The organism is Salinicola sp. MH3R3-1, assembly GCF_001937155.1.
Lineage (GTDB): Bacteria > Pseudomonadota > Gammaproteobacteria > Pseudomonadales > Halomonadaceae > Salinicola > Salinicola halophyticus.
In genome coordinates this window covers 57,672-114,382 of sequence record NZ_MSDP01000009.1, presented here as the reverse complement: position 1 = coordinate 114,382, position 56,711 = coordinate 57,672, and the positions used below count along the sequence as shown (strand labels likewise).

52 protein-coding genes and 1 tRNA gene (2 of these 53 cut by a window edge) are annotated in these 56,711 nt (G+C 61.4%); 19 read left to right on the top strand and 34 right to left on the bottom strand.

Annotated elements, in window-relative coordinates; translation table 11 throughout:
• The 5 genes from BTW08_RS07170 to BTW08_RS07145 form a co-directional block, all read left to right on the top strand.
• Positions 1-268: the 3' portion of a S24 family peptidase gene (locus tag BTW08_RS07170; protein ID WP_075561835.1), read on the top strand. Its footprint begins 20 nt before the window's first position; 268 of the gene's 288 nt are visible here — the last part of the coding sequence; its start codon lies off the left edge, out of view; its stop codon occupies positions 266-268.
• Positions 269-352: 84 nt separating this feature from the next.
• The gene (locus BTW08_RS07165; RefSeq protein ID WP_168170642.1) at positions 353-925 is read left to right on the top strand and encodes a DUF4145 domain-containing protein; all 573 of its coding nucleotides are present in this window, start codon (positions 353-355) and stop codon (positions 923-925) included.
• Positions 912-1,766, top strand: a complete 855-nt coding sequence (locus tag BTW08_RS07160; RefSeq protein WP_075561833.1) for a hypothetical protein — start codon at positions 912-914, stop codon at positions 1,764-1,766. The genes BTW08_RS07165 and BTW08_RS07160 overlap by 14 nt, the downstream gene beginning before the upstream one ends.
• Positions 1,767-2,515: 749 nt before the next feature.
• The gene (locus tag BTW08_RS07150) at positions 2,516-2,839 is read left to right on the top strand and encodes a transcriptional regulator (protein WP_075561832.1); all 324 of its coding nucleotides are present in this window, start codon (positions 2,516-2,518) and stop codon (positions 2,837-2,839) included.
• Positions 2,840-3,147: 308 nt separating this feature from the next.
• Complete coding sequence (locus BTW08_RS07145; protein WP_075561831.1) at positions 3,148-3,843, top strand: aspartate/glutamate racemase family protein; 696 nt, start codon at positions 3,148-3,150, stop codon at positions 3,841-3,843.
• Positions 3,844-4,027: 184 nt separating this feature from the next.
• Here the strand turns inward: BTW08_RS07145 and BTW08_RS07140 are convergent, their stop codons facing one another.
• From BTW08_RS07140 to BTW08_RS07100, 9 genes are all read right to left on the bottom strand, one after another.
• A complete protein-coding gene (locus BTW08_RS07140) occupies positions 4,028-4,207 on the bottom strand; it encodes a DUF4236 domain-containing protein (RefSeq protein ID WP_075561830.1) in 180 nt (59 codons plus the stop codon).
• A 22-nt stretch (positions 4,208-4,229) separates the two neighbouring features.
• Positions 4,230-4,556, bottom strand: a complete 327-nt coding sequence (locus tag BTW08_RS07135) for a hypothetical protein (protein WP_075561829.1) — start codon at positions 4,554-4,556, stop codon at positions 4,230-4,232.
• 169 nt (positions 4,557-4,725) lie between these two features.
• A complete protein-coding gene (locus BTW08_RS07130) occupies positions 4,726-7,008 on the bottom strand; it encodes an EAL domain-containing protein (RefSeq protein ID WP_075561828.1) in 2,283 nt (760 codons plus the stop codon).
• Positions 7,009-7,220: 212 nt separating this feature from the next.
• Positions 7,221-8,207, bottom strand: coding sequence for a sugar phosphate isomerase/epimerase family protein (locus BTW08_RS07125; RefSeq protein WP_075561827.1), 987 nt, complete (start codon positions 8,205-8,207; stop codon positions 7,221-7,223).
• Positions 8,204-9,715, bottom strand: a complete 1,512-nt coding sequence (locus tag BTW08_RS07120) for a flagellar biosynthesis protein FlgA (RefSeq protein WP_075561826.1) — start codon at positions 9,713-9,715, stop codon at positions 8,204-8,206. Before BTW08_RS07120 ends, BTW08_RS07125 begins: the two co-directional genes overlap by 4 nt.
• 34 nt (positions 9,716-9,749) lie before the next feature.
• Positions 9,750-11,303 carry a tripartite tricarboxylate transporter permease gene (locus BTW08_RS07115; protein ID WP_075561825.1) on the bottom strand — a complete coding sequence of 518 codons (1,554 nt, stop codon included), beginning with the start codon at positions 11,301-11,303 and terminating at the stop codon, positions 9,750-9,752.
• 25 nt (positions 11,304-11,328) lie between these two features.
• On the bottom strand, positions 11,329-11,820 hold the full coding sequence (locus tag BTW08_RS07110; RefSeq protein WP_075561824.1) for a tripartite tricarboxylate transporter TctB family protein: 492 nt from the start codon (positions 11,818-11,820) through the stop codon (positions 11,329-11,331).
• Between the two features lie 76 nt (positions 11,821-11,896).
• Complete coding sequence (locus tag BTW08_RS07105; protein ID WP_210403209.1) at positions 11,897-12,928, bottom strand: tripartite tricarboxylate transporter substrate binding protein; 1,032 nt, start codon at positions 12,926-12,928, stop codon at positions 11,897-11,899.
• 120 nt (positions 12,929-13,048) lie between these two features.
• Complete coding sequence (locus BTW08_RS07100) at positions 13,049-14,089, bottom strand: 4-hydroxythreonine-4-phosphate dehydrogenase PdxA (protein WP_075561823.1); 1,041 nt, start codon at positions 14,087-14,089, stop codon at positions 13,049-13,051.
• Positions 14,090-14,364: 275 nt separating this feature from the next.
• Here BTW08_RS07100 and BTW08_RS07095 point away from each other — a divergent pair, with 275 nt between their 5' ends.
• On the top strand, positions 14,365-15,045 hold the full coding sequence (locus BTW08_RS07095) for a GntR family transcriptional regulator (protein WP_075561822.1): 681 nt from the start codon (positions 14,365-14,367) through the stop codon (positions 15,043-15,045).
• A 1,011-nt stretch (positions 15,046-16,056) separates the two neighbouring features.
• Here the strand turns inward: BTW08_RS07095 and BTW08_RS07090 are convergent.
• From BTW08_RS07090 to BTW08_RS07060, 6 genes are all read right to left on the bottom strand, one after another.
• Positions 16,057-16,287, bottom strand: coding sequence for a hypothetical protein (locus tag BTW08_RS07090; protein WP_075561821.1), 231 nt, complete (start codon positions 16,285-16,287; stop codon positions 16,057-16,059).
• A 220-nt stretch (positions 16,288-16,507) separates the two neighbouring features.
• Positions 16,508-16,581 (bottom strand) — tRNA-Gly (locus BTW08_RS07085).
• 1,314 nt (positions 16,582-17,895) lie between these two features.
• On the bottom strand, positions 17,896-19,539 hold the full coding sequence (gene groL / locus BTW08_RS07075; protein WP_075561819.1) for a chaperonin GroEL: 1,644 nt from the start codon (positions 19,537-19,539) through the stop codon (positions 17,896-17,898).
• An 80-nt stretch (positions 19,540-19,619) separates the two neighbouring features.
• Positions 19,620-19,913, bottom strand: a complete 294-nt coding sequence (locus tag BTW08_RS07070) for a co-chaperone GroES (protein WP_075561818.1) — start codon at positions 19,911-19,913, stop codon at positions 19,620-19,622.
• 167 nt (positions 19,914-20,080) lie between these two features.
• Positions 20,081-20,611: an FxsA family protein gene (locus BTW08_RS07065; protein WP_075561817.1), complete on the bottom strand. Its 531-nt coding sequence runs from the start codon at positions 20,609-20,611 to the stop codon at positions 20,081-20,083.
• 114 nt (positions 20,612-20,725) lie between these two features.
• Positions 20,726-20,989, bottom strand: coding sequence for a ComEA family DNA-binding protein (locus BTW08_RS07060; RefSeq protein ID WP_075561816.1), 264 nt, complete (start codon positions 20,987-20,989; stop codon positions 20,726-20,728).
• A 228-nt stretch (positions 20,990-21,217) separates the two neighbouring features.
• On the opposite strand from BTW08_RS07060, the gene pyrF reads away from it, so the two are divergent.
• Complete coding sequence (gene pyrF / locus BTW08_RS07055) at positions 21,218-21,919, top strand: orotidine-5'-phosphate decarboxylase (RefSeq protein ID WP_075561815.1); 702 nt, start codon at positions 21,218-21,220, stop codon at positions 21,917-21,919.
• Between the two features lie 60 nt (positions 21,920-21,979).
• Here the strand turns inward: pyrF and lapB are convergent, their stop codons facing one another.
• The 3 genes from lapB to BTW08_RS07040 all read right to left on the bottom strand — a co-directional run bounded on the left by lapB (position 21,980) and on the right by BTW08_RS07040 (position 23,926).
• Positions 21,980-23,167 (bottom strand): lipopolysaccharide assembly protein LapB, encoded by a 1,188-nt coding sequence (gene lapB / locus BTW08_RS07050; protein WP_075561814.1) that lies wholly within the window; start codon positions 23,165-23,167, stop codon positions 21,980-21,982.
• On the bottom strand, positions 23,168-23,473 hold the full coding sequence (locus tag BTW08_RS07045; RefSeq protein ID WP_075561813.1) for a LapA family protein: 306 nt from the start codon (positions 23,471-23,473) through the stop codon (positions 23,168-23,170).
• A 96-nt stretch (positions 23,474-23,569) separates the two neighbouring features.
• On the bottom strand, positions 23,570-23,926 hold the full coding sequence (locus tag BTW08_RS07040; RefSeq protein WP_157957501.1) for an integration host factor subunit beta: 357 nt from the start codon (positions 23,924-23,926) through the stop codon (positions 23,570-23,572).
• Between the two features lie 159 nt (positions 23,927-24,085).
• On the opposite strand from BTW08_RS07040, the gene BTW08_RS07035 reads away from it, so the two are divergent.
• Both BTW08_RS07035 and BTW08_RS07030 read left to right on the top strand, forming a co-directional pair.
• A complete protein-coding gene (locus tag BTW08_RS07035) occupies positions 24,086-24,370 on the top strand; it encodes a succinate dehydrogenase assembly factor 2 (protein ID WP_075561811.1) in 285 nt (94 codons plus the stop codon).
• Positions 24,330-24,740, top strand: a complete 411-nt coding sequence (locus tag BTW08_RS07030; protein ID WP_075561810.1) for a protein YgfX — start codon at positions 24,330-24,332, stop codon at positions 24,738-24,740. The genes BTW08_RS07035 and BTW08_RS07030 overlap by 41 nt, the downstream gene beginning before the upstream one ends.
• Positions 24,741-24,991: 251 nt before the next feature.
• Here the strand turns inward: BTW08_RS07030 and BTW08_RS07025 are convergent, their stop codons facing one another.
• The 4 genes from BTW08_RS07025 to BTW08_RS07010 form a co-directional block, all read right to left on the bottom strand.
• Entirely contained in the window at positions 24,992-25,228 is a 237-nt protein-coding gene (locus BTW08_RS07025; RefSeq protein WP_075561809.1) for a DUF883 family protein, read from the bottom strand.
• Between the two features lie 82 nt (positions 25,229-25,310).
• Entirely contained in the window at positions 25,311-25,682 is a 372-nt protein-coding gene (locus tag BTW08_RS07020; protein WP_075561808.1) for a hypothetical protein, read from the bottom strand.
• 110 nt (positions 25,683-25,792) lie between these two features.
• Entirely contained in the window at positions 25,793-28,924 is a 3,132-nt protein-coding gene (locus BTW08_RS07015; RefSeq protein ID WP_075561807.1) for an efflux RND transporter permease subunit, read from the bottom strand.
• Complete coding sequence (locus BTW08_RS07010; RefSeq protein WP_246837670.1) at positions 28,924-30,183, bottom strand: efflux RND transporter periplasmic adaptor subunit; 1,260 nt, start codon at positions 30,181-30,183, stop codon at positions 28,924-28,926. Before BTW08_RS07010 ends, BTW08_RS07015 begins: the two co-directional genes overlap by 1 nt.
• A 260-nt stretch (positions 30,184-30,443) precedes the next feature.
• Here BTW08_RS07010 and BTW08_RS07005 point away from each other — a divergent pair, with 260 nt between their 5' ends.
• Positions 30,444-31,625 (top strand): NAD(P)/FAD-dependent oxidoreductase, encoded by a 1,182-nt coding sequence (locus tag BTW08_RS07005; protein ID WP_075561843.1) that lies wholly within the window; start codon positions 30,444-30,446, stop codon positions 31,623-31,625.
• A gap of 157 nt (positions 31,626-31,782) precedes the next feature.
• Here the strand turns inward: BTW08_RS07005 and BTW08_RS07000 are convergent, their stop codons facing one another.
• The 4 genes from BTW08_RS07000 to BTW08_RS06985 are packed head-to-tail and all read right to left on the bottom strand — an operon-like array spanning position 31,783 to position 33,786.
• On the bottom strand, positions 31,783-32,082 hold the full coding sequence (locus tag BTW08_RS07000) for a YqjK-like family protein (RefSeq protein WP_075561805.1): 300 nt from the start codon (positions 32,080-32,082) through the stop codon (positions 31,783-31,785).
• On the bottom strand, positions 32,075-32,455 hold the full coding sequence (locus tag BTW08_RS06995; protein WP_075561804.1) for a phage holin family protein: 381 nt from the start codon (positions 32,453-32,455) through the stop codon (positions 32,075-32,077). Before BTW08_RS06995 ends, BTW08_RS07000 begins: the two co-directional genes overlap by 8 nt.
• Positions 32,455-32,796, bottom strand: coding sequence for a YqjD family protein (locus BTW08_RS06990; protein WP_083627740.1), 342 nt, complete (start codon positions 32,794-32,796; stop codon positions 32,455-32,457). The genes BTW08_RS06995 and BTW08_RS06990 overlap by 1 nt, the downstream gene beginning before the upstream one ends.
• A gap of 60 nt (positions 32,797-32,856) precedes the next feature.
• Positions 32,857-33,786 carry a phospholipase A gene (locus tag BTW08_RS06985; RefSeq protein ID WP_083627739.1) on the bottom strand — a complete coding sequence of 310 codons (930 nt, stop codon included), beginning with the start codon at positions 33,784-33,786 and terminating at the stop codon, positions 32,857-32,859.
• A 325-nt stretch (positions 33,787-34,111) separates the two neighbouring features.
• Between BTW08_RS06985 and mscK the strand changes: the two genes are divergently transcribed.
• Complete coding sequence (gene mscK / locus BTW08_RS06980) at positions 34,112-37,642, top strand: mechanosensitive channel MscK (protein WP_246837669.1); 3,531 nt, start codon at positions 34,112-34,114, stop codon at positions 37,640-37,642.
• 35 nt (positions 37,643-37,677) lie between these two features.
• Here the strand turns inward: mscK and BTW08_RS06975 are convergent, their stop codons facing one another.
• The 5 genes from BTW08_RS06975 to BTW08_RS19115 are packed head-to-tail and all read right to left on the bottom strand — an operon-like array spanning position 37,678 to position 41,850.
• Positions 37,678-38,427, bottom strand: a complete 750-nt coding sequence (locus tag BTW08_RS06975; protein WP_075561802.1) for a TlyA family RNA methyltransferase — start codon at positions 38,425-38,427, stop codon at positions 37,678-37,680.
• 7 nt (positions 38,428-38,434) lie between these two features.
• Entirely contained in the window at positions 38,435-39,640 is a 1,206-nt protein-coding gene (locus tag BTW08_RS06970) for an extracellular solute-binding protein (protein WP_075561801.1), read from the bottom strand.
• A complete protein-coding gene (locus tag BTW08_RS06965) occupies positions 39,637-41,034 on the bottom strand; it encodes a sensor histidine kinase (RefSeq protein WP_246837668.1) in 1,398 nt (465 codons plus the stop codon). Before BTW08_RS06965 ends, BTW08_RS06970 begins: the two co-directional genes overlap by 4 nt.
• On the bottom strand, positions 41,031-41,702 hold the full coding sequence (locus BTW08_RS06960) for a response regulator transcription factor (RefSeq protein WP_075561800.1): 672 nt from the start codon (positions 41,700-41,702) through the stop codon (positions 41,031-41,033). Before BTW08_RS06960 ends, BTW08_RS06965 begins: the two co-directional genes overlap by 4 nt.
• Positions 41,692-41,850, bottom strand: a complete 159-nt coding sequence (locus BTW08_RS19115; protein WP_168170641.1) for a hypothetical protein — start codon at positions 41,848-41,850, stop codon at positions 41,692-41,694. Before BTW08_RS19115 ends, BTW08_RS06960 begins: the two co-directional genes overlap by 11 nt.
• A 246-nt stretch (positions 41,851-42,096) precedes the next feature.
• Between BTW08_RS19115 and BTW08_RS06955 the strand changes: the two genes are divergently transcribed.
• The 7 genes from BTW08_RS06955 to BTW08_RS06925 all read left to right on the top strand — a co-directional run bounded on the left by BTW08_RS06955 (position 42,097) and on the right by BTW08_RS06925 (position 53,832).
• On the top strand, positions 42,097-43,083 hold the full coding sequence (locus BTW08_RS06955) for a tripartite tricarboxylate transporter substrate-binding protein (RefSeq protein ID WP_075561799.1): 987 nt from the start codon (positions 42,097-42,099) through the stop codon (positions 43,081-43,083).
• Positions 43,080-43,526, top strand: a complete 447-nt coding sequence (locus BTW08_RS06950) for a tripartite tricarboxylate transporter TctB family protein (protein ID WP_075561798.1) — start codon at positions 43,080-43,082, stop codon at positions 43,524-43,526. The genes BTW08_RS06955 and BTW08_RS06950 overlap by 4 nt, the downstream gene beginning before the upstream one ends.
• Positions 43,526-45,043, top strand: coding sequence for a tripartite tricarboxylate transporter permease (locus tag BTW08_RS06945; protein ID WP_075561797.1), 1,518 nt, complete (start codon positions 43,526-43,528; stop codon positions 45,041-45,043). The genes BTW08_RS06950 and BTW08_RS06945 overlap by 1 nt, the downstream gene beginning before the upstream one ends.
• A gap of 284 nt (positions 45,044-45,327) precedes the next feature.
• A complete protein-coding gene (locus BTW08_RS06940) occupies positions 45,328-46,824 on the top strand; it encodes a hypothetical protein (RefSeq protein WP_075561796.1) in 1,497 nt (498 codons plus the stop codon).
• Between the two features lie 3 nt (positions 46,825-46,827).
• Positions 46,828-47,769 carry a hypothetical protein gene (locus tag BTW08_RS06935; RefSeq protein WP_246837667.1) on the top strand — a complete coding sequence of 314 codons (942 nt, stop codon included), beginning with the start codon at positions 46,828-46,830 and terminating at the stop codon, positions 47,767-47,769.
• Entirely contained in the window at positions 47,766-52,727 is a 4,962-nt protein-coding gene (locus BTW08_RS06930; RefSeq protein WP_075561795.1) for a hypothetical protein, read from the top strand. Before BTW08_RS06935 ends, BTW08_RS06930 begins: the two co-directional genes overlap by 4 nt.
• Entirely contained in the window at positions 52,717-53,832 is a 1,116-nt protein-coding gene (locus BTW08_RS06925; protein WP_075561794.1) for a Wadjet anti-phage system protein JetD domain-containing protein, read from the top strand. The genes BTW08_RS06930 and BTW08_RS06925 overlap by 11 nt, the downstream gene beginning before the upstream one ends.
• Before the next feature lie 56 nt (positions 53,833-53,888).
• On the opposite strand, the gene cfa is transcribed toward BTW08_RS06925, so the two are convergent.
• A complete protein-coding gene (gene cfa / locus BTW08_RS06920) occupies positions 53,889-55,040 on the bottom strand; it encodes a cyclopropane fatty acyl phospholipid synthase (RefSeq protein ID WP_075561793.1) in 1,152 nt (383 codons plus the stop codon).
• 430 nt (positions 55,041-55,470) lie between these two features.
• Between cfa and BTW08_RS06915 the strand changes: the two genes are divergently transcribed.
• Positions 55,471-55,773, top strand: coding sequence for an MTH1187 family thiamine-binding protein (locus BTW08_RS06915; RefSeq protein ID WP_075561792.1), 303 nt, complete (start codon positions 55,471-55,473; stop codon positions 55,771-55,773).
• Positions 55,774-55,797: 24 nt separating this feature from the next.
• On the opposite strand, the gene BTW08_RS06910 is transcribed toward BTW08_RS06915, so the two are convergent.
• Positions 55,798-56,175, bottom strand: a complete 378-nt coding sequence (locus tag BTW08_RS06910; RefSeq protein ID WP_075561791.1) for a hypothetical protein — start codon at positions 56,173-56,175, stop codon at positions 55,798-55,800.
• 53 nt (positions 56,176-56,228) lie between these two features.
• On the bottom strand, positions 56,229-56,711 hold the 3' portion of the coding sequence (locus tag BTW08_RS06905; RefSeq protein WP_075561790.1) for a LysR family transcriptional regulator ArgP. 423 nt of this gene lie beyond the right edge of the window; the window shows 483 of its 906 coding nt (coding positions 424-906); its start codon lies beyond the right edge, outside the window; the stop codon is at positions 56,229-56,231.

Sequence of the window (56,711 nt, the reverse complement as noted above, 5' to 3'; positions counted from 1 at the left end):
GGCTTGGTTCATCCAAGGTTCCATGGGCGACACGATCCGCGACCGCGAGCAGGTGCTGGTGAATCGAGTCCAGCGCACTCCCGACGGCGTTTTCCTACTCCGCATGGGCGATGAGCTACGACTAAAGCGCGTGCAGCGTGTCGCCGGTGGAGCGTGGATACTGATCAGCGATAATCCGGCTTACGAGCGGGAGCTGATCAAGCCTGAGGATCTCGGCGGGATGGAGATCATCGGGCAGGCATGGCGGAAGGTTGGAAGGGTTTTCTGAACTTGGAGTCTCAAAATAATGTTTTACCCACCTACATTTCGAGCTAATGCTTTCACTTGTCCTCTATGTAGCGCATACGCAAATATGCGCTGGGAGATCCTGTTCGGAGATGGATCTCCACATCTATGGTTGTGCCGTTGTGCGCATTGTGAAAAATATTCCTATTGGTCTGACGAATATCATTTTCCTAAGCAGTTTCACAAAAAAATGCTTTATCCGATAGTCGTACATCTACCTGCAGCTCATGAAGATATGCCGAACGATGCTAAAGTATATTTTAACGAGGCCCGCGAAGTTTTCGCACATTCTCCCAGAGCCGCCGCCGCACTATTACGCCTTTCTTTACAAGTTTTGTGTTCCATTCTAGGTAAAAGCAAAAACATAAATAAAGCGATAGGTGAGCTGGTATCTGACGGACTGCCCAGAGAAGTACAGATGGCCCTAGATGCAATAAGGATTATTGGTAACGAATCGGTTCATCCCGGTGAGATTCAAGATTCTGAACTAAGCGATGGGGTTGGTAAAGCCTTCGAGCTACTAAACTTTATTGTGCAGGATAGAATTACTCGCTTAAAGGAAGTTTCCGCTCTTTATAATAGTCTGCCAGTCAAAAAGCTCGATGCTGTTAATGAACGAGACAAAAATGGAAAAGCTTAAAATTAAATCTTTTTTTTCATGGTTTCTGCAGGGAACTCCGCTTGGAATTCTGTTCTGGGGAGGCGCTGTCTATTTTGTTCTTCTTTTGACATTAGGTGATGATAATCTTGTAGACGTCATAAACAGCTTGGCATGGCCTGTTGCGATTGGGCTGGTGCTATACGCTATCAGACCCGAGCTTGCTCGTTTTCTCTCTAGGCTTGCAGAGGTTCGCGTATACGACACCTACTTCAAGCTGAAGTTGGAAGAAGCTTCATACGATGAAAGCTCTGAGTCCAAATGCACAGATGATGCTGGATTTGCCGAGACTGGTTTAACGGATGATGAAGGCCTGAAATCAGAGTTTGTAAAGGATGATCTACCTGATGAGTTTTCCTCCGAAGATGATAAGGCTAGGAATCAGAAAAATAGCGAGGCTGCTATTAAAAAGCATCACACTGACCGGCATGGTGCCAAATATCGGAGTCGCTTTCGGCTCTCATACCCTGATGCGGATGGCTCATCTACTAGGGGGACAAGTAACTCTGTTGGCGCGGTGGTTGAGTCTTGGAGAAGAATATCTTTACTGTTGCGCATGCTTGCAAAGAAGGAGGGTGTCTCCTATAGAATTGATTCTAAAATTATAAGGGGGTTGGCCGAAAAGGACTTGATTGACCCGGAATTACATAAGATGTTACTGGCTTTATATCAGCTCCGTAACGTTGCTGTACATTCTGAATCGGAATCCATAAGCTACGAGTCCGCTTCGAAATATGAGAGCTATGCGGATAGAGTTGAAGCAAAATTAAATAAGCTTATAAACAATATTGAAAGTCCAAAAGCCAGTAGCGACGAGGGCTAATATAAGTAGTGCATGGCTATTTTTCTACTGCTTGCTTATCTGCTCATCGCTTCAATGAGCGACGCGTCAAGGACTCATGGATACCATACTAGACTATGGCAGCCGCGTGGAACTCGTTGCCCATCAAAGAAAAGCTGTTTTTCCGTCTACGCTATAGCTTATGTGCAGCCGCTTCTCCCTCTAAAGTACCTACCCGCGATTCGCTCACCGGATCGGTGAGCTTCGCGTCGATGATCCGCCGACACCACGCTACAACGTGGCACCGGGCACGTGGATCTCATCCGTTCGTCGGCAGCCGGACGATCCGCAGCTGACTTTCGATAGCGTGTGGTGGGGCTACAAGCCGAAGTGGGCGGTTGAGAGAGCGAGTTATCATGCCGCATAGTAACTTATAGGTTACTTTATTAAGTATGAAGATCGAGCACCGAGAATTCCTGCGCGACGATGGATCCAGCCCCTACTAGGAGTGGTTCGAAGGGCTCGATGTCCAAGCGGCTGCCAAGGTGGCCAGTGCTGAGTACCGTATGTCGATGGGTAACACCTCGAATATCAAATGGTTCGAGGGGATCGGTGAGTACCGCATTGTGGACCAGGGTATCGGATCTATCTGGCGCGAGATGGAGAAGAGTTGATCATCCTGTTTGGCGGCGGCATGAAGAAACGCCAACAGGCCGATATCGACAACGCCAAGGTGCTACGCGAGGACTACAAGCGGCGTAAGCGTCAGGCGAAGAAGGGAGGGAAATGATATGGCACTGTCCCGTGATTTCAGGACAACCATCGCTGCTCGCGTGGAGCGAGACCCGGCATTCGCCAAGGCAATGCTAGATGAGGCGGTTACGCTGTTCCTTAATGGCGAGCCGGACAGCGCCCGAGTGATGCTGCGCGACTTGGTAAACGCCACGGTCGGGTTCGAAACGTTAGCCGAAGAGACTGGACGACCCAGCAAGAGTTTGCATCGCATGCTGTCCTCATCCGGTAATCCTGGCATGGATAACCTGGCGGCCATCCTTGGTGCCGTGCGCAAGGCGCTGAAGGTCAACCTGGAAGTGCATACGATCAGCGCCGCCTAAGTAGGGCGCGCCGCACGAAAAAATAGCCACTGGGTTGGAATTTCTCCCTCGTCTCTCAATCCAGCCGCCTTTCAGCGGCTCGTCTGAATCGGTTATCTATCAACCTGCAGTTCGCAGCTGCAGTTCGAAGCTTTAGTCGTCGATGTCGTAGCTTACTTCGACGAGCGGCTAGGCTACTCGCTTTCGATGCACCACTACTCGCCTCGGGCAAGGGGGCCGCCGGCCGGGAGGCTCCGGATCACTACGTTGGCTTGCTCCCGCCGATATGCGATAAAACCGAATCAGTCGAGAACAGGATCGGAGTCGCAATGAAAACCATCGGCGTGCTGGGCGGCATGAGCTGGGAGTCCACGCAGAGCTATTACCGTCTGCTCAATGAAGGCGTGCGCGACCGTCTCGGCGGGTATCATTCGGCGAAGATCGCGATGGTCAGCGTCGACTTTGCCGAGATCGAGGCGCTGCAGCAGAGTGGTGATTGGGATCAGGCAGGGGAGGCGCTGGCGCAAGCGGCCCGTCAGGTCGAAGCCGCGGGTGCCGAATGCCTGCTGCTGGCGACCAATACCATGCACAAGGTAGCCGGTGCGATCGAGTCGGCGCTGAACATTCCTTTTCTCCATATTGCCGATGGCACCGGGGCACGATTGCGCGCCGATGGCATCGATCAGGTCGGCCTGCTGGGGACACGCTTCACGATGGAGCAGGATTTCTATCGAGGTCGGTTACTCGACGAGCATGGCGTTTCCTGCCTGGTGCCGTCTCGGGAAGATCGGGATAGCGTTCATCGAATCATCTTCGAAGAACTGGTCCACGGCGTGATCAACGAATCGTCGCGACAGGTTTATCAAGAGATCGTCGCCAGGCTTCAGGCGCAGGGCGCGCAAGGTGTGATTCTGGGGTGTACGGAAATCGCGTTGCTACTGCGGCAGCAGGATTGCGATCTGCCGCTTTATGACACGACTGCGCTGCATGTCGATATGGGGTTAAAGTTTGCCTTGAGCGAATAGCCAATCCGAGTGAATCTCCCTCAAAGTGACGAGACAAATCAAACTGTTGTGGCGCGCCAACCGATCGATAATGGCGCTGGGGACAATCCCCTGCGTACTTGCCCGGCCTTCGGGCCGGGTCTTTTTTGACCGGCTGCCGGCTAGCGCTTCTTCTTTCCCGCCTTCCCCGTTCGTGATGTCCGCTTCATAGTGATTGTCGATGGTAGACACCGGAGCCGGGAATACCTGCGTGGCTATGAATGCCGCGACGGCTGAAATTCAGATTGGCGCCGCGAGGCCCGATCGAGAGCGTCGGGCCATGATTGTCGAGCCGAACCCGCAGCCCTGGTGCCAGCCGCAGCATGCGGCGAAAGCGTAATCCCATGGGTTATCTCCTGAAAGCCTGTTCACGGTTGACTGCGACTGACGGAATTCGTTCGGCGGCCTTTCAGCGTTTGCCACACCGGGCTGCCGGGAGCGATCAATGCCAGCACGGCGCAGGCGACGGCGGGAGAGAGGACATCGAAGCTGGAGTCCAACGACCAGTGATGGAACAGCCCGTAGAGATAGGCGACATGGTTGGGGCCGCCCCCGGCGTACTCGTGTTGAGCGATTTCGCGCCCCAGAAATACCGCGACGATCAGCGAACCGCCCACCCAACGGCCGACGAGCGGCCACAGCAGGCACTGAAAGGCGACGGCGATGATGGCGTGTTCAAGATGAGTGATGTTCATGACGCCTCGTGTCGAGCTTGGCTTCTGAGCATAGCTATCGTCTGACGCGTGAAGCATCGAGGCGAGAGTGATTTATCTAGCCCTGCCGATTGACGCGAGTCTAAGGTCGTCTGCGTGCGTCGAGCGGTAGTCCGGATTGGCGCACAGCCGCTTATCCAGTTTGAAAACGTTACTGACTCGAGGCTTGATAACCCTCGGCCAGCGTCAGCAACAACTTGGCCATTTTTTGTGGCGGCATGGGCCGAGCCAGCAGGAAGCCCTGTACATAAGGACAGCCCATGGCCTTGAGCATATCGAGTTGTGCTTGGGTTTCGACGCCCTCGGCGACGATTTTTACATCCAGCGCCTGCCCCAGGCCGAGAATGCTTTGCACGATGGCCATCGTGCGCCTGTGGGTCAGCATGCGCAGCACGAACGAGCGGTCGATCTTGATCGAATCGATCTGGTATTTGTCGATGTAGCCCAGCGAGGAATACTCGGTGCCGAAATCATCGAGCGCAACCTGCACGTCCAGCGACCGCAATTTTTCCAGTACTTGCCCGACTAACGCCGGATCGTGAAGAAAGACATTTTCGGTCACTTCGATCTGCAGGCGATTCGCCGGGAAGCCGCTGGTCTCCAGTATGGATTGCACTTCCGCAATGAATTGATATTGCTTCAGCTCCCGGGCCGAAACGTTCACGCTCAGGTGCAATTCCAGCTCGGGATATTGTTGGGTCCAAGCTTGTAATTGTTTACATGCCTGATCCATGACCCAGCGACCAATCTCGCGAATCACGCCGATCTCTTCGGCGATAGGAATGAAAGTAGCGGGCGATACCAGGCCGCGCTGCGGGTGATGCCAGCGAATCAGTGATTCGACACCCCAGAGTGCACCCGTTAGCGAGTCGTAAATGGGCTGGTAGTGAAGAGAAAATTCACTTTGCGCAATGGCATTCTTCAAGTCGTTTTGCAGCGACAGAGCCTCAACGGCGTTGGTGCGCATCGAACCGGTAAAGGGGGTGAAATTTCCGGTTCCATGGGCTTTGGCGGCATACATGGCTACATCGGCATCACGCAGCAGTTCTTCAGGGGTGGTGTACTCTTCACTGACACCGACGATACCGATACTGCAGGATGTGAAAATATCCTGGTCACTCAGTCTGAACGGCGTCTGCAGTTGGTCGATTATCTCCTGGGCCAATTGGACTGCCACCCGATCGTGCTCCTCACCCTCGACCACTATCACGAACTCGTCACCGCCAACCCGGGCCAGTGTATCGCCGCCACGCAGGCAGCTTTCCAGACGGCGTGCCACTTCCATGAGCAGTAGATCGCCGGCGCGATGCCCCAAGCTGTCGTTGACCAGCTTGAAACGATCCAGATCCAGAAAGAGCACGGTGGCTTGCAGTGGTTTGCCGCCATGCTTGCGACTTAGCACTTTGTTGAGCCGATCCATGACGAAAGCGCGGTTGTACAGTTTGGTCAGATCATCGTGAAACGCTGCGTAGGACAGCGTTGCCTCAATGCGCTGACGTTCAAGCAGCTTGGCTTCCAGTGCCAGTTTTTCAGCTTGAGCAATGCGCGCCTGATTGCTGATTTCTTCGGCCTGTTTGCGCTCACTGATGTCGCGTTGCACCGAGACCCAGTGTGTGAACCAGCCGCGCTCGTCGGCCACTGGCACGATGCTGAGTTCGACCCAGAACTCGCTGCCGTCACGGCGTGTGTTGAGCAGTTCCACCTCGACGGGCTGCCACTTTCTAAGCGCTGCCTTGAGGCGGTCGAGCGCTTGGCGATTGGTTTGCTCGTTTTGCAGCAGGCGCGGGGTCTTGCCCAGCACTTCCGCTTCGCTGTAGCCGGTGGTTCTCGTAAAGGCTGCATTGCAATAAACGATGCGCGGGCCGGGAAGTTCGATAGGCTCGGCTTCGGTGATCAGGACGGCGTCGTTGGCGTGTACCACGACGGACTCGAGCAGGCGCAGGCGCTCCGAAATCACCGGGCTAGGCGCACTGGGCGTGTCATGCACGTTATGAGCGTCGAGCCGAAACGCCAGTTGCACGGCGTGCGTGTGCAATACGTAGCGTTGTGCCGCGCTCAAGCCGGCATGCGGTTCATGGTCGGCAATTAACAGGGCGCCGAGTATCTCGTTGTGGCGACCCTTGACCGGCACGGCAGCGATAAAGCGTATTTCGCGCCCGCCCGGCGGTCGCAGCCCCGGTAGCATCAGGGCTGTTTCGGCGCGGGTATCGTTGATCGCTAGGAGATCGGTCTGGCTGAGTGCGTTACGCAGGTGCGACACGCTATCGGGGTCGAGTGCTGCGGGACGCGGCATGCCAAAGCAGGCAAGCGCTGACCAGTTTGACTCGCTGGTCCAGTAGAACACGCCCCAGGGACAGTCGGCGGAGTGCGCGGTGCTGCGTACAAGCTGATTCAGAGCAGGTGTTTGATCGATGCCATAAACAGTGATTGTCATGCTCACCTGTCGGGTAAGGAAAATAAGTGGCTCGATCGTTCAACGATATCGGCGTTCCCGCTGGGTCGAGGGCAATATCTTTGATATTAGCGGCCACAACTCGAATAACTGAAGTCAATTCGCGGCAGCAGTCATTTCCTGACTCAGCTTCTCGAACAGTTACCCTCGAATGACGTGCCAACACGCGACTGGCCGACCCCGCCGGCAGCCGGCTATTTCAGTGAGGGTTGCTTGACTTGGCTCAAGCCTTGAGTGACATGGCGACAGGCGGGCAGGACGCGTTCGCGCAGGTAGCGTTGATTGGCGGCGCAGACGCTGAGACCGTCGCCGCCGTAATGCTCAAGACAGATCACGCCGCGAAAGCCGGCTTCGACGGCAAGTTTCATCGCCTGACGATAATTGATCAGGCCGCTCTCCATCGGTGCTGGAAAGGCGACATAGTGCCCCCGCTCGGTGTCCTCGTCGCGCATGTAGTTTTTGGCGTGCCAGAAGTTCGACCACGGCAGCACCTTGTGGAAAGCCTCGAGCCATGGCTCGACCGGACGGTGCAGGCGGATCAGGTTACCGATGTCCGGATTCAAGCCCACCGATGGCAATCCGATCTCCTCGACCATGGCGACGGCCGAATCGGCGCTGCCGAGGTAGGTGTCTTCGTACATCTCTAGCGACAGCACGATGCCCAGCTCGGCGGCGTGCTGGCCGAGTTCGCGGATACGAGTCACTGCCTTCTGCCACTGTGCCCGATCGTCGGGATCGTCGGGATCGTCGCGGTGGCCTTCGACCGTCCAGAACCAGAGCTGGCGCTGCTGGGCCTCGGTCAGGGGGCGGTGCAGGCCGATCGACACGGTGCCGATACCGAGCCTGGCCGCGGCCTCCAGCGAGCGATGGCTGTAGGCGAGGTGGTCGTTGCCATGGCGCTCGTCGATCACGCTCGAGCGCACTACCGAGATCGAACTGGGTACTAGACGCGCGGATTTGATCACGCTGGCGAGGGCGTCCAGTTGGGCGCTCGACAGGTCGCCGGGGCGAAAGCAGTTATCGGAGAGATCGACACGATCGAAGCCCGCCTCGGCGATCTCCTGGAACAGCGGCTGCCATTGCTCGGCGCTGGCCTCCTGGAGCGGAGTGCCATCTGCCAGCCGGTTGGAGAAAGGCAGCATGGCAGCCGCAATCGGCCAGTCGGAAAGGTCGGAAGTCATCTCGGATTCTCGTTAGCGTCAGGGATAGAAGGCTTAAAGATAGAAGACTCGGTGCCAGAGGGCATGCTGCTGGCGGACATGTTGCTGGCGGACATGTTGCTGGTGGACATGGCCGGGGCGAAGAACAGGGCATCCTGAGTCTGGCGCAACTTCCACAGGTATGAGCTTTGATCGATCGCGACGTCACGCACACGAATGGGCTCGCCCGCGCGGACCGAGCGCATCAACACTCGGTTGGCAGCAAGATAGTAGGGCAGCGGGGCGTCGTCGCCGAGCGCACTGGCCGGCACCAGCGCCGAAGATACCTGGTCGATGCTGTGATGGTGGCCATGAGCGGTGAGCGTGGTGCCTTCGGCCAGGTCCGCTTCGGCCATCGCGATCAGATCGACGTGCGGCCTTGGCTGGGCGACGCCGCTAGGGACGCCGCGACGCACCATTTCCAACAGGGTGGTCGCGGCTTCGAGACCGAGCAGGTGACGCGGAAGCGGCAGCATCGCGCTGTCGCCACGCCGGCTGACCAGATGGCCTTTCTCGGCCAGCATCTGCCAGCTGGCGCGATCATGACCGCGCACGACCACGAATACGCCACCCGCGAGGCTGAATTCGTCCGGCCGACGCAGGCAGTGGAAGACTTCCAGTGCCGGCGTCCGCGTCAACAGCCCGCCGTCGGCGACCGGCACGAACAGCTCGGCGATCTCGTTGAGACGCGCGATGGGATAGTGCAGCGCCGGGCGATCCGGGAGCAGGCCAGTGGCGTTGGCGACGATCGACATCTCGCACAAATCCGGCACCGCATGCTGGGGTAGCGCCCCGGCAATTCTGCTGCGATCCGCTAGCCACTGATGATGGCCTTGGTTGTCCAGCCCCGCGGGCAGGTCCCAGCGCTCCCCGAAGCCGGGAACGGCGACACAGCGGCCGTTGCTGGTCATGGTTTCCATGGTCGGGTCAAACACGAAATCGTATTCGCTCGACTTGCCGGCGGCGAGGATCTCCAGCCCCACCGTCTCGGCCCAACTGATCAGGCCGATTGCCAGTGCCGGCTGATCGCCATCCACCGGGCTGATCACGCAACCCTGCTTACGCGCCATGGCCGCCAGGCCGGGGCCGACCACGCTGTCGGCTTCTTTGGTCACCAAGGCAACATGGTGCCCGGCTTCTATGGCGAGGGCGGCATGGCGGGCGCCGGCCTCAGGGTGGCCGGTGGCTTCGATCACCACGTCCAGCGGCAGTTCGATAACGGCTTCCAGCCGGTCGCCGACGATCCAGTTGCCATCGTCCCAGGCGCGCCTGGCTTCTGCCGGCGTTCGGCAATGGCGGATCAGTCGGGGCTCGATGCCGGCGTCGGTCAGCGCCTTGGCCGCCAGATCGGGATCGAGATCGAGCACGATACGAGCGTCGACGGTAGCCAGATGGCGGGCGTGAACCACGAAGCTGCGACCGAACCCACCGGCGCCGATCACACAGCAGCGGATCGGGTCGCCGCCATCGAGATAGTGGGAAAGATGCATGGACGATTTCCTCGAATGGAACGCGGGCCGAGATTCAGGCGCGAGAGTCGGGCGTGGAGGGCTTGTGGTCCCCAGGCTTCTGGCGATGCAGCCGTTGGCGCCAGCCACGTAGTCCGACCAGCTTGGAGATCAATGGCCATACCAGCATCAGCGCACCCAGCCCCATGATCGTGGTGACCAGCGAGTTGGACCAGAAGATGGTCAAAGAGCCGTCGGACATGACCATCGACTGGCGGAAGGCTTCCTCGGCGCGATGACCCAGCACCATGGTCAGCACCAGCGGCGCGACCGGATAGTCGAGTTTCTTGAACAGATAGCCGAGCAGGGCGAAGCACAGCAGCAGCCAGAAATCGAAGGTCGAGTTGGCGACCTGATAGACCCCGGTAAAGATCACCGCGACGATGACCGGGCCGATGATGGCGAAGGGCACCCGCAGGATCGAGGCGTAGAGCGGCACCGTCGCCAGTACCAGAATGACCGCGACGACGTTACCCAGATACATGCTGGCGATCAGGCCCCAGACGAAATCCGGGCGCGTGATGAACAGCATCGGCCCCGGGGTGAGGCCCCAGATCATCAGTCCGCCCATCATGACCGCAGCGGTGGCGGAGCCGGGAACGCCGAGTGCCAACATTGGCAGCAGCGCAGAGGTGCCGGCGGAATGGTCCGCCGCTTCCGGCGAGACGATCCCGTTGGGCTCGCCTTTGCCGAACCGTTCGGGATGTCGGGAAAAGCGCTTGGCGAGGCCATGGCTCATGAACGAGGCGGCGGTCGGCCCGGCGGGGGTGATGCCCATCCAGATTCCGATCAGAATGCTGCGCACCAGCGAGACCCAATAACGTGGCAGCTCGGCCATGGTGCGCAGGATATCCTTGATCCGGATCCGGCTCTTGATACCGTTGAAGCTCAAACCCTCCTCGGTCGTCACCATCAGCTCGGCGATACCGAAAAGCCCCATGACCGCGACCAGGAAGCTGATGCCCTTGACCAGATCGGGAATGCCAAAAGTCAGGCGCAGGCCGCCGGAAACGCTATCCATGCCCACGGTGGCGAACGCCAGCCCCAGCATCATCGAGACCAGCGTCTTCGAAGGCGCGCTGGAACTCATGCCGATAAAGCTGCAGAACGCCAGAAAGTAGACGGCGAAGTATTCCGGCGACGAAAACTTGAGCCCGAACTGTGCCACCCAGTTGGCGAGCAGGGTGATCATCACCACGCCGGCGAGGGCGCCCAGACCGGCGGACATGAATGCCAGGGTCAGGGCGCGGGTCGCTTCGCCGTTGCGCGCCATCGGGTAGCCGTCGAAAGTGGTGGCCACCGACGAGGGCTCGCCGGGAATGTTGAACAGAATCGAGGTGGTGGAGCCGCCGAACAGGGCGCCCCAGTACATGCAGCTCAACAGGATGATGGCCGAGACTGGATCCATGGTGAAGGTCAGCGGCAGCAGCAGCGAGACCCCGTTGGGCGCGCCCAGGCCCGGCAGCACGCCGACCAGCATGCCCAGCATCACCCCGATCACCATGATCATGAGGTGATTCCAGGTGAGGATGGTGGCGAAGCCGTCCATCAGCAGCGAGAGATTGTTCATGGTGCGATCTCCGGAAGACGGACGCTTAGTAGATGCCGAACGCGTGTTCCAGCGGGCCTTTCAATAGCGGCACCTGGAATACGAGTTCGAACAGCAGATAGAAGCAGACGCTGATGGCGATACCGCTGGCGAGCGATTTCCACCAGGCGTAGTGGCCCTGCAGGCGCATCGCGAACAGCACGTAGAGCGTCGTGCCGACATAGAGCCCCAGCAGCAGGGAGACGACGGCAAAGCCGATGATCGGCAGCGTGAAACGAGCGAGCGATCGCAGACGGACAGCGTCCAGGAAGACTTCGTCCTTGTGGCGATGGCCGATGACCGTGCGCAGCAGATTGACGAGGCTCCCGGCGACGACCAGTACGCCGATCCAGAACGGGAAGTAGCCTGAGTCCGGCCCGCTCGGCGTCCAACCGGTGCCGACCTGCCAGGCGCCGTAGCAGATCGCCAAGCCGATGGCGCCGGTCAGTAGCGCGGTGGCGATCTCCATGCTGTAACGGGAAATGCCATTGTGGGTCATGCGGTTCCCTCCTTCTGGAAAAGAAGGGCAGCGCGAAGCTGCCCTGCAACGTCAACCACTCGACAACGTCGTCGGTTCAGGACTTGCTCCAGCCTTCCTGCTCGAAGACTTTCTTGACGGTGCTGGCGTTGTCATCGATGTACTGCTTGAGCTCATCGCCGCTCAGGAATTGGCTGGTCTGCACCGTACGAGTGACGTAGTCCTTCCACTCCGGGGTTTCGCTGACCTTCTTCAACAGATCCTGGTAGTAGGTCACCGCTTCCTTGGGGGCGCCGGCCGGCAACCAGACGGTCCTCGGCATGCGGTACTCGCTGATATCGATCCCCTGGGACTGACAGGTGGGAATATCGCCCCAGCCCTTGCCTTCATAGACGGGTTCGCCCTTGGGCAGCTGTTCCGGGCTGAACACGCACAGCGGCTTGATCATGCCGGCCTGCCACTGGCCCAGGTTCTCGTTGGGGTTGTTGACGTTGGCGTCGACATGGCCGCCGGCCAGCTGCACCAGCGCCTGACTGCCGCCGTTGAAGGGGACGTAGCGGAAGTCGGTACCGGTGGTTTCCTCGATCATGCTGACCAACGTCTGATCGGTGTCCTTGGACTGGCTGCCGGCGAACTGCATCTTGCCGGGATTCTGCTTGGCGGCGTCGATGAAATCCTTGGCGCTGGCGTATTTCGCATCGCCTTTGACCCAGATCAGAAATTCGTCCATGGCCATGGACGCGACCGGCTGGAGATCGTCGGCGGCATAGGGCATTTCCCCGACTTCGGGCAGCAGATACTCGTTGTTGGTGCCGAACGTCAGCTTGTAGGGGTCATCCTTGGACGACGCCGAATAGACATAACCCTCGGCACCGCTACCGCCGCCCTTGTTGGAGACGATGACCGACTTGTCCATCAGCTGATGCTTGCCGATGATCGACTGCACCGTGCGGGCGAAGGTATCCGTGCCGCCGCCGGCGCCGGAGGTCACCACGAATTCGACGGGGCGATCCGGTTGCCAGGCCAGGGCGCTACCGGAGACGGTGAGCGCGGCGAAAAACAGGGCGAGGGGCTTGAGCTTGACCGTTGGCCGGGCCTTCATGGCCGGGGAAAAAGACTTGAGGTACATGGCGTTTCTCCTGTCGTTTCTGGCGTTATTGCTCTTGTGAAAGACGCTTGCGATCCATGATCGACTCGTATGAGTCACTACCTTTCCAGCGTGCCGGTCTGCGCCGGACACGATGAAACTTCAGTCTGCTGCCGCCTGGCGGGCTTGGCTGGCCATGCGTGCTGCCAGCAATAAGGCTTGGCGCGAGGCGCCGAGATCGGCAATGCCGCGGCCGGCGATGTCGTAGGCCGTACCATGAGCCGGCGTGCAGACGGCGAAGGGCAGGCCGCCGAGCATCGTCACGCCGCTATCGAACCCCATCATCTTCATCGCGATCTGACCCTGGTCGTGATACATGGTCAGCACCGCGTGAAAGCCTTCTTTCACGGCGCGAAGGAAAACGGTATCGGCCGGGAAGGGGCCTTCGACATCCATGCCCTGTTCGCGGGCACGTTGGATGGCCGGTTCGATGATCTCGATCTCTTCCATGCCGAAGCTGCCGCCGTCGCCGGCGTGGGGGTTCAGGCCGGCAACGGCAATGCGCGGATGATCGTGTCCGGCCTGCTGCAGGCAGCGGTGGGTCAGTGCCAGTTCGTCGATGATCGATTCCGGCGTCAGCGCCGCGGCAACATCTTTCAACGGAATGTGGGAGGTCACGCGAGCATTCCACACCGATTCCAGAATGTTGAACTCCCGGGCTTTGCCGTCGAAACCGATGGCGTCGGCCACGAAACGGATTTCGTCGTCGTAGCCCGGGTTGGCGTAGCGCATCGCCTTCTTGTTGAACGGGGTGAAGCAGACGGCATCCACCTGGCCGCCATGGGCCAGTGCCAGGGCTTTGCGAAAATTGGTCGAAGCGAACTCCCCGCCGGCCGGTGTCGCCTTGCCTTGATCGACGTCTTCCAGCGCCAAATGGCCTAGATCCAAAAACGCCGGTGATTCGAGATTCGAAAATGCGTCGCCGTCATGGGCGGCCTGAAGCGTTGGCGCGACGCCGGCGACGCGGGCGCCTTCATCGAAGATCCGACGATCACCGATGATGATTAGTCTTGCGGCGTGGTTGACGGCATCGTCCGCGGCCAGTTTGGCTGCCAGCTCGGCGCTGATGCCGGCAGGGTCGCCCATGGCCAGGGCGATGATCGGTCGCTCGGATGCTTCGTGACGCGATGGGGAAAGAGCCATGGTATCTCCTCGTCGTTCGGGGCGGCACTTCGTGGTGAAGCACCCGCTTTGAGAAGGAGATTGCGCTCAAAAACTAAATGTATACATTATACGTTGGTATTGAGGCGGGGACCGTTCGAGGCGCAGTATGATGGCTTCAGATGATTCACCCAGACAGTTACCCAGACAGTTACCCAGACAGTCACCCAGACATTCACCAAGACGAGTATCCTTGAGGGTGCTGAGGCTGAATCGATAAATCCAATGCGTTACTTTCAAACCACCGGCCCCTATTCATGAACAAGACAGCCATGTCCGCGCCGTCATCGTCGCGCTCTGCCATTGCCCGGCATTCACTTCATGATGCGATCACCAGCCACCTTCGAGACATGATCATCGAAGGCGAACTCGAGCCGGGTAAGCGTATCTATGAAGGTCCACTCTGCGAGCGTCTGGGTGTCTCGCGCACGCCGCTCCGGGAAGCCCTGCGCTTTCTGGCGAGCGAAGGCCTGGTCGACCTGACGCCGCAGCGCGGTGCGTCGGTCCGCCAGTTCTCGGCCAAGGACATTCAGGACATGCTGGTGCTGATTCGTACGCTCGAGGAGCTCGCGGGGCGCCTGGCCTGCGAGCAGGGGAGCGACGAGGAGATATCGGAAGTGCGACGGCTGCACGATGAGATGCTGGAGTACTATCGAGACGGCAATCGCCTCGATTACTACAAGACCAATCAGCGCATTCATTCCGCCATCGTGGCGCTGAGCCACAACGAGTCGCTGATTCAGGTTCATGCGTCATTGCAGTCGAAGCTCAAGCGCGTGCGTTTCATTGGGCATGAAGGGAAGGAGAAGTGGGCGGCGGCGGTAGCAGAGCATGAATCGATGATTCAGGCACTGGAACGACGCGATACGTCGGCGCTGGTCGGCGCCTTGAGTGCCCATCTCGAGCATGCCTGGGAGCGGGTGCGGGATGTCGTCTAGCTTGGTCTGAAAACTACCTGTGTTCGGCCATACGGCGTTAAAAACCGGATCAAAAGTCCTCGCTGTCATTGAAAATCGATACGCTGGCCCGGTCCGTTTTCGTCGATTTTTGCCGTGTCTAACTTGCTCTCGACGACTTTTCAGGCAAGCCTTGGCAAGTACGAAACAGAATTATCGGGCTGGTCAATTATATGAATAGTGGTCTAATGAATTGTTCTTTAGGTCAATGTGGGATGTCAATATGGGCGATCTCTTACAAAAAAATAGGATCGAATGACCTACCGGCCATCTCCTTCAAGTATTAATCTTATCGTTCGTTGTAGATCCTTGGTTCCCCGATTTCGGTCGGGGATTTTTTTGCCCTGAATAAGCCTTTCTATCTAGGCAATCAATCATTCATATCACTAGTTGTCCCGTTTTGCTGATCTGTCATCGAGGCAGGGTTATTACATTTACAAAATGCTACCAAATACCCGCTTTTTAGTTAATCCAGGTTGGCTTTGGAATTACGACAGTTGGCGCAAGCTGAGGCGGTAACGTGCATTAGTCGGCCGACTCTTTTTTTGGGTGTTTTACTTTCTGGCAAGATCGTTCGCCTGACATTGGCCGAACAGATTCCTCTTCGCTGGAGACGATTTAATAGCCCAATGGAAGAGGCCGCAATTTGACTCCGTTCCATAATGCTGGTGTGAGTGAGCATCATGGACTCAAGACATGAAGTCGACATCATTCTTTGAGATGTTCAGTAAATGGACTGCGTAGCGATTCACAAGTGATGCTTGTGAGCGGTTTTAAGCATGGATAGCGACAGGAAATTCCGTCAGGGAATACGGTGCCAGGGAAGCGGTTCGGAATCGACCGCAGCCTCCAGCAGGTTAGGCACATGCTGATTGAAAGCCCGGCCGATCAACGGTCGGGCTTTCTCTTTTCCGATCAATGCGATTTGGGCCATGCGGACTGAAAGACGCCTCTCTGGTGAAGGGTGTCTTTCTCGACGTCATCGACCGGGTATCAATGGCTATCCTTGGCATCGTCACCGGGAAGCGTCTGGTCGAACTTGTCCGCGATCTCTTGCTTGACGAACTTGTCCTCACGTTTTTGCATATCGCTGGTGAAATCCGATCTCTCGCCGATGACTGCACCACAGGACGCACAGTGCACTTCATCGCCCTGCGTATCGCCCGTTGCTACCTCCAGACTCTCCTGACCGCATTTCGGACACTTGGTGGGGCGCTGAGCCATTGGATATCTCCTTTTCTGGATTGCCCTATCAGCGTAGCGGATCAACAGCCGATGCGCGCCTTACGTGCACATTATCCTGACTACGAAGGATTGGCCGCGCCACTCGTCAAGATATGGAGACTTTTATGGACAATGACTTGGAGGTGGCAAAAAGATGTCGGACCGACACGAAGGGGAAGGAGCGTAAATAACAAAGTCGGCACACGCTAACGGGCCGTAATGGAGCGGGTGAAGGGAATCGAACCCTCGTCTTAAGCTTGGGAAGCTTCTGCTCTACCATTGAGCTACACCCGCAGTGGTTTTGATAGTAAATTTAACCACTTAGACTTGCAAGCCATTCCACTCTCGTAGCGTCGTTCAGACGAGGCGTCTTTCACTATCTAACCCGTCATCCTTGCCGCGGACGGCCTTGGGGACCTATGGGGCACTCGAGAGCGAGTCGAATCGCCTTGTCTCTGTCGATACCTTGGTCGATGAATCTCTTCACGCGCGTCTTGAGTGTTCCCAACGGCATATCGTGTAGCTGGGCGAGATACGCCAGGCTTTCTTTATTCGGGCCAGTGCCTTTTCTGATGAGAGGTTCTGCTCGATCCCTCGACGTCATTCTCATTGCATTCCCTTTATCTGCCCTATCGAGACGAGTCGGCCGACGCGAAGGGGCCAACACGCACTGACTCTCGTCATCTGCTGAGAGTTGAACGGCAGAAAGCCTGAAAAGTTTAATTTTTCTTAGGCTTCGGAAACGACTTGCAAGATCCTGATGGCCACGCCATTCAGGAATGGGGCAATACCAGACTTCTATCGGACCAGTCGACGTCTAGACAGGTTATGCAGGATATCTTCTCGTGTTTCCCACGACGCCGAGGCATTCGACGGTCGGTCGCCAGCGTCGCAGAATTCCACCGAATGAGGCGCACTGGGTGCCGACTGGGGGGAAGTATCAACAACTTGGGCACCATAGGGAGCCGTTGACTCGATCTGAGGGGGAAAGATCGTCAATGACCCTGAGCCATCTAGGCAAAAGTAGTGCGCATCTTTGAGCTGCTGACGATGGTGACGGCGATTTAACCACCTGGCCTCTTCCTGGGCGGCAGGTCGGTTGAAATAGACATTGATGCAGGCGCCTTCTCGATGGAAATCGGCGACTACGAAGTGTTCATCCAGTGAATTGGGATTGACCGCACGAACAAAATAGCGAGTTGACATGTTATAGCCCCCGAGACAGCGTCTGCTCCAATTTACTGGTGCCGAGAGGGGTACGCATCAGCTAAACACTTGGATGCAGGTAAGCGATTGACGTTATCGTCACTGATATCAAGTCACTGATATCAATAAGTACTGTTCAATACGACTAGTCGAGAGGCGGATCACGGCTACTAACGAGCTACGTGAACGAGGGCATGAACGAGGGCATGAGCGCTGCGGGCGACGGCGGGGAATTTCGAAATCGTTCTGAATTGAGACCTTAAAAAACCCGATACCCGAACTGTTTCAGCTCGAATACCGGGTTTCTGATAATGCTATCCGTGGTCACCGACCCTAAAGAGTCAGTGACCACAGTGGGCTTGGGGCCCGATCAGGTAATGATACCTGGACGACTTAGTCGTCTTACATCATGCCGCCCATACCACCCATGCCGCCCATGTCCGGGCCGCCGCCACCAGCCGGTGCGTCTTCCGGATCTTCGGCGACCATGGCTTCGGTGGTGATCATCAGGCCGGCAACGGAGGCTGCAGACTGCAGAGCCGTGCGCGTTACCTTGGCCGGGTCGAGAACACCCATTTCGAACAGATCGCCGTACTCGCCGGTCTGCGCGTTATAACCGAAGTTGCCTTCACCGTCCTTGACGCGGTTGACGATGACGGAAGCCTCTTCACCAGCGTTGGTCACGATCTGGCGCAGCGGAGATTCCATTGCGCGCAGGGCGATAGCGATACCGTGAGTCTGGTCTTCGTTGTCGCCGGTCAGACCCTGGATCATGGTCAGAACGCGAACAAAGGCGGTACCGCCGCCAGGCACGACGCCTTCTTCGACAGCGGCACGAGTCGAATGCAGCGCGTCTTCGACACGGGCTTTCTTCTCTTTCATCTCGAATTCGGTCGCGGCGCCGACACGGATGACGGCAACGCCACCGGCCAGCTTGGCCACACGTTCCTGCAGCTTCTCACGATCGTAGTCGGAAGAGGTCTCTTCGATCTGGGCGCGGATCTGGGCAACGCGCGCTTCGATGTCGGACTCGACGCCAGCACCATCGATGATGGTGGTGTTTTCCTTGGACATGGTGATGCGCTTGGCGCTGCCCAGGTGGTCGAGGTTGGCCTGCTCGAGGCTCAGGCCGACTTCTTCGGAAATCACGGTGCCGCCGGACAGGATCGCGATGTCCTGCAGCATGGCCTTGCGGCGATCGCCGAAGCCCGGTGCCTTGGCCGCTGCGACCTTGACGATGCCGCGCATGTTGTTGACGACCAGTGTCGCCAGCGCTTCGCCTTCGATGTCTTCAGCGATGATCGCCAGCGGCTTGCCCGACTTGGCGACAGCTTCGAGAACCGGCAGCAGTTCGCGAATGTTGGCGACCTTCTTGTCGACCAGCAGCAGGTACGGGTCTTCGAGCTCGACCGCCATGGTGTCCTGGTTGGTCACGAAGTACGGCGAGAGATAACCGCGATCGAACTGCATGCCTTCGACCACTTCCAGCTCGTCTTCGAAGCCACGGCCTTCATCAACGGTGATGACGCCTTCCTTGCCGACTTTTTCCATCGCTTCGGCAATGATTTCACCGATACGTGCGTCGCCGTTGGCGGAGATGGTCCCGACCTGGGCAATCGCCTTGGCGTCGGTGCACGGTACGGAAAGTGCCTGGATGTGCTTGACGGCTTCAATGACGGCCTTGTCGATGCCGCGCTTGAGATCCATCGGGTTCATGCCGGCAGCGACGCCTTTCAGGCCTTCGTTGACGATGGACTGAGCCAGAACGGTCGCCGTGGTGGTGCCGTCACCGGCAGCGTCGGAAGTCTTGGAAGCGACTTCCTTGACCATCTGCGCGCCCATGTTCTCGAACCGGTCTTTCAGTTCGATTTCCTTGGCAACGGAAACGCCGTCTTTAGTGACGGTCGGTGAGCCGAAGGATTTTTCGAGTACGACATTGCGACCCTTCGGGCCCAGCGTCGCCTTGACGGCGTCTGCGAGAACGTTGACGCCGCGCGCCATGCGCTTGCGTGCATCATCGGAGAACTTGACTTGTTTAGCTGCCATTGTTCGATCTTCCTAATGTAATGCGTGAAATCATGTAAAGCGTGAAATCGTGATGAATCGTCGAGCGTTGGTCAGGCCAATCAGTCTTCGACGACGGCCAGGATGTCGTTTTCGCTCATGATCAGGACTTCTTCACCGTCGACTTTCTGCTTCTCGACGCCGAAGCCTTCCTTGAAAATCACGGTATCGCCAACTTTGACGTCCAGCGGGCGTGCTTCGCCGCTCTCGAGGATGCGACCGTTGCCCACCGCCAGAACCTCACCGCGGGTCGGCTTTTCCTGGGCGCTGCCCGGAAGCACGATGCCGCCGGCAGTTTTCTGCTCTTCTTCTTTGCGACGTACGATGACGCGATCGTGCAAGGGACGGATTTTCATTGCTCACGTTCTCCTGATGGTTGCATGTTGCAAATGCACATTCCCGCATGAGCCAGGCTCAAGGGGCGAAGGCTAGGCCTTCCGGTTAATGGGCCTGATGGCCTAAAGCTATCGCTGCTGCCTTGATTGGGTCTGGTTGCCCGGTTTCAAGGGCGCGACGAAAAAAATTATCGCTGACGGCGGTCTCCGTCCATGTCGTTCTTGCCGAGCCCGTCCGTATCTTTCTTGCCGATATAGTCGCCCTCGATGAGCGGCGTGGAATCCTGAGCGCGGCCGTCATCGGCGGCATCCTCGCGCTGACGTTGGTGCGTACTCCAGTCACCGGGGATATCGTTGCCGCGAACATCGGGATGGCGCGCGCCGCGGCCCGACCAACGTCGCCATAGCTGACCACTGCCCGGTAGCAGACACAGGAGTCCAAACACGTCCGAGAGAAAGCCGGGCGCTATCAACAGCAGGCCGGCAAAAACGAAAGAGGCGCCTGCCATGAGTTCATCCGAAGGGATCTCGCCGGCCGCCATGCGCTCACGGGCGCGCTGCAGTGTCAGCAGGCTTTCGCGGCGAATGAGATGGATGCCGAAGGCGGCGCTGGCGACGATCCACAGCAAGCTCGCCAGTAGACCGATCTTGGCACCGACCGAGAACAGAATGGCGAAATCGGCGATGGCCAGTAGCACAAAGAGCAGAAGCAGGGGCATGAAGTCTCCGTCGTTGACGCTGCCTAATGTGTCAAGATGGAGACGATCGGCGGGATTGCAAGCGGGATTGGCCCGGAGCCATCGTCGGCCCCGGGTAGTGCTGGCGGTAACGAACTAGAGCGTCGCGCTGTCAGCGAGATTGGTAACCGTGGTTTCGCCGATGCCGTCGACCCGAGTGAGATCTTCGAGCGTCTTGTAGTCGCCGTTGGACTCGCGATCAGCGACGATGGCCTGTGCCTTGACTTCGCCGATGCCGGGAAGCGTGGCCAATGTCTCGGCCGATGCCTCGTTGATATTGACCGTGGCATCCTGCGCCAGCGCCGGCAGCGCGCAGAAGCTGAGAAGCGAGAACAGTGCTGCGTGAATCAACGTCTTCATTTTGTGGTTTCCTTCAGAGGTAAGGAGAAAGAAAGCCGGAGTTATTATTGGCCGGCCGTCTCTTTTTCTATCGACGACCTCGACAGCGGATTGATGGGTGGAAATCGCAGAGTCTTGTAAGCCAATCGCTATAGGTTGATTCGCGGCAGTCGCCGATTCGGTTTACGACCCCTGGCTGCGTTGCATTCGGTATACTCCTGCACGAATTCGATAGCCGGAGCTCTTCCCATGTCTGTTACCGACTCGCCGCTCATCATCGCGCTCGACTACGCGGATCTGCCATCGGCACTGCAATTGGCCGATGCGCTCGACCCTGCTCGGTGTCGAGTCAAGATCGGCAAGGAGCTATTCACCCGGGTTGGGCCTTCCGCTATCGACGCCTTGCATCAACGCGGTTTCGAGATATTTCTGGATCTGAAATTTCACGACATTCCCAACACCGTGGCAGGCGCGGTCGAGGCGGCGGCGGACCAGGGCGTGTGGATGGTGAACGTGCACGCAGCCGGTGGCCGTCGGATGATGGAGGCCAGCGTCGAGCGATTGGCGCAGCGGGGGTTGAAGACCCACCTGATCGCAGTCACGGTGCTGACCAGCATGTCCGACGACGAGCTCGGGGAGACGGGGGTGACGGGGAACGCGTTGAGTCAGGTCGAGCGGCTGGCCAGACTGACTCAGGAGAGTGGATTGGATGGCGTTGTCTGCTCGGCGCGGGAGAGCGCCCGGTTACGCGAGCTGTGCGGCGAAAGCTTTCTCAAGGTGACGCCGGGAATTCGCCCTGCCACAGCCGACCGGGGCGATCAGCGACGCGTGATGACTCCCGACGCTGCGATGGCGGCCGGCAGTACCCACCTGGTCATCGGTCGAGCGGTAACCCAGGCAAGCGATCCGATGGCGGCGCTGGCGGCTATCGAGCATTCGTTGCAGGGCTGAACGTGACGACAGCGCGACTGCCGCCGAGGCGGCTTGCCGGCATTTCACCGGTTCGACTCGTTATTCGCCTTCGAGTCCGGTGACCGGTTTACAGGTGCCCCAGCTGCGGCAGCGTGGACACTGCCACTGGAGCTGTTCGGCGCCGAAGCCGCAGCGCTGACAGCGATGTCGGGGGCGAATGCTCAGCAGTTGGCGAGTATGTTGCTTGAGCAGTTCCAGACGATCGCGCTCTTCGGGGTCGCTGTCATCCAGATAGAGATCCATCAGGTAATCGACCCCCCGCAGGCTGGGATGCTCGCGAAGCTGTTCGCTGACGAACGCGCAGGCGACTTCCGTGCCCTGACGATGTCTCAGCGTATCCGCGGCCATCATCACCACCGTGGTCTGCGGATTGTGCTGGAGCTGCTTCTCCAGAAATTGCCACCAGCCGTCGTCGTCATCGAGCAATCGGTAGGCGTCCCGCAGCGGCTCCAGCACGATGGCGGTAAAGCCCGGATCCTGCTCCGGCACGCGCTGCCAGAACCGCGCCGCGTTGCGATACTGCCCGATATCCCATTCCAGTTGCCCCAGCATCCAGTTGGCGCGGATACAGCGCTCGTCGGTCTGCAGCGCCTGCCTCAATGCCTTGCGGGCCAGTGACGGGCTGTTGTCGCAGCGATGCCGATGAGCCAGCTCGCAGTGCCAATGCGCCGCGGCTCGCCGGATATCGGCATCCTGGCGAACCAACTGGGGCTGGGCGGCCTCCAGCGCCTGCGCCCACTCCTTCTCGCGTTCGAACAGATCGACCAGTAGCCTTTTACCGGCAAGCTTCTGGGCATCCTCGACGTGGCTTTTCTGCAGTGACAGCAACAGACGCTCGGCGCGGTCCAGTAAGCCGAGATTGAGAAAGTCGCGGGAAAGTTCCAGCTGCACCTGGCCGCTCTGTGAGGGGGTCAGGGCGGGGCGGGCGAGGAGGTTCTGATGAATGCGGACGGCGCGATCGGCTTCTCCACGCGAACGATAGAGATTACCCAGCGCGATATGGGTTTCGACTGTATCGCTGTTGACCTCGAGCGCCTGGGTGAAGGTCTCTATCGCACGATCGGGTTGCTCGTTGAGCAGGTAATTGAGGCCGACGAAGTAATCTTTCGGCAGAGATCCCCGCGGCGGTTGAGGCGGAGCGCGAAAGCGCCCCGACTCCCAACGGCCCAGCAACCAGCCGATGGCGATGGCTGCCACCAGCAACGCTAGCAGCAGTACATCGCTCATTCAGGTGCTTTCCTTGAACTCCTGCGTCCGCAGACGATCGAGTTCCTTGCGCTGTTGCTGATTGTGACGCTGGGCGCGGGTCAGAAGGGTGCGCAGGCGCAGGTACATGCCGGTCATGGCCAGCATGCCGAGAATCACGCCGCAGGCGAGTGCCACCAGCAGCCACAGCGAGAGTGACGCTGGCGGCAACTGGAACCAGATCAGATCCAACGGCAGCGGCTGCTGGTTATTGACCGCAAACAGAATGCCGAGCAGCAGCACGACGATCAGAATGATGGCGAGGATGACGCCTTTGAGCCAGCGCATAGCAATTCCTGGTGACACACCGCTGGCAGCTTTCGCCGCCATTCGATTCCGCGGTGGCAGCCCTCGCCGGAACGATGGCTGCAGTGACTGGGGAGATCAGTAGCCGAGCGCGCGGCTGGCGTTGACCTGTTCGCGTAGTTCCTTGCCCGGTTTGAAGTGCGGGACATATTTGCCGTCGAGGTCCACGGCGTCGCCGGTCTTGGGATTTCGCCCGGTGCGAGGCTCGCGAAAATGCAACGAGAAACTGCCGAATCCACGAATCTCGACGCGTCCCCCGTCGGCGAGTGCACTGGTGATGTCGTCAAGAATGACACGCACCGCGGATTCCACTTCCTTGGCCGATAGCTCGGGCCGGCGTGCGGCAATCTGTTCGATCAATTCAGACTTGGTCATCGACATTCTCCGTGAAGCCTCTGCCTGGCGGTGGCGGACGGCATAACGGACGTCCGACATCTATTATTGTCGCTTCAGCATACTTCGCAACTTTTGAGAAAACAACGCATTAGCCGTTGGGCTCCGGTTCGCCGATAGCGGCTGAGATAGCGGCGAAGATAGTGGCAAAGAATCCACATGGGTATAATGCTGTGCAATACACTCGATCGAGGAAAATGCATGCCGGACAACGAAGATGTGATACGCAGACGACTGTACTGGCACTCCCGGCGAGGCATGTGGGAACTCGATCTGCTGCTGATGCCGTTTCTCGAAGATTGCTATGATCAGCTGTCGGCGCGGGACCAGGTACTTTACCGGGAACTGCTGGCCAATGAAGATCAGGATCTTTTCACCTGGTTGATGCGCCGCGAGTGGCCGCAGGATCCGGATATGCGTCGCCTCGTCAAGATGATCGTCGAACATGCCGAAACCATCGATCGTCGTCGTCATCAGACGCTCTAGGCTGTCGCTTGCCGGCCAGATTCTGCTGGGGCTGGTTTTGGCAAGCTACGCGGGATGGTGGCTCGATTACCGGGTCGCTGTCGCGGTGGCCTTCGTCGCGATCGGGCTGAGCTACCGGCAGTATCTCGCCGTGCCACGACGGTTTTATCTTCGGTGCGGGCAGACCAATGGACACGCGGTGTGGGAGAGCTCCATCGACGGCGGTCACTGGCAGCCCCGAACGTGCCGAGTCGTGCGCCTGGGCCCGCTGTTGTCGGCATTCGACCTTTCCGGGCAGCGCCTGTGGCTATGGCCCGATAGTAGCGATGCGGATTCGCTGCGCCATCTGCGCGAGACGCTTTGCGAGCAGTCGGAAGGGGCGACCGGCTAGGCCGGAAGTGTCGATAGGCTAGGCCGGAAGGGGAGACAGGGTAGCCATAAGGGGCGACAGAGTAGAAAGCACTGCCTCATGGGAAGCGTTCACTGACAGACGGAGCCCGACGATGTCGATCATGACGATTCGGCCGTTGTCGCGTGGCATCCACCAAACCCTCGACGGCCCCGTGACTTGCCACGAAGGGGCGCCACGGAGCCGTCAGAGGTCATACTATCTTGCCGTCAGGCCGATGAAAGGCCGGAGACTTAGCGTCGGCCGGCGAGGAAGCCGATAGCAAATCCTGCCAGTGCAGCAACGCCCATGCTGCTCCAGGCATTGCGATGGACGTAGTCATCAGTGTCGCGCCAGGCTTCTTCGGCATGTTCCGCCAGCTCGTGGCTGACGTCATCGGCACGATGGCGTGCGCGGTCGAGACTCTGGCGTCCGCGGCGTTTGGCATCCTGATAATGGCGGCGGGTGTCTTCGCGATAGTTGCGGCTCATGGATCATCCTTAATCTTGAAAATGGTGAAGGGTTAGTAAATATACAGTCGGTGACACCGACCATTGGCGAAAAGAGGAGCGGTCAGCGCCGGGTCAGCAGCAGCGTCAGAAGCGCGCCACCCAGCGCGGCGATGCCGACACTCTGCCACGGCTTGCGTTGCACGAATTCATCGCAGCTTTCGCGGGTATCGGTAATCTGGTCGTCCAGCCTACGACGAGAACGTTCGCCCCAACCCTCATGCGCCAGATAGGCCGTGGCATAGGCGGGCGGCTCGTCGATGCTTTCTTCCAGCGGATCCGCTGCAGCGTCCCGAGGATCCAGGTCCGCAGCCAGCTCGGGCTCCTCGCGGATAGGATCGTCACCCAGATGAGGTGCACGCTCGGCGGCGATTGCCATATCGTCATCGATACGGCCTTCCCCAGCTGTCTTGTCGTCACGATGGAACAGACTCATGTTCACTCCTCCGGCTCGATGAAACGATCTCTCCGCGGTTTTTGCAATAGCATTCGTCTCGTTGATCCGCTTTGCAACGACGCCATCGTCTCAGTGTAGTCGCAATTCCGTTACTCGCTAGGACGGCCGGTAGCGGAATTGTCGGGCTGCATCTCGCGATCGAGGCGCCGGCCGACGTCGCCGGGAGACCCGGTGTGTCGGGTCAACAGGTCATAGGCCACCGGAACGATGAACAGCGTGAGCAGGGTGGCCACGGCAACGCCGCAGAAAATGACGGTGCCGATGACGATGCGTGATTCGGCGCCGGGCCCGAATGCCAGGATCAAGGGTACGGCGCCGGCCATGGTGGTGACGGTCGTCATCAGGATCGGCCGGAGCCGAGTCACCGCGGCCTCGACCAGCGCATCGGCGAAAGCCAGCCCTTCGTCGCGCAGCTGGTTGGCGAATTCGACGATCAGGATGCCGTTCTTGGCTGCCAATCCGACCAGCATGACTAGCCCGACCTGGCTATAGATGTTGAGCGATTGCCCGCTGGCCCATAGCCCCAGCAGCGCGCCGCTGATCGCCAGCGGCACGGTGAACATGATCACCAGCGGATGGATAAAGCTCTCGAACTGAGCGGCGAGAACCAGGAACACCACGACCACGCCCAGAATGAGCAGGAACGTGGTGGCGCCGCTGGCTTCCCGATAGTCGCGAGAGGGCCCCTTGTAATCGATGACCGCCTCGCTGGGGAGCTCCTCGGCGGCGATCCGTTGCAGGTAGTCGAGCGCGTCGCCGATCGCCACGCCATCCTCGAGGTTGGCCTCGAGCGTGATCGCGCGCATGCGGTTGAAACGATTGAGCTCGCTGGCACCGGCGAACTCGGACACCGAGACCAGGCTCGCCAGCGGAATCAGCTCGCCGCTGACGGCCGAGCGCACCTGGACGTTGTCCAGCGTGCTGGGCGCGCGCTGGCGGTCATGCTCACCCTCGACGATGACATCGTACTCTTCGCCATTGTCGACGTAGGTGGTGACGTTGCGTCCGCCGAATAGGGTTTCTAGCGTGTTGCCGATGGTACTGACGGTCACGCCGAGAGCCGCCGCGCGGTCGTAGTCGATCTGAATGCGCAGTTGCGGCTGGGTCTCCTTGTAATCGCTGTCGACCGCCTCGAGGCCGGTATCGCCGTCAGCGCGAATACGCGTCAGCAGCCGATCGCGCCAGTCGACCAACTGATCGTAGGTGCTACCGCCGATGACGAACTGGATCGGCTTCTCGACCCGGCCACCGAAGCCCTGACGCATGACCGGGGTGGCGGTGACACCGGGCAGGCCCGACAGTCGGTGTTTGACATCGGCCATGATCTCCCAGGCGGAGCGCCGTTCGCCCCAGTCATTGAGCGTGACGATCGCGATGCCGTCGTTGAAATTCTCGACGTTGCCGAATCCGCGTGGACCGCGGATCGAGAGCTGCTTGATATCGCCGGCGTCGACCAGTGTCATCAAACGGGCCTCGATTTCATCGTAGTAATCCTGCATGTAGTGGAAGGTCGCCCCGGGCGGCCCTTCGATCAGCACGAAGAAGTTGCCGCGATCCTCCTTGGGCGTGTACTCGTCGGGTAGCTGCTGAAAGAGCCAGGCTGTCAGCAGCAGCACCAGCCCGAACAGTCCGATCACGATCCAGCGCCAGCGCAGCGCCCAGCGTAGACAGTGCCGATAGATTGCTTGCGAGCGATCCAGCAGCCAGTGCACGCCGCGGCTGACACGACTCTCGTGCATCCGCGCGCTGAGCAGCTTCGAGCACAGCATCGGCGCCAGCGACAGCGCGACCAGACACGAAATACCCACGGCGGCGGCGAGCGTCAGCGCGAATTCCGAGAACAGGCGGCCGATGTCCCCCGGCAGCAGGCTCAGCGGAATGAACACGGTAATCAGTACCAGTGTGGTGGCGATGACGGCGAAACCGATCTGTCGGGTGCCGCGGTAGGCGGCGACCAGCGGTGTCTCGCCGTGAGTCACCATGCGTCGGTGCACGTTCTCGATCACGACGATGGCATCGTCGACCACTAGCCCGATCGACAGTACCAGTGCCAGCAGCGTCAGCAGATTGAGGGTGAAGCCGAACATTGCCAGAAAGATGAAGGTGCCGATCAGAGAAATGGGGACGGTCACCGCCGGCACCAGCGTCGTGCGCACATTGCCGAGAAACAGGAAGATCACCACGACGACCAGCGCCATGGCGATGAACAGGGTCGACACGACTTCATGTAACGCGCCGGAAACGAACACCGACGAATCGAAATTGAGCGACAGCTGCATGCCTTCGGGGAGCGTCGGCTGGAGTCTGGCCATTTCCGCCTTGGCGCCGTCGGCGACCTCCAGCACGCTGGCGGTGGACTGTTTTATCATGCCCAGGCCGACCATCGGCATTTCATTGCCGCGATATAACGAACGTTCCTCGACCGAGCCGACCTCGACGCGTGCCACATCCGACAGCCGCACCAGATAGCCGTCCGCGCCTCGCGAGATCACCAGGTCCCGGAAGTCGGCGGCGGTGGTGAAGCTGCGCGGAATACGCAGCGTGAACTGGCGATCGCGGGATTCGAGAAATCCGGCCGGCAGCTCGACGTTCTCGTTCTCGAGCGCGTCGGCGACATCGTCGACGGTGAGCTGGCGGGAGGCGAGGGCGTTGCGGTCGATCCACACGCGCATCGCATACTCCTTGCCGCCGCTCAAACGTACCCGCGCCACGCCGTTCTGGGTCGAGAAGCGATCGACGAGATAGCGATTGGCGTAATCGGTCAATTCGGGAATGGAGTAGCCCTCGCCGGAGAGCGATAGCCAGATGATGACGTCGTCGCTGCTGTCGCTCTTCTCGATCTCCGGAGGCTCGGCCTGATCCGGCAGATTGTCGGCCACCGACGAGATGCGGTCGCGGATATCGTTGGCTGCGCCGTCGATGTCGCGATCCAGCGAAAACTCGACGTCGATCTCCGACTCACCGTCGGCGCTGCTGGATTCGATCGAAACGATGCCCTCGATGCCTGCGATGCGGTCCTCGAGCAGCTGGGTAATGCGGGTCTCGACCACGCTGGCGGAGGCACCCGGGTAATTGGTTTCGATACTGACGATAGGCGGATCGATCGCCGGATATTCCTGCAGCGGCAAGCGCTCCATGGCCAGCAGACCGAAGGCGATCAGCAGCAGCGAGACGACCGTGGCGAAGACCGGGCGGCGGATCGATATATCGGAAATCCGCATCAGTCGTCGGTCTGCGATTCGGTAGCCCGGGATTCAGATGTCTGTGATTCGAGTGTCTGTGGTTCGGGTGTCTGGGATTCGAGTGCCTGGGATGCGGAAGTCTGTGACCGAGAGGCCCGGCGCTGACGTTCCAGCACGTCCTTGATATCGCCCGTGCCGACATCGGTGGCGATCAGTTCGACGGGGTCGTCTTCGCGGACCTTGAGCGTGCCGTGGGTAACGACACGCTGGCCGCTATCGAGGCCGTCGACGATCTCGACCTCGCCTTCCCGACGTTCACCGGTGGTCACCTCTCGGCGGGTGACTCGAGGCGGCTGGCCCGCTTCGATCAGCCACACCGTCTGGCGTTCACCGTCCGGAACCAGCGCGCTCTCCGGGATCGTCAACGCCTGTCGCGCGGGCTGGTTGAGCTTGACCTCCATCAGCATGCCCGGCAACAGCCTGCCGTCGGGGTTGGGGAGATCGGCGCGAACCACCAGGCTACGAGACACGGGGTCGATTCGCGTACCGAGCGTCGCGACCTCGGCGCGGAACACATCGTCGGGATAGCTCGGCGTCGTGGCACTGAGCGTGAGACCCCGATGCAATACCGATAGCAGCGTTGCCGGCACGGTGAAGTCGAGCTTCATGGTATCGAGCTTGTCGAGCGTGACCAGATCCGTCCCGGGAGTGACCAACGCGCCGACGCTGATGTTGCGCAGACCAACTGTGCCAGCGAACGGCGCCTGTAGACGATGTTCCGCCAGATGGGCCCGAATGGCGTCGATCTCTGCCTCGCTCTGGCGCACCTGGGCGGCGTTGTCTTCAAGCGTGGCGCGAATCCCCAGGTTGCGATCCTGCATTTGTTGAGCGCGGTCGAGCGCACTCTGGCGCTGTCCGAGGAGCGCCTGGGCGGCGCGCAGTTCGGCCTGGGCCTGGTCGTCATCGAGCTGGACCAGCCACTGCCCGGCATCGACGTGATCGCCATCCTCGAAATTGAATGCGCGGACGGTGGCGGTCAGCGTCGAGGAGAGCGTGACGCTTTCGTCCGCTCTCAGAGTGCCCAATGCCTCGACCGGGTCCTGCCAGGTCGAGGCGCTGACCGTCGCGCCGATCACGGCAATCGGCGATTCAGCCTGGGCCTGGGCGTACGCCGGGCCGAACAGCAGCACGGCGGCAGTGGCCAGGTTAAGTGTCGTCAGGCTCAGCAGCGCCGATAGCGGCGTAGCACGCTTGCGAGAAAAGAAGGCCGTCGGGAGAGCCGGCGGTATCATTGTCATAAAAGGCCGATGTCTGCGCTGTGCTACAAGGAATCAAAGGGCACTACCAATCAGGAATCAAAGGGCACTGCCGATCAGGCGATCAGGAATCAAAGGGCACTGCCGATCAGGCGGTCAGGAATCAAAGGGCATTGCCGATGCGATGCGCTATCAAGTTTCGCTTCTCGTTAGTACCTTACCTTCCGTCAAATGAAAAGGCCGTATCGAAAAACGGCTCTGTTAGAATGCTCCCCCCTCAGCAAGCCAAGGTCGATGTGGAGATGAGAACCTACGACGTCGTGATCGTCGGGGCTGGCGCTGCCGGCTTGATGTGCGCGCTGACCGCGGGCTATCGCGGCCTGCGGGTAAGGGTCGTCGACCACGCCAACAAGGCCGGCAAGAAAATCCTGATGTCCGGCGGTGGCCGCTGCAATTTCACCAATCTCGCGACCACGCCGGCGCACTTCTTTTCGCGCAATCCTCACTTTTCCATTTCGGCATTGAAACGCTACACGCCGCAGCATTTTGTGGAGTTGATCGAGCGTCACGGGGTCGACTACGTCGAAAAGGCACCCGGGCAGCTGTTTTGCGCGCATTCGGCCAAGGATATCGTCTCCGTTCTGATGACCGAGTGCGAATGGGCCGGTGTCGAAGTCTCTCTCTCCACGTCGGTTGGCAGGGTCGAGCGTTGCGGTGACGGCATGCGGCTCGAGATCGACGGCCGCAGGGTGGACGCTGGAGCCGTCGTCGTCGCCTCCGGCGGTCTGTCGATCCCGACGCTGGGAGCCAGCGGCTTCGGCTACGACGTGGCTCGTCAGTTCGGTCTGGCCGTCACCGAGACGCGAGCGGCGCTGGTGCCGTTCACGGTGACATCACAATGGAAGACGTCTCTCGCCACGCTGGCCGGGCTGTCATGCCCAGTGGAAGCACGCTGCGGTGAGAGGAGCTACCGCGAGCCGCTGCTGTTTACCCACCGTGGGATGTCGGGGCCGGCGATGTTGCAGGCCTCGAGCCACTGGCAGCCGGGGATGCCGGTGTCGATCGACTGGTTGCCATCGATTGCGGTGGCCGATACGTTGAGCGCTTTACGGCGCGACTCGCCACGGCGGCTTGTCGGCACCTGGCTCGGCGAAATGCTGCCCAAGCGGCTCGCGCAGGCGCTGCTCGAATGGCAGGGATGGAAGGACAGAACGCTGGCCGAGCTCTCCAACGCCGATATCGAGGCGCTGGCTCAAGGGCTCGAGGCCTGGCAATTCAAGCCGGCGGGCACGGAAGGGTGGCGCACGGCGGAAGTCACCATGGGTGGCATCGACACCGATGCGGTGTCGTCGAAGACCTTCGCCGTCAACGCCGTTCCTCAGCTCCATTTCATCGGCGAAGTGCTGGATGTCACCGGTCAGTTGGGTGGCTTCAACTTTCAGTGGGCCTGGGCTTCCGGCGTGGCGTGCGGTCAGGCCGTCTAACCGCCGAATCGACGGCCGAGCCGGTAAGGCGGTGCTTTCGAACTGTCGATCACAGCTGTCGATCGACGTTCGATTCGCGAGCGTGCTGCCACATAAACGAAAAACGGCCACTGCTCTGCAGTGGCCGTTGGAAGCTTCGCTGAAACGCTGTCGCCGGTCAGCGGTTGCGTCCCCGCGTCGCTCGATAGAGCGCCTTGCCGCGGTTGTACATCATGAGTCCGGTCAAGCCGCGCCTGAGCAGGCGTCCGGTGGCGCGTGGCTTGCGTGCACTACGCATGGCCAGCAACCCGCCCGCGGCCATTAGACCTACCCGCCAACTCATCAGCTTTTCCCAGGCGTGATCGATCGGCGCCGTGGCATCACGCCATTCCCGCATCGCAGACGTCATGTCGAGGCGATTCTGAAGAATTTCATCCTCGAGATCGTCGATCTGCTGCTGCCGAGTGCGTTCAGTCATGTGATGGCCCCAACGACTGTCGATCCTGATCCAGGTGATGCAAGGTCGCCGCCATCAGCTTGCGCTGACTGGCCACCTTCTTGGCAGCGAAGATCAAGATGCCCGAAATCACGAAGAGTACCGCCGAGCAGATCGCGATCGCTTGAAGCCGGTTGTCTTCCCAGTACACCACCACGATCAGCAGAAGCAGCATCCCGATGGCGAAGGAGAGCATGATCAGCCCCGCGCCGGCGAGCAGCAGTAGCTTCAGCAGGCGTTCGCGCTCGGCTTCCCACTCGACAACGGCGAGACGCAGCCGCGTCTCGCCACTGGAAATGAGATTGCTGATCAATCGCCGTGCGGCGCTGATCACGTTCTCAGCCGGCCCCGCCATTAACGGCGCCCCAGCAGCAGCCCCAGCACTACGCCGGTGGCTGCGCCGATTCCGATGCTGGTCCACGGATTGTCGTGAACATAGCGATCGGTGGCATCCATCTGCTCTCGAGCATTGGCGTAGATTTTCTCGCCACGGGCTTCCAGACGCTCGCGAGTATCCTGCAGGCGCTGCTGAGCGCGTTCGCGCAGTTCAGCGATATTACCGCGAGAGTCATCCGCGGTGGCGTGGATCAGTTCCTCGACCGTGTGCGACAGATTGCGCAGATCTTCCTTGAGCTGCTCGGTAGAAGCTTCGCGTTCACGTTCGGGGCCGTTGCCGCCGATGGATTGCATGGTCATGGTTGTCTTCCTCTGACAGTCGATTGGCGTTCACTAGCATAGTCATGCTGACTGCTGCCATCAACGCATGCCGGGAATCCCGGCTAAAAAGGTGTTGATGCTGAAGCCTAGTCCAATACGCTGCACGTCGTGGTCGTAGTCGATCAGACTCTCGCCGTAGCCCTTGTAGTACTGTACATAACCACGGACCTTGCCGAACAGCGGGAACGAATAGTCGAGCTGGCCTCCGTAGTTCGACTTGCCCGGATTGCCGCGAACCATCAGCGAAACTTCCTGATCGCCGTACGCGCGCACCACGGTCAGGTCACCGTAGCCGATGTAGTTCTCGAGGTCGGGGTTGTCGTCCTCTTCATCGTTTTCGGGGATGCGCCAGTGCGGAGCGACACTGACGGCCCAGTCGCCACGCTGGAAGATCGTCTCGGCATAGATCCGGTTCCAGCTGCGCGAGAGCGGGTCCGAACGGCCGTTGGACTGATGCGCGAAGCCGACCCGGTTGATGGTGTTGGTCCAGCCCAGTACCGTCCAGCGGTTATCGAAGCTTACGAAGCCTTCGGGCTCGTAGTTGGTCTCGCGGAAGGGCGCGGACGCTTCTGAGTTGTAGGCCTGCCACCAACTGCGTTGGGTATAGGCGAAATACAGATCGCCATTCTCTCCGAACATGTCATCGAGCAGTTTGATCTTGAAGCTCAACTGAAACTTGATTTCCGAGTTGTCCACATCACCCTCGGACGTGATTTCACGGAAATCCGATTTGTCCGGGTTGGTGTTGTAGGTCCAGGGCAGGAAGTAGTTGCGGCGATAGGTGGTGATCGCCAGCGGGTTCTCCGCGGTTTCCGCTTCGAGATCGCGGCGCACGTCTGCCTGCTCGTTCGCTCGTTGAACCGGATCGACGGCAGGAGCCGGTTCCGATACCTGTGCGGTCGCCAATGGCGTGGTCAGCATCCCCAGCAGTAGAAGGCTGGTATGGCGCAGCGAGCGAAAAGGCGTCATAAGACTGTCCCTGTCAAGATGATCCAATAGGTGGAGGCGCGATCAGAGCGAGAAAAATCGGGCTTCCTGGCAAGTAGTGTCGATTTCTAGCATGTCACCGCCTTAAGTCAAACTCGGATGACGAGACGACGAACGTCTCGGAATCCGCACGAGCTGGCGGTAAACTCCGGATTCGGCAGAAAAACCCACCGCGTCAAGGCAATGGTGGCCGCATGAACGAAGTTGATGAGGAGAGGGCATGTCGGATTATCCGGCCGGAGATGACACTGTCAGACGACCAGGATCTCTTCGGCAACCGCTCGAATCCGCGGAGGCGATTGACCTGATGGCATCGACCTCGGCCCCCGCCCGCTGCGACGCCGGGACGACCGGCACCCGCGACAACGTCGTCTCCGCCGTTCTCGGCAGAGCGGCTCAGCGTATCATGTTCTTGGCATTGGTAATGTGCATACTGATGGCAAGCGTTGTCGCTTCGGCACAACAGACGGACAGCCTGCCGACCCGGGCCAAGCTCGAAGCCGAGCAACAGAAACTCGAAAAGGTCGAAACGCTCGACGAGCAGCAGCGCACGGACCTCGAGAATTTACGTGCCGCGCTGGAATCACTGGATTCACTGGAGTCGCTGCGCAAGGAGCTGAAGACGCTCGAAAGCTCGGCGCAGCAGGCTCCCCAGCGCATTCGCGAACTCGAACGTCAGCTCGCCGGGTTGAGCGACAGCCAGTCGCCCGAGGCCGATGCGCTGGACCGGCTTTCAGTGGAGGCGCTGGGCCAGAAGACCTCCGACTCCCTGGATCAGCTCGAAACGCTGCAGAATCAGCTGGCGTCGGTGAATGCGCGGCTGATCAGCGCGGAAACGCTGCCTGAACGGGCGCAGTCGGCCATTGCCCAGGCGATGGCCGATGCGGAACAGGCCCGAACCCAGCTCCAGAGGCCGGATGACGACGTCAGCCAGAGCCCCACCTTCGACCCGGGCCAGGCTCGCTATCAGCTGGCGCTGGCACTGGCGGAATTGCAGGCCGAATACCACCGTCGGGAACTGGCCAACAATACGCAGCTGCGCGAACTGGACACCCAGCGCCGCGATCTGCTTCAGCGCCAGGTGGCGATCGAAGAGGCCCGTTTGAATGCGCTGCAGGAGGCGCTCGATCGTCAGCGTCGAGCCGAATCCGAGAAAGCGGTGGCCGATATCGGCGAAGAGGGCAGCGCGGCGATCAAGGCGCATCCGGTGTTGCGCGATATCCAGAACACCAACCGCGATCTCAGCAACCGTCTGCTCGAAGTGACCGACCGCACCAACGAGCTGATTCGACAGGCCATCGATACCCGCTCGCAGCTCGATCGGGTGCGTCAGGTCAAGCGCACGCTCAACGAGCAGATCGAGGCGATTCGCGGCAGTCCGTTGCTATCACGAATTCTCGACGAACAGCGCCGCGCGCTGCCGGATGTCGACCAGTTGGGCGGGCTGCAGGAGGAGATCGCCAAGACGCGGTTGAGCCAGTTCGATCTGGTCGACCAGCGCGACGCGCTCCGCCACCCGCGGGCCCAGGCGGAGAAGAGTCTGGCCGCCACCGATATCGAGGTGACGCCTTCGCTGGTCGATGCCCTGACCAAGTTGTTCCAGTCGCGTAGCGAGGTTCTGGAGCAGCTCGATCGCGAATACGGCAGTCTGCTGACGGTGGCGATCGACCTGCAGCTCAACCAGGAGCAGCTGGCGGGGCTTACCACGTCACTGCGCGGCGCGATCGAGGAGCAGCTGTTCTGGGTTGCCAGTGCGCGACCGCTGACCTTCGGCTGGTGGCGCGATGCGCCCGCCATTGTGGCCAGTCAGGTCAAGCAGGGGGCCTGGAAAGACGCGTTGGCCAGCTTCTGGCAGGTGCCGGACTTGCGTGCGTTGGCGGTCATCCCGGTGCTGTTGCTGACGGCCACGCTGCTGCTGGTGAGGCGCCGGATCAAGGTACGTCTGCTCAACCTGCATGAGCAGATCGGCCGGTTGAAGCGCGATACCCAGATGCATACGCCACGTGCGATTCTCTACAACGCCCTGCTGGCGGCGCATGGGCCGTTAATGCTGGCTGTGGCGGGCGGCCTGCTGCGACTTGGCAGCGACGACTTCGCCGAGCGCGTGGGCGAGTCGATGCTGCTGCTTGCATTGGCTTGGGGCGTGCTCGGCTGGGCGCGGCGATTGCTGGTATCGGACGGTGTCGCGACGCGCCATTTCCATTGGTCGGTCGGCTATGTGGCTCGGCTGCGGCGGTTGCTGTTCTGGCTGGGCATCTCGCTGATCCCGATCATCCTGATCAGCGGCACCGCGCCCGGCAGCCAGGCCGAGCTATCCAGCCGTCCGCTATTCCTGCTGTCGCTGCTGGCGGGCCTGCTGGCGATGAGCTGGATCCTGGTGCGATTGATTCTGGCGCATGTGCCCTATTTCGGGCTCAAGCTGTTTCGGCTGCTGCTGGGTCTGGCGCTGGCGCTGGTGCCGTTGGTGCTCGCCGGGCTGATCGCGCTGGGCTATGAATATGCGGCTCTGCGTCTGATCGGACGGTTCATCAATTCGCTGTACATCTTCGGGCTATGGATTCTGGTCGAGGCCACGGTCGTTCGCGGGCTCGCCGTGGCGCAGCGCCGGCTGGCCTATCGGCGTGCGGTGGCGCGTCGACGCGCGCAGATCCAGGAGGGTGCCGAGGGCGGCCTCGAGGTGGTCGAAGAGCCGCCGCTGGATATGGAGCAGGTCAATCAGCAGTCGTTGAGGCTGTCGAAGCTGATCCTGTTCATCGGCTTTACCTGCGCCTTCTATCTGATCTGGTCGGACCTGCTGGAAGTGTTCACCTATCTCGATCATGTCAGCGTGTGGGAGATCGAGCGCGGCCAGGGCGAGGCCATGACCCTGGACCCGATCACCGTGGCGGATGTCATCATTGCGCTGATCACCGTGGCGTTGACCATGATGCTGGCGCGCAACCTGCCGGGGCTGCTGGAAGTCATGGTGCTGTCGCGGCTGACGCTCAAGCAGGGCAGCGCCTACGCGATTTCGTCTCTGCTCTCCTACATCATCGTCGGCACGGGCGTGGTGATGTCCCTGGGTACGCTGGGGGTGTCGTGGGACAAGCTGCAGTGGCTGGTCGCGGCCCTGGGTGTCGGGCTCGGGTTCGGTCTGCAGGAGATCTTCGCCAATTTCATCTCGGGCCTGATCATTCTGTTCGAACGCCCGATGCGGATCGGCGACACCATCACTCTCGGCCAGCTCCATGGCTCCGTCAGCCGAATCCGGATTCGTGCCACCACGGTGATCGACTTCGACCGCAAGGAGATCATCATTCCCAACAAGACCTTTGTCACCGACCAGCTGATCAACTGGTCGTTGTCGGACAACGTCACCCGAGTGGTACTGACCTACGGGGTCTCGCACGGCTCCGATCTCGACGAGGTGCATCGGCTGATGCGTCAGGCGGCGGACGAGAACCGGCGGGTGCTGCGCGACCCCGAGCCGCAGGTGTTCTGTATCAGTTACGGGCCGACCGCGTTCAATTTCGAGCTGCGTATCTTCGTCAACGATCTGCTGGATCGGCTCTACGCCAGCGACGAGATCAACCGCCGCCTGGATCGGCTGTTCAAGGAGCACGGCATTCGCGTGGCGTTCAACCAGATGGATGTCTGGCTGCATGGCGACAATGGTCAGGTCGCCAAGGTCCAGAGCGCCAGCGGAGACGACGCGACGCTGGGCTCGGCTTCCGATTCGAACGCCCGGCGGCCTCATTCCCGTCGCATGCCCAGCGGCGACGACGGCCACATGGGAGACAGCGATGTCGGCGGTCCCGGCCACGATGGCGGTAGCGACGGGGGAGACGGCGGACGTTGATCGCGGCGCTGGCGACCGGCGAGGACTGGCGTGAGTCAGCGTCGCCGGGCGTGGAGCAGGAACTCACGATTGCCGTCGCCGCCACGGATCGGGCTCTCCTGCCAGTGATCGACGTCCAGGCCCTGATCCTGACACGCTTGATGCAACGCGCCGGCGACGACCTTGTAGAGGCACTCATCCCGCACGATGCCCCGCGGATCGACCTTGCCGGGGCCGACCTCGAACTGAGGCTTGACCAGTGAGTAGAGCTCGGCGCCCGGTCGCAGTAGCCGCGCGATCTCGGGCAGGATCAGCGTCTGCGAGATGAACGAGACATCCATCACCACCGCATCGATGCCCGCCGGCGCCAGGGCTTCCAGCTGCGCGGTGGGTAGCTGGCGGGCGTTGACGCCTTCCAGGCAGGTGACTCTGTCATCCTCGCGCAGCGTGGCGTCGAGTTGCGCGTGCCCAACCTCGATGCCGATGACCTGTCTGGCGCCGTAGCGCAGGGCGCAGTCGCTGAATCCGCCGGTGGATTGACCGATGTCGAGGACGCAGAGGCCGTCGAAGCGGCGGCCCAGCGTTTCCAGCAGCGATTCCAGCTTGAGCCCGGCCCGCGAGACATAGCGCTCCTCGGGTGCATCTTCGATGCGCAGCGCCGTGGTTTCCGGCAGCTTCTCGCCGGGTCTGGTGGCCACGCGCCACGTCGTTCCGTCGTTGATACTGACATGACCCTGACGAATCAGGCGCTGGGCGCGGGTGCGGGAGCGTGCGTGAGCGGTAACCAGTTGATCGAGTCGTTTCATGGATGGCTCAGGGTTGGGAAGCTTCGGGCAAGGAAGCGGTGGGCACTGGAGTGGGAGAGAAGGGAGCGGAAGGCTCCATCGGCCCGTCGGTAAAGGTCGAGTGATTGTCGAACGCCTGCTGCCACTGCTCCAGCAGCGTCTGGCGCTTGAGCGTATCCAGTGTCGCCAGCAGACCCGGGCCGATCTGGACAGGGCGAATCGCATCACCCAGCCGGGCCCTGAGATCGGCCGCGGTGCCGGCACCGTCGATGCCCGGATGAACGGCGCCCAGCGTGGTGTGGGAGGCGAGGAGGCGCTGGGCCGGTGCGCTCAGCAGGTAGTCGATGAAACGCCGCGCCGCCGCGGGGTGCGGCGCCTCTCGGGACATCATCACCAGACGCTGCAGGACCAGGGCATAGTCCTGAGGCACGACCATGACCAGTTCAGGGTGCGTGGCGACGTAATCCTGCACGTAGGAGCCGATCAGGTTGTAGCCGATCCAGTAGCGGCCATCACTGAGCCCCTCGAGCATGGCGCCGGTAGTCGTCTCCAGGGCGCTATGGCTTTGGCCCAGCGCCTCGACCAGGTCCCAGTAGCGGGCGGAAATTCTGGCATCCTCGATGGCATAGGTATAGCCGGCACCGCTACGGCGTGGATCATAGGTGGCCACCCGGTGCTTCAGAACGTCGGCGTGTTGCTGCAGCAGGTTCAGCAGCTCGGCATGGCTCGTGGGTGGCGCCATGCGCTGGGCCAGGTCGCGGCGGTAGACCATGACGATGGGTTCGAACGTGAATCCGAACAGTTCCTGGCGCCAGCGCGCCCAGCTTGGCCAGGCGGCAGCAGCGGGGGAGTCCAGCGGTTCGGAAAGGCCTTCGTTGGCGAGTTCGTACTGCCACGGCATGGCCGGTGACATCAGGACATCGGCGCGGGGCGCATTGCGCTCCTGCAGTACCCGGGCGTGCAGCGCCAGCGTTTCCAGATTGTGGTACTCGATCTCGATATCCGGATTCCGTTGATGGAAGTCTGCCAGCAGGGGACGCACTTGGGGCGGATCGAGTACGCCGTAGATAGTCAGCGGCTGTGACGAAGCGGTCTCTGCCGCGACGTGCAGCGTTCTGGCCTGGGCTGTCGTCACCAGGGCGAGCGTTGCCAGGCCGACGGTTATGCGGACCCAGGAGACAGCGACACGTATCAGGCCGCCGACGCCGCGCCGGATTCGCGTCGCTGTCGTCATCGGGTGTCGGCGGGAAAGGTCAGGGCGATACATAGGCCGGGGCGCTCGGGATGATCGGGAGTGGCGGGTTGCAGGTTCAAGCGGATGTCGTGGGCGCGGGCGATGCTGTCGACGATGGCCAGCCCCAGCCCGCTACCGTCGCCGGTCTCCTGGCCGCGATGGAAGGGACGCAGCACCAGCAGCCGTTGGGACTCGGGAATGCCGGGACCATCGTCCACCACCGTCAGTTGTGCCGGAGCGTCGCTGACCTGGACGGTGATCCGGCCGGCGCCGTAGAGCGCGGCGTTCTCGATTAGGTTGTTCAGCGCCTCTTCCAGCTGCCACTCGGTGGCCGAGACCATAACCGGGCGGTCGGGAATCTCCACGCCGAGATCGACGCCGCGACGGTGGTGACGCGAAAACGCCTCCCGCACGCAGCGCTGGGCGAGTGCCGCAAGGTCGACAGGATGCCTGGCCGGTGTGGCTTCGGGGTTGTTGAGCCGGGTCAGCGACAGCAGTTGTCCGGCCAGCCGGGCGGTCTTGGTAGCGGTGCCGTGCATGGTCGTCAGCCCCTCGCGCCAGACGGCCGGATCGGTCTGGCGCAGGGCGAGCTCGGCCCGGGCGGACAGGCCCGCCAGCGGTGTCCTCAACTGGTGGGAAGCATCGCCGATGAAGCGCTCCTGGTTGGCGCGAACACGGCGCATGCGCGCCAGCAGTTCGTTCAGGGCCTGGCGCAATTCGGCCAGTTCGCGTGGTAGTGCCAGCTCTAGCGGCGCCAGCGTGCGCGGGTTGCGCTCGCGGATCGCACGGCGCAGGCGAGTCAGCGGCTCCAGCGCGAAGCGCGCCGACAGCAGCACGACGACCATGGCCAGTCCGGCGATGATGACGATATTGACGAAGCTTGCCATGAACAGCTGGTTGGCCAGCGCCCAACGGCCTTCACGAGTCTGCGCCACTCTGACCTCGAAGCGATCGCTGCGATCCCATCCTTCGAGACGCGACCGGCGCACGCCGAGCCGCAGAGACATGCCGCGGGAGGTAACGTTCCCGTAGCTCATCTGGTCGTTCGCCACCGCGGGCAGCGAAGGCAGCGAGCGGTTGCCGGTCACGAAGTGGCCCTGAGCGTCGTAGAGCGCGTAGAACACGCGTTCCTCGGCGTCGGTAGAGAGCATCTCCAGAGCCGACGGCGGCAGATCCATCCACAGCCGGCTCTGCTGCCAGCGGACCTGTTCGGCGATGGAGAGCGAAGCGGCGTCGAGCAGCCGGTCGAAGGCGCGATCGGCCGCCTCGCGGGAGGCCAGCCAGGCCTGCAACAGCATGATCGCCACCAGCAGCGCCAGCGGACAGAGCAACCAGATCATCAGGCGGCGGTAAAGACTCAGGTGAGACAACCGCCAGCGTCGCGACAGGATCACTGCGCCTCCAGCAGATAGCCGATACCGCGAACCGTACGCAGGCCGACATCGGTATCGGCGAGTCGCCGACGCAGGCGGTGAACGTAGACTTCGATGGCATTGTCGCCGACGCTTTCGCCGGCGAAGGCGTCCTCCAGCAGGCGTGCCTTGTCGACCGGTTCGCCGGCGAAGCGGATCAGGCACGCCAGCAGGCGATACTCTCGTGGCGGTAGCGACAGCACGACGCCATCCAGGGTGAAATGCTGACGTTGTCGATCGAAGCGCAAGGCGCCCACCGTCAGCGGTCCACTCTCGCCACTCTGGCGCCGACGCAGCAGGGCCCGAACGCGCGCTTCCAGCTCGTCGAGAGCAAACGGCTTGGCGAGATAGTCGTCCGCGCCGAGGTCCAGCCCTCTGACGCGATCCTCGATCGCCGCCCTCGCGGTCAGGATCAGCACCGGGGTCTGACGATCCTGCGAACGCAGTGCTGCCAGCACCTCGAGACCGCTGCGGGTCGGTAGATTGAGATCGAGCAGAATCAAATCGTAATCGTGATCGAGCGACAGTCGGGCCAGCGCGGCACCACCGTCGCCGATCGTATCGACGCGCTGGTCGTCGACCGTCAACGTCTCCGTCAGGGTACTGGCGAGTAGAGCATCGTCCTCTATCAACAGTAGCTTAGCGGCCATGACGACACTCCTGCCGGTGGGCGATAGCGGTTTTTAAGGCGTTCATATCAACGGTCTCGCGTTTCGCCTGCCGGTTTTTCTCTTCGCCATCCATATCGGCGTCGTTCCATTCAGTGATGCGTCTTTCATGCGGCGGTGCGTCTTTCATTCAGCGACGCGTCTTTCATTCGGCCTCGTGTCGGCGCTAGTTTCGCTTATCGTGCCTGACGACGCGATGGTAAACGTATCGTTCGCCACGGCATTGAACTTTAGTCGGCTTTTTGGCTCGCGCCGTTGACCGTCAACAGGCTTCACCCTAATTTCCGCCCATGGGAACAAAGTTCTACCTTACGAAACTGTAAGGTAGGCGTCAGTATGATGACCAACTCCGCTCCATCAGCGAGGAAAATCAACCATGTTTGCAGCCAGAACAATCAAGTGGGTGGCCGCTGCGGCCTTGGCCCTGACCGCCAGCAGTGCCATGGCGTTCGAGCCATCCGGCAAGGTCGAATGTATCGCTCCGTCCGATCCGGGCGGCGGCTGGGATTTCACCTGTCGTAGCGTGGGCAACGTCCTCGAGGAGCTGGAGCTGGTACCGGCCAGCGTGCAGACCATCAATATGGCCGGCGCCGGTGGCGGCGTGGCGTTCGCGCACACCGTGAGCAAGCGCAAGGGCGACGATCAACTGCTGGTGGCAGCGTCCACGGCGACCACCACGCGGCTGGCGCAGAACCAGTTTCCGGGCATGAATGCCGACATGGTCAACTGGATCGGCGCGGTGGGTGCGGATTACGGCGTGATCGCGGTGTCCAAGGATTCGCCTTACCACAATCTCAACGAACTGATGGACGCGATGAAGAAAGACCCGCGTGCCGTCAAGTTCGCCGGCGGTAGCGCCAACGGCGGCTGGGACCATCTCAAGGTGCTGATCGCGGCCAAGGCGGCCGGCGTCGAGAACCTGCCGCGGATTCCGTACCTCTCCTACAACAACGGCGGCGAAGCGATGACGCAGGTAATCGGCGGTCACGTCGATGCCTTCACCGGCGATATCACCGAAACCCAGGGTTTCCTCAAGTCCGGCGACCTGCGCGTGCTGGCGGTATTGTCCGATGAGCGTCTGCCCGGCGATCTGTCCGACATTCCCACCGCCAAGGAGCAGGGCATCGACGCGGTCGGCCCCAACTGGCGCGGTTTCTACATACCGGCCGATGTCGACGACGATGCCAAGAAGTACTGGGTCGATGCCGTCGACAAGCTCTACGCCAGCGACCAGTGGAAAAAGGTGATGAAGAGCAATGGCCTGATGCCGTTCCACCCGGATTCCAGTGAATTCGAGGCCTTCGTCAAGCAGCAGATCCAAGACATCCAGTCGCTGTCCAAGGAAATCGGGCTGATTCAATGAGCAAGTTCAATGACCGTGTCTTCGGCCTGGTCATGCTGGTGATCGCCGTAGCCTACTACTACGGCGCCACCCAGTTTCCGGTCCCCTTCGGGGGATCGGAAGCCGTTGGGCCGGAGACCTTCCCCAAGCTGTTGGCCGTCATTCTGGCTGTCTGCAGTCTCTACATGATCGTCAAACCTGACGCGGACAACCCCTGGCCGGTCGCCACGACCTTTCTGGAGTTGGGTATCGCCGTCGTGGTGCTGATCGCCTACGCACTGCTGCTGGAGCCGCTCGGCTTCATCATTTCGACCATGCTGGCCGTCGGTACGCTGTGCTGGCGCATGGGCGCGCGTCCGAAGAAAGCGTATCTCACGGGGCTGATTAGCGGCGCGGTGGTATTCGTGCTGTTCACCTATGGGTTGGAATTGCCGCTGCCGCTCGGCCTGCTGGAGATCAACTGATGGAGACGTTGCACTATCTTTCGCTCGGCTTCGGCGTGGCGCTGCAGCCCGAGAATCTGATGTTTGCCCTGATGGGCTGTTTCATCGGTACGTTGATCGGCGCGCTGCCGGGTCTCGGCCCCGCCAACGGCGTGGCTATCCTGATTCCGCTGGCGTTCACGCTGGGCCTCAAGCCGGAAACCGCGCTGATCATGCTGACGGCGGTCTACGCCGGGGCGATGTACGGCGGGCGAATCTCGTCGATTCTGTTGAACATTCCCGGCGACGAGCCGGCAATGATGACCTGTCTCGACGGTTATCCGATGGCCCGCAAGGGCAAGGCTGCCGAAGCGCTGGCGATCTCGGCAATTGCCTCGTTCATGGGGAGTCTGATCGCGACCATCGGCCTGATCCTGCTGGCGCCGTTGCTGGCCCGCTTCGCGCTGACGTTCGGCCCGGCCGAGTACTTCGCACTGTTCGTGCTGGCGTTTGCCACGCTGGGTGGCATTACCGGCAAGAATCCGATGAAGACGCTGATGGCCGCGGCGATCGGTCTGATCATCGCTACCGTGGGCATCGATCTCTCCACCGGTACGCAGCGTTATACCTTCAACGTGCTGGAACTCTACGAGGGTGTCGATTTCATCATCGCCATCGTCGGTCTGTTCGCGGTCTCGGAACTGCTGTTCTTCATCGAAGAGAAGGCCGGTGCCGGCCGCGAGATGATCAAGGTCAACCCGCTCAAGCTCAAGTGGCGCGAGATCGTGTCGATCCTGCCGACCACGATCCGCGGCGGGCTGGTGGGCTTCATCGCCGGCGTATTGCCGGGCGCGGGCGCGTCACTGGGCAGTTTCATCACCTACACGCTGGAAAAGAAGATCGTCGGCAAGAAAGGCTACTTCGGCGAGGGCGATCCGCGTGGCGTGGCGGCGCCGGAGTCCGGCAACAACGGCGCTTCCAGCGGTGCGCTGGTGCCCATGCTGACCCTCGGTGTACCAGGCAGCGGCACCACGGCGGTACTGCTGGCGATGCTGGTCTCGCTCAACATCACCCCCGGGCCGCTGATGTTCACCCAGAACGCCGAACTGGTGTGGGGCGTGATCGCCGCACTGCTGGTGGGTAACTTCATGCTGCTGCTGCTCAACATTCCGCTGGTCGGGGTGTTCGTGAAGATCCTGTCGGTGCCGCCGATGTATCTGCTGCCGATCGTGACCATGGTCGCGTTCGTGGGCATCTACTCGATCAGCCACTCGACCTTCGATCTCTACTTCATGATCGCCTTCGGCGTCGGTGGCTACATTCTGCGCAAGCTGGAGATTCCGCTGGTGCCGGTCATTCTCGGCCTGCTGCTGGGGCCAGAGATGGAGAAAAACCTGCGCCACGCGATGCAGATCTCCGATGGCGACTGGTCGGTCCTGTGGAGCAGCGGTCTCTCCATCGGCCTGTGGGCGGTGGCGATCATCGGCCTGCTGCTGCCGGTCATCGTAGGCCCGATCCTGCGTCGCCGGATGCAGGCGGCAAAGTCCAAGGTTGACTGATCCACGTCGCTAGCCGCGTCAGGGTGACAACCACGCACGCCATGACCCATGCCCCGTTCGGTAATACCGACGGGGCATTTCTGTTTCTCGACCTCCAATCAAAATACCCCCTCACAAAATGATCGGCAGCCAAAATGATCGGCAGCCAAAATGACCCGGGCCGGTAACCTTGGCATAATGCGACGCTTTGGAAAGCGGCGTATCGGCAAGCCGGGTTGCGTCATGCAGACCGCCGGGCGATCGTCCGCCTTTCCTGTATTCGTTGTTCCCCGTCTGGAGTCGACATGACCGCCTGGAACAAGCTGCTGGTCGCGACGACGCGGCTGCTGGATCTACATGACAGCGCCCACGAACCGGGCTCGCCCTTCGTTCAGGTGACTCAGGAACAGCGCCGTGGCCTGCGTGACGGCTACTGGCTCGATCTGGGCTGCCTGCTGCTGGACTATCTGCTCGAAGTCGATTTCGCCACCAACAGCGCCTTTGTCACCCAGCGCCGCTGCCTGGCGCATCTGCGCGAAGATTATCCTGATCTGCCCGCCGACGACCTGAGCTTCGTGATCAATCTACTGGCCACGCCCAGCGAAATTCATTTTCGCCAGTGGCAGGCGCCTCGGGTCGACAAGGATGCCAAGGGCGACGCCAAGGCGGCCTCAGATGCCGGTGTCGAGGTCGATCTCGAGGACGGCGCAGCCTTGCGCGGAGAGCGCAGCAAACGCAGTACCAAGCGCACCGCGCTGATCGAGAAGCAGGGCCAGACCGGTCAGGTCAGACTGACGCCCAGCGGCCGGCAGACCGTCACCCTGGCGAGCCAGGTCGAAGACCTGCTCTATTCCGAGTACGACGCCGCCAAGGTCGTCGCGGCGCTCTCGCGGGGCGACTACGCGCGGGTGCCGGATATTACTCAGCAGATCCTGATGGCGATTCGCGCGCTGACCCAGGAACTGCGGCGGGTGCGCGAGAATCCGACCCACGAGGGCAAGCTCGCCGCACTGCTGGACAACGAGCGTCACTACCACAACGCGCTGAGTACCATTCAGAGCACGCTGCTGAGCGCGCGTTCGCAGCTCTCGACACCCGCGCTGATCGCCCAGTTCGACGGCTGGGCCGAGCAGCAGGACGAGGAGTGGGATCTGCGCATGCTGTCCGGGGCCATCGGTCGGGTATTGAACGCGATCGAGAACCTCTCGCGGCGACTGTCGGAGCTGCTCGCGGATATCGCCGAGGGGCGGATTCAGTCGATGGGCGTGATCGATTTTTCCGGTCTGGCCCACCAGCTGCTGTTGTCCCCGCCGCCCAGACGGCTGCAGGATGCGGTGATCGCACGGATGATGCCGTTGGGGACCGAGGTCGTGATGCCCCGCGTCGAAACGCTGCTGCCGCTGGTCGAGACGCGCCGCGCCGAGCGTAGCGGGGCGGCGCTGGTCTTCGACGAAGCGCGCGACCGGCCCGGCGCCGATCCGCTGCTGGCGCGCTACCTCAAGGTTCAGGGGCCGGCGTTGCGTCGGCGTCTGCGTCAGGCGCCGCTGTCGCTGCCGGAAGCGCTCGGTGAGGGGTGGCATCACTTCGAGACCGGATCGGAGTCGGAAGACGCCGAAATCCTGGACTGCCTGCCGCAGCTGCTCAATACCTTCGTCGACACCCAACTGCTCGACGACCATCTGAGCGTCGGGATCGACGACACTCCCTTCACCATCGACTTGCCGGATGGCCGCCGTATCGAAGGCGCGGTCACGCCGTCGCTACGTCTACGCGAGACCGCTCCCGAACAACAGGAAGTTTGATTTATGAATATGATGGAAATGGGCGAAGTCGTTGCCTACCTGTTGCGTTATCGCACCGCGGAGCGCGTTCCCAGCGGGGGGCGCAAGCGCCGTGCCGCACGCGAAGGTCAGCTTTCGGAGCGTGACGTCTGTGCCTTGATCGACGACGCCCAGGAAAACGAGCGCGAGGCGCTGCGGGATTTTCTCGCCGGCCAAGGGCTGCGTCTCAAGGCGTTCGAATCCGGTGACTATCCCGGTATCGCGCCGGGTTCACGCCTGTTCGCGCTGTTGCCGGACCCGGAGATGGAACAGCCACCGCTCTACACCCGGGAGCCGGTGTTCGAAGCGCTCAAGTTGCGTCAGGAGAGCCGTGCCGAGCTGGCATTGTGGTATCTGCAGCTGTGGCTGCTGCTGCACACGCTGATCTATACCCGCCTGAATCGAGCGCTGTCCGATGTCAGCCGCTACCAGGAAGCGACCTTCGTGACCCGAGAACTGGTCGAACTGGTTCGCGAGCAGCTGGAGACGTTGCGCGGGCTCGGCGAGCGTGCCCCCGCGAACAGCCGAGTGCTGCTCGACGAGCGCGGCGAGGACATCCCGCGCCGGGTCAAGGCGTTCATCGATCTGCTGAGCCGCGCCGGCCATCTCGAGACGGTACGGGAGGCGGCCGACGAGGATGTCTGGCAGCAGACGCTGCTGGGCGCGCTCGAGGCCGAGCAGATCGGCGTCCACCATCTGACGCATCTGATCGAGCTCACCTCCCTCGACAACGTCGACCCGGATTTGGAAGAGGTATCGGCCGCGGACGAAGTGTCAGTGGACGAAATAGCCGCGGAGGAAGCTTCGACGGACGAGCCCGAAAGCGAAAATGAGAACGCCAGCCACGCCGCCGACATGTTTGACTCGCCGTCGGAAGAGAACACTAGCGAATCGACGGACGAGAATGCCGAGGAGGAACGCCGGTGAGCGTGATCAACCGTATCGAAATCGCCAATCTGCTCAACAAGCACGGCGATATCGCGTCCCCCTGGGAAGCCAAGATGCGTCATCTGCTGCTCGACCTGCGGGGGCAGTCGAGCGCGATCAGCATGGAAAACGGCTTCGGCAAGACCACCATGGCCGAAGCGCTGATCGGCATGCTGTCCCGGGATCGCCAGCTGCTGACGCGGACCCGGCGCAAATGCTCGCCCTCCAAGGTCAACGGTGAAGGACGCAGCTGGACCCATTTACGGGTCGAGTTCCGCGCGCAGGACAGCAGCCAGCAGGATGACATGCTGGCGGCGGCCGGCGAGGAAGTCGCCGGCGAAACCTTCGTCTTCGGCATGTACGGCTACAGCGATGGCAGCGGTCTGGTGTTCTACCACTACCCGGGCAAGCTCTCCGACGTGCCGGTGCATCACATCACCCGCGACGGCAAGCTGGCGCTCTACGCCAACGCCGATTTCCAGAGCGCGATGCGGTCACAGAGCGTAACCCGCGCCCACAACCGCGAAGAGTGGCTGGAAGCGGTCGGCGTGCATATCTCCCGGCGCGAGCTGGCGCAGCTGGCAGCGTTCCAGAAAGAAGGCGGCGCCGACAAGAGCCAGATCTTCAACGCGATCAAGCCGCGGGCCGGCGAAAAGGCCGACCAGGCATTCTTCTACGAAGTGCTGGCCCCGCAGGTGCTGTCCGGGGCGACGCGTGGCGAGACCGACGAGGAAGAGGAGTTGATCGAGGACGTCATTCTCAACTCCGGCACCCGGATCACCGAGCTGCGCCATCGGCTGGCGGAAGCCGAGAGCGATCAGCGCCGTGCCGACGAAAAGGTCGAACGACTGGCAACGCTCAACGACGAGGGCGAAGGGCTGCTCGAGGCCCGCCGCCAGCTCAGCGGACTGGACGCGGCGCTGCTCGACGCCGAGCGTCTGCTCGGCGGCCAGGCGCTTGCGCCGTTGGCGGGGCTGCCGGGTTTTGCCGACAGCCAGGCGCGTGACGAGCTGAGCCGCGAGATCGCCGACAGCATCGCCGGCTTCGCCTGGGCGACCGGCGATACCGAGCGGCCCCGGGTCTCGACCTGGCTGCTGGCGAAACTCTCGCGTCAGGCCGAGCGCAACGTGCGTCAGGCACTCTCCGAGCGGGGTGCCCGCGTCGATACGTACCGTCGGCTGGTTCACCTTCCCGAAGCGACCTGGCTCACGGCGCGAGATATCGGTCATGTGTCGTTCGATCAAGCGCGGGCCTGGCTGGCGGACAGCCACGCCTTCAGCGACGACGCCGCGCGCTATCGCGCCCTCGGCGTACTCGACGACGCCGCCGAAGTGTTCGAGGGGCTGGATGGCAATCGCTTCCGCGAAGAGGTGATCGCCGATCGCGAATATCGCCGCTCGTTGCGGCTGGACGCCGAACAGCTCGACGAAGAGGTCGAGCGTCTGGAGCAGGAGCGCGAACAGCTGGAGTCGCGCCAGCGCGATTTCATCGATAACCAGAGTGTCTATACCCAGGCGCTGGCCGAAGGCCTCTTCACCGAGATCGAGCTGGAATCGCCCGAGGCCACACGAGACGCCGCTCAGACGGCGCTGACCGAGGCCCGCAAGGCGCATGCCGATCATCTCGGCCGCATGGGCGAATTCAAGCAGCCCGCGCAGTGGTACCAGGACTTCATCGCCGAGCATCCCGATACCTCGCCCGACGTCCTGCTGGCCTCCAAGCATGAGCAGCAGGAGGTCCTCGAAGCGCAGCTCGAGGAGTGGAACGCCCAGCGCAGCGCGCTGGACGCGCAGCGCGAATCGACGCGAGAGGCCCTGCAGGCACGCCGTGAACAGCGCCATCGTCTGGAGGGTGAGATGGCGCCGCTGGCGGCGGGACGCGATGCGTGGCAGGCGTTCGCCGAGCAGTGGCCCGAGCAGTCACCGGTCGGTTTCTGGAGCGAGCGCAAGAGTGTCCTGGCCGAATGCGAGCAGGCGCTGGCCGACGCGAATCGTGCCCAGAGCGATGCCAAGGCGCGGCTGGCGCGGCTGGAACCGCTGAAAGACGCCGCCGAACGCTACCGGCACTGGCACGGCGACGCGTCGCCGGTGCATCTGCGTGACACGCTCTATCGCGAAGCGCGCGAAGGTCAGGACCGACGCCATCAGCTCGATCAGCAGGTGCAGCAGTTCGAGACGCTGGAGCGAGCGCTGAGCGAGTTCCGGACGACCAGCGACCAGCCTCCCACAGCCTGGCTCAAGGATGCCAAGGCGCGCTATCCGCGACTGTTGCGCGAACGGGAAACGCTGACCGGGGCGATCGAGGCCCGGGAACGCTATCTCGAGAGCCTGAGTGGCGATCCGCTGGCTCGTCTGGCCTCGGAGACCGAAGCTCGCCAGTGGCTGGAAACCCGCGAGATCGAATTTCGGCCGCTACACGAGGTGCTGGCCGGGCTCGAGGCGGAGGATACTCGGCGCCGCGACTGGCTGGCCCAGGCCGCGGGCCAGCTGTTCGCGCCGGTGGTCGAAGGCGAGGCACAGGCACGGGAAGCGTCGCAGTGCCTGATCGACGCCGGCTGCGGTGTGCCGGTGCTCGAAGCCCAGCGTCTACAGGCGACGCTGGCGCGCGGGGAGCTGCCGTTGGGCGCCGTCCAGGGGGTCGAGACGCTGGCGGTCAAGGCGGCACTGGACCCGGCCTATCTCGCCGCGCTGCGGGACGAGACCCAGCAGCGGTTGTCGGTGGACCGTGAACGCCAGCTGGCGCTGGAAGAAGAGATCCAGCGGCTCGACCCGCACGGGGAACGCTTCCGACTGGCGCTGCAGGCCGAAGAGGCCCTGCAACAGGAGGCCGAAGTGCGCCTGGCGGCGCTGGAAGAGCAGCGCGAGCGTCTGGACACCGAACTCGAGGCATTGACCCCGCGGCTCGGTGACGCCGCGATGAAGTCGATCGACGACTTTCAGCGATTCCTGGAGGAGGGCGGTGAGCCCGCTCTCGAAGCTGCCGCCCAGGCCAGCGAGCATGCCGCGGAACGCATCGAGACGCTAAGTCCGCAGCGCGAGCAGGCCGCGCGTGAGCTGGAAAATCACGGCGAGCTGTGGCTGCGCGCGGAACGCTTCGCCGGTGCCGGCGGTATCGAGCGCCTCGGTGAGATCGACGCCGGTCTGGAGACGCTGAGCGAAGAGCTGGCCGAACATGACGAGCGCTTCGCCGAACTGACCCTCCAGACCGAAGAGGTGGAGACGCGTCGTGAAACGTGTCGCGAGCAGTTGAGCCAGCTGTTCGGCGATGGCGAGCGTGAGCGTCTGCGGCGGTTGGCGGCGTTCGTCGCCGAGGACGGCCCGGCATTCATGCACGACGCCGAGACCCGCGAAGCGGCACTGAGTTCGGCGCTGGCCCACGCCAGTCGGCGCGCCGATTTCGATTTCGCGCGAATCCGCAGCTTCCTGCAGGTACGTGACGATCAGGGCGGCAATCGCACGCTGGAGCGCGATATCGGTCGCCTGAAACAGACGCTGAAGGAGACGCGCGAGCGGCGCAAGAGCAACGGTCGCGAGCAGAGCGAACTGGAAAGCCGACTTGCCCGCCACCAGCAGGCACTCAACGTAGTAGATCAGTTCGCCGTCGCCTGGCTCGAGGTGCTGCGGCAACTCCCCGAGGGCTGGTACGAACGGGCCAGGGCCGACGGTCAGGCCGGCTGGCCGGCGGATGGCGACGATGCCCCTCGTCTCGACGCCGCACTGGCGGAATGGCGGCGCTGGCTGGCTGCGCCGTTGGAGCACGCGGCGGCGGACGCCAAAGAGGGCGACAAAGAGGGCGGCGGCAAAGACAACGATGTCGCGGTCTTCGAGCTGGACGCCTTCGAGACCTGCCAGCAGACCCTGCTCGAGGGGCTGGGCAGCCTCAATCTCGGCGAGCGCTCGCGCAATCGCGAACGCCAGGCGCGGGATGTGACCGCGCGTGAGAAGGCGTTGGCGATGTCGCTGGAGTCGGCCAGCGCCAGCCGGCTATTCAACGAGACGGAGCGCGCGCGACTGGGCACGCTGGAAGGCGTCAGCGTGGAGGCCCTGGAGTCGTTGCGCGGGCTGCACCGTCAGCTCGACGTCCAGCTCGACGATCACCGCCAGCGGGTCGCCCGGCTGCAGGCATCGCGGGTCCAGATCGAAGACACCCTGGTCGAGCGACTCAGTTCGATCATCATCGATGCGGCCGGCAACCTGGAGATTCTGCGTCGAGTCGCGCGGCGCTCGAGTGGCGGTGGCGCCTATTTCGAAGTCAAGGCCGACCTGATCGCCGACGATTCGGTCCGGGAGCTGATCCAGCAGCTGCTGGCGGACATCGACGCGCATCTGGCGGTACAGCGCCGTCGGCTCGAGCAGGCCGGCGACAATGGGCAGGCGAAAAGCGGACGCGACGACGATCTGACCCGGCAGATTCGCCGCCGGATCTACCGCGGGCTGTTCCGCGACGTCAGTATTCGTCTCAAGCACGATGCGATTCGCCCGCACGGTCGCCTGTTCTCCCTCAACGAGGACATGTCCGAGGGTCAGCGCGAGGCGATCTCTCTGATGTGGCTGGTGAAGCTGTCCGAATTCGCCATCGAGCGCGAGCTGCGGGAACTGCCGGGACATCACAAGCGCCGCGCCCGGGCCAGCCGCGAGAGCGTCATCGTTCTCGACGGGCTGTTCTCGAAGCTGTCGCATCGCCGCCTGATTCAGGATTCGCTGGAGTCGTTGCGCAATACGCGGGGCCGATTCCAGATGATCGGCCTGATTCACAATCCCAACTATGAAAACGATCCGAGCATCTTCCCGACCTATCTGGTGGGTAGCGTGATCGGTGGCCAGCAGGGGCAGGGCGGCCACGTCATCGTTCGCGAGGGGCGTGCCGTGTCGCCGGAAGAGTCAGGGCGTGGGGCCGGCGAAGCCAGCCTGTTTGGGATTCACGTGACCCGGGCAAAGGAACCTGCCGATGAATCGTGATCGGCAGATGCTGAATCCGGTAGCGTTGGCGCTACTTGAGGATCTGGAGTCCACATGGCGAAAGACAGCGCGCTTGGAACAGACGCCACCCAGAAACAAGGCTGATACGCTCGCTAAACGCCTGCTCAGGGAAAATGTTTGCCGCTCGCTACGTGAAGGCCGTCAGCCGCTCATTGAGCTCTACCGTTGCGGCTTTATTAGCTTGCCTCAAGGGGGCGGCGAGACGGCACTGTCTCCACTGAATGGGCTGAATCCTCTTGTTTGCCTTACAGAGGCTCATGTTGCTGACTTGCAGGACGCCATGGAGGCTGCAGATCCGGCCTTATGGTTGACGGGGGAGCAAAGGCGAATATGGAATCGGGCTCTGGATGGCCCACTCGGGGATTGGTCATTGGAGGAGCAGCGCCGTCTCTCCGAAGGATTGCGGCGTCTGGCAAGCGATGCGCCGGAGATATACGAGCTGACGGCCTTCCAGGCTAGCGCGCGTTATCTATTGGGGAGCAGCAAATTACTAGGCAGTTTCCCGCTTCTCGCGCGAGCATTCGGCATCGACACCAACCGGTTTGCTCGTCCGGTAGTGCGCGTGCTGATTTCGTCGCCTGATAATCCTGATTCGTTATTACTGATCGAGAATCCGCAAAGCTTTGACCAAGCATGTCGGTGTGGGCTGGATCGACGTGTCGCCCTAGTCTGCAGCTTCGGCTACGGTCTCTCGTTGGCGGAAGCGCTGGATCGCCCTGATGACGTTCGTTTGATTGGGGACGGTCAATCGACACCAGGTTTATCTGACCTGCTCGCGCTCCCTCAGCCTTCGTACTGGGGTGATCTGGATCCTGAAGGGTTTCGCATCTACCGACGCTTGAAGCACTCGATACCGGAGTTAGCGCTTTCCGCGCTTTACGATCCGATGATCGATGCCATGGCCGCGGGAGTCAGTCATCCTTTGAGCCAGGCCACCGGCAAACGTGGGCAGGTGGGGGCGGAAAAGGCGCGTGGACTTGATCAGGAATATCTCGAAGACGGCGTGATAGGAGTACTGGCTGGGCAGACGATTCTAGATGCCAGGTGGCCTGGCCACTTGCGTGACGACCCAGAGAGAAGGTAACGAAGGCCCGCAGTTGCGGGCCCTCGCATGTTGCTGGTGGTTGGCCTGCCAACAACTCAACGTGGTGAATCGTAACGTCCGCCGCGGCCGTTGGAGTAGACGACCTGCCACAGCTGGATGTCGCGCGCCCGGAAGGCGCCCGCGCAGGAGCCGAGATAGTAGAGGAACATCCGCTTGATGCGCTCGCCGTAGTTGTCGGCAATCTCGTGCCAATGGGCGAGCAGATTCTCCTGCCAGGCCATCAGCGTGGTGTCGTAATCGGGGCCGAAATTCTGCCAGTCTTCCATCACCAGCTTGCCTTCGCTGGCGTCACCGATCTGCTGAACCGATGGCAGAATGCCGTTGGGAAAGATGTACTTGTTGATCCACGGATCGATGCTGACATCGTTGGTGTTGGAGCCGATCGTGTGCAGCACGAACAGGCCACCCGGCTTTAACAGGCGCTTGACTGTATCGAAGTAGGTGGCGTAGTTGCGCTGGCCGACATGCTCGAACATGCCGATCGAGACGATGCGGTCGAACTCGCCGCTGAGCTCGCGATAATCCTCGAGAAGGATCTCCACCGGCAGCCCTGCGCAGCGTTCGCGCCCGAGCTTGGCCTGCTCTTCGGAGATGGTGATCCCGGTGACTTCCACCCCGTAGTGACGGGCGGCATGCTCGGCGAAACTGGCCCATCCGCAGCCGATGTCGAGCACCTTCATGCCGGGCTCGAGACCGAGCTTGCGACAGGCCAGGTCGAGCTTGGCGACCTGGGCCTCGTGCAGGGTCCGGGCTTCCTTCCAGTAGCCGCAGGAGTAGCACATCGTCTCGTCGAGCATGCGGGTGAAGAGGTCGTTACCGAAGTCGTAGTGCTCCTTGCCGACGATGTAGGCGCGAGCCTTGCTCTGCAGGTTCATGAAGCTCGACTGCAGCTTGTAGACGACGCGTTCCTTGGTGGTATGCGCGGCGCCGCCAAGGCCATGGCGAAGCAGCCGGTGGATCATCTCGTCGATACGATCGCACTCCCACCAGCCGTCCATGTAGGCTTCACCGAAACCGATGGAACCCTGGCGGATGACTCGCGAGAAAAGGTCCGGATGATGAACGCGAATGTCCCAGGGCTGATTGCCGTTGAGAGTGACACCGGAACCTTCGAGCAATGTCTCGAGGGTGTGACGCGCGCGCGTATCGGGTAATGCAACGGGGGCGATTGCCGTGTTACTGGTCATGGTCGTTCCTAGCGAGGGGCGCAGCGCGTTCCCCGACCGCACTCTGGTAACGCGCCGTTCCAACGGCGAAGAGTGGTCTGATGACTTGCGGTTTGGACCGCATTGACGCGTGATATCGGCCATCTTCACTCGCTCGTAACGGCTAGAATAATCGAGCTACGGCGGCGGAAACGTGGTGCACCACGGTCCCTGTTCCCTTTGTTAGCGTTGTTTACATTGCGTGCTAACGGCTTTCTCGTCAATAAGCCTGCCGCTATTAGTGCGATAGTTTAGCGTCGTATGGTCGATCTTGCGTTCAAAAATCGACTCGGGAGACGGCTCGTGGCTGAATGGACGAGCCGTAACGGCTTCGCCTTGGAAGCCGCTTGGCAGCGATGTGCCGGACTGCGGCAGAATCGCCGAAACAGGGATGACTCAGAGGAGTTCGATAATGCACGTGATCGTCGATTTATGTGTGGTACCGCTGGGCGTGGGCGTCTCGGTCTCCCGCTACGTCGCCGAGTGTCAGCGGCTCATCGAGAATTCGGGGCTTCACCATCGCATGCACGCCTACGGCACCAATATCGAAGGGCCGTGGGACGAGGTCATGGCGGTCGTCAAGGCTTGCCATGAAGGCGTGCACGCCATGGGTGCCCCGCGCATTACCACCACGATGAAGATGGGAACCCGTACCGACCGGGAGCAGCACATGGACGACAAGATCGATAGCGTCGAGGGCCTGCGCCGAGTTTAGTCACGGTGTCACAGCCGGTCGTCATCAGCGGCAGCGGATGGTCCAGGTGGCCTTGTAGCCATCCCCTTCCTGGGTGGCGGCCTGGAGCTCGGTGTCTTCGTCGACCGTGGCGCCCTGGGGCGAGGTGCGGGTATCCGTGGTCGATGGCAGCCCGTCGCTCGGCCCCGTCATCCGCTGTTCGAGGATATCGAATTCGTCACGCTGGTGAGCCTGGCACTGCGCCAGGGCGTGCGCGCGGGCATTGTCCAGCGCCTCGTCCTGATCGTCGCCCAGGCCGGTCACGGTATTGTTGCCCGCCGTCCGATCAAGCGGTTGGCTGTCGCTGGCGCAGCCGGCTAGCGTGGCCAGGGTGAGCAGACCGGCCAGGGTGATCCATGTCGAGGTCTTGGGCGTTCTTGGCATATGTCACTCTCTTTCATCAAGGCATGCAAAGCCACTCGCTGAGGCGCTGACCGTCAGTCGATCGTGGCGAGTTCTTCCGGAACGTTCAGCCAGTCGTCACTGGCGGTAATCAGGTGTGCCGTCAATGCATCGAGCAGTTCTCCGCCGTGGCGCCAGTAGTGCCAGTACAGCGGCACGTCCAACGGATGTCGCGGGTCGAGATCGACGAGCCGACCCGACCGCAGATGGTCGGTAGCCTGACACTCCGGAATCAGGGCGTAGCCGATACCGGCGAGCGCCATGTGCAGTACGCCCTCCGAAGAGGGGCAGAGATGATGGGGAAAGGGCTCCTTGAAGCCATGGGCATCGAGATAGCGCTGATGTAGAAGATCATCCGGCCCGTAGAGAATCGCGGGGGCGCGTTCGAGGGCCTGGCGGGTCGTGCCCTCGACGAAATGCCGCTTGGCGAAGGCGGGGCATGCCATTACCCGGTAGCGCATGATCCCCAGGGAACGAGCGCGTGCGCCCTGCACTGGACGCGCGGTAGCACAGATGCA

What these genes read in the sequence shown, in the direction of transcription:
- BTW08_RS19115 (WP_168170641.1), bottom strand. Translation starts at nt 41,850, where the DNA reads ATGAAAGACGCACCGCCGCATGAAAGACGCATCACTGAATGGAACGAC.
- BTW08_RS07150 (WP_075561832.1), top strand. Translation starts at nt 2,516, where the DNA reads ATGGCACTGTCCCGTGATTTCAGGACAACCATCGCTGCTCGCGTGGAG.
- BTW08_RS06940 (WP_075561796.1), top strand. Translation starts at nt 45,328, where the DNA reads ATGACCGCCTGGAACAAGCTGCTGGTCGCGACGACGCGGCTGCTGGAT.
- BTW08_RS06950 (WP_075561798.1), top strand. Translation starts at nt 43,080, where the DNA reads ATGAGCAAGTTCAATGACCGTGTCTTCGGCCTGGTCATGCTGGTGATC.
- groL (WP_075561819.1), bottom strand. Translation starts at nt 19,539, where the DNA reads ATGGCAGCTAAACAAGTCAAGTTCTCCGATGATGCACGCAAGCGCATG.
- BTW08_RS06995 (WP_075561804.1), bottom strand. Translation starts at nt 32,455, where the DNA reads ATGGCGGGGCCGGCTGAGAACGTGATCAGCGCCGCACGGCGATTGATC.
- BTW08_RS06985 (WP_083627739.1), bottom strand. Translation starts at nt 33,786, where the DNA reads ATGACGCCTTTTCGCTCGCTGCGCCATACCAGCCTTCTACTGCTGGGG.
- BTW08_RS06935 (WP_246837667.1), top strand. Translation starts at nt 46,828, where the DNA reads ATGAATATGATGGAAATGGGCGAAGTCGTTGCCTACCTGTTGCGTTAT.
- BTW08_RS07130 (WP_075561828.1), bottom strand. Translation starts at nt 7,008, where the DNA reads ATGACAATCACTGTTTATGGCATCGATCAAACACCTGCTCTGAATCAG.
- BTW08_RS07005 (WP_075561843.1), top strand. Translation starts at nt 30,444, where the DNA reads ATGAGAACCTACGACGTCGTGATCGTCGGGGCTGGCGCTGCCGGCTTG.
- BTW08_RS06945 (WP_075561797.1), top strand. Translation starts at nt 43,526, where the DNA reads ATGGAGACGTTGCACTATCTTTCGCTCGGCTTCGGCGTGGCGCTGCAG.
- BTW08_RS06910 (WP_075561791.1), bottom strand. Translation starts at nt 56,175, where the DNA reads ATGCCAAGAACGCCCAAGACCTCGACATGGATCACCCTGGCCGGTCTG.
- BTW08_RS07095 (WP_075561822.1), top strand. Translation starts at nt 14,365, where the DNA reads ATGAACAAGACAGCCATGTCCGCGCCGTCATCGTCGCGCTCTGCCATT.
- BTW08_RS07065 (WP_075561817.1), bottom strand. Translation starts at nt 20,611, where the DNA reads ATGCCCCTGCTTCTGCTCTTTGTGCTACTGGCCATCGCCGATTTCGCC.
- BTW08_RS07060 (WP_075561816.1), bottom strand. Translation starts at nt 20,989, where the DNA reads ATGAAGACGTTGATTCACGCAGCACTGTTCTCGCTTCTCAGCTTCTGC.
- BTW08_RS07090 (WP_075561821.1), bottom strand. Translation starts at nt 16,287, where the DNA reads ATGGCTCAGCGCCCCACCAAGTGTCCGAAATGCGGTCAGGAGAGTCTG.
- BTW08_RS06955 (WP_075561799.1), top strand. Translation starts at nt 42,097, where the DNA reads ATGTTTGCAGCCAGAACAATCAAGTGGGTGGCCGCTGCGGCCTTGGCC.
- BTW08_RS07120 (WP_075561826.1), bottom strand. Translation starts at nt 9,715, where the DNA reads ATGCATCTTTCCCACTATCTCGATGGCGGCGACCCGATCCGCTGCTGT.
- BTW08_RS07135 (WP_075561829.1), bottom strand. Translation starts at nt 4,556, where the DNA reads ATGAACATCACTCATCTTGAACACGCCATCATCGCCGTCGCCTTTCAG.
- BTW08_RS07110 (WP_075561824.1), bottom strand. Translation starts at nt 11,820, where the DNA reads ATGACCCACAATGGCATTTCCCGTTACAGCATGGAGATCGCCACCGCG.
- BTW08_RS07125 (WP_075561827.1), bottom strand. Translation starts at nt 8,207, where the DNA reads ATGACTTCCGACCTTTCCGACTGGCCGATTGCGGCTGCCATGCTGCCT.
- BTW08_RS07145 (WP_075561831.1), top strand. Translation starts at nt 3,148, where the DNA reads ATGAAAACCATCGGCGTGCTGGGCGGCATGAGCTGGGAGTCCACGCAG.
- BTW08_RS07020 (WP_075561808.1), bottom strand. Translation starts at nt 25,682, where the DNA reads ATGAGTCTGTTCCATCGTGACGACAAGACAGCTGGGGAAGGCCGTATC.
- cfa (WP_075561793.1), bottom strand. Translation starts at nt 55,040, where the DNA reads ATGACCAGTAACACGGCAATCGCCCCCGTTGCATTACCCGATACGCGC.
- BTW08_RS06970 (WP_075561801.1), bottom strand. Translation starts at nt 39,640, where the DNA reads ATGACGACAGCGACGCGAATCCGGCGCGGCGTCGGCGGCCTGATACGT.
- BTW08_RS07105 (WP_210403209.1), bottom strand. Translation starts at nt 12,928, where the DNA reads ATGTACCTCAAGTCTTTTTCCCCGGCCATGAAGGCCCGGCCAACGGTC.
- BTW08_RS07035 (WP_075561811.1), top strand. Translation starts at nt 24,086, where the DNA reads ATGCCGGACAACGAAGATGTGATACGCAGACGACTGTACTGGCACTCC.
- BTW08_RS07025 (WP_075561809.1), bottom strand. Translation starts at nt 25,228, where the DNA reads ATGAGCCGCAACTATCGCGAAGACACCCGCCGCCATTATCAGGATGCC.
- BTW08_RS07160 (WP_075561833.1), top strand. Translation starts at nt 912, where the DNA reads ATGGAAAAGCTTAAAATTAAATCTTTTTTTTCATGGTTTCTGCAGGGA.
- BTW08_RS06915 (WP_075561792.1), top strand. Translation starts at nt 55,471, where the DNA reads ATGCACGTGATCGTCGATTTATGTGTGGTACCGCTGGGCGTGGGCGTC.
- BTW08_RS07000 (WP_075561805.1), bottom strand. Translation starts at nt 32,082, where the DNA reads ATGACTGAACGCACTCGGCAGCAGCAGATCGACGATCTCGAGGATGAA.
- BTW08_RS07165 (WP_168170642.1), top strand. Translation starts at nt 353, where the DNA reads ATGCGCTGGGAGATCCTGTTCGGAGATGGATCTCCACATCTATGGTTG.
- BTW08_RS06975 (WP_075561802.1), bottom strand. Translation starts at nt 38,427, where the DNA reads ATGAAACGACTCGATCAACTGGTTACCGCTCACGCACGCTCCCGCACC.
- BTW08_RS07115 (WP_075561825.1), bottom strand. Translation starts at nt 11,303, where the DNA reads ATGAACAATCTCTCGCTGCTGATGGACGGCTTCGCCACCATCCTCACC.
- pyrF (WP_075561815.1), top strand. Translation starts at nt 21,218, where the DNA reads ATGTCTGTTACCGACTCGCCGCTCATCATCGCGCTCGACTACGCGGAT.
- BTW08_RS07070 (WP_075561818.1), bottom strand. Translation starts at nt 19,913, where the DNA reads ATGAAAATCCGTCCCTTGCACGATCGCGTCATCGTACGTCGCAAAGAA.
- BTW08_RS07030 (WP_075561810.1), top strand. Translation starts at nt 24,330, where the DNA reads ATGCCGAAACCATCGATCGTCGTCGTCATCAGACGCTCTAGGCTGTCG.
- BTW08_RS07045 (WP_075561813.1), bottom strand. Translation starts at nt 23,473, where the DNA reads ATGCGCTGGCTCAAAGGCGTCATCCTCGCCATCATTCTGATCGTCGTG.
- BTW08_RS07040 (WP_157957501.1), bottom strand. Translation starts at nt 23,926, where the DNA reads ATGTCGGACGTCCGTTATGCCGTCCGCCACCGCCAGGCAGAGGCTTCA.
- BTW08_RS07010 (WP_246837670.1), bottom strand. Translation starts at nt 30,183, where the DNA reads ATGACAATGATACCGCCGGCTCTCCCGACGGCCTTCTTTTCTCGCAAG.
- BTW08_RS07140 (WP_075561830.1), bottom strand. Translation starts at nt 4,207, where the DNA reads ATGGGATTACGCTTTCGCCGCATGCTGCGGCTGGCACCAGGGCTGCGG.
- BTW08_RS07100 (WP_075561823.1), bottom strand. Translation starts at nt 14,089, where the DNA reads ATGGCTCTTTCCCCATCGCGTCACGAAGCATCCGAGCGACCGATCATC.
- mscK (WP_246837669.1), top strand. Translation starts at nt 34,112, where the DNA reads ATGGCATCGACCTCGGCCCCCGCCCGCTGCGACGCCGGGACGACCGGC.
- lapB (WP_075561814.1), bottom strand. Translation starts at nt 23,167, where the DNA reads ATGAGCGATGTACTGCTGCTAGCGTTGCTGGTGGCAGCCATCGCCATC.
- BTW08_RS06960 (WP_075561800.1), bottom strand. Translation starts at nt 41,702, where the DNA reads ATGGCCGCTAAGCTACTGTTGATAGAGGACGATGCTCTACTCGCCAGT.
- BTW08_RS06990 (WP_083627740.1), bottom strand. Translation starts at nt 32,796, where the DNA reads ATGACCATGCAATCCATCGGCGGCAACGGCCCCGAACGTGAACGCGAA.
- BTW08_RS07015 (WP_075561807.1), bottom strand. Translation starts at nt 28,924, where the DNA reads ATGCGGATTTCCGATATATCGATCCGCCGCCCGGTCTTCGCCACGGTC.
- BTW08_RS06925 (WP_075561794.1), top strand. Translation starts at nt 52,717, where the DNA reads ATGAATCGTGATCGGCAGATGCTGAATCCGGTAGCGTTGGCGCTACTT.